Source organism: Flavobacterium xinjiangense, from assembly GCF_900142885.1.
GTDB classification, from domain to species: domain Bacteria; phylum Bacteroidota; class Bacteroidia; order Flavobacteriales; family Flavobacteriaceae; genus Flavobacterium; species Flavobacterium xinjiangense.
In genome coordinates this window covers 1-57,671 of record NZ_FRCL01000002.1, presented here as the reverse complement: position 1 = coordinate 57,671, position 57,671 = coordinate 1, and the positions used below count along the sequence as shown (strand labels likewise).

Below are 57,671 nucleotides of genomic sequence, written 5' to 3'. Positions count from 1 at the left end.
CGTAGGTCCCATGATAATATAACCTTTCCCAGGAACATCCATATTGGTGGCTCCCATCCAATCATCATGATTGTCATCAAAACCATCATCATTGACATCCAAAAAATTTGCCGGATTAAAATAATAGGCATGATCGGATCGCCAGTTTGCAAATGTTGTACCTGCAGTATAAGAGATTGGCGTCGTTGTCATAGGACTTGACCAATACGTATAATCCCACTTTTCAAAAGGAGTTGTGGTCTTGTTTACTTTCATGGTTCCGTTATTGGTAACTGTACCGGCATCGTTTATCATTACAAGAGACCCTTGATTTGTTATATTTAAAGTCGCTCCTGTACCAACGGTCAAGTTATTTTGAATAGTTACAAATTTACCATCTGCAACAGTAAGGGAGAACCCATTATTAATAGTTAAGCTACAAGCTGTTACGTTAGGACTTGCAGCAGTATCATAATTTCCCGCAAGAATAACATTAGTGGTAATCGTGGGGATTCCATTGGACCAAATACTGCCATTCCAAGTCGAAGAGGATTTATCAGTAATCACGATACTTCCTAACAATGTAGCAGGCGACACACATCCAAATTGATTGGTAACAGTAAAGGAATAAGAGCCAACCGCTAAACCTGTAATTGTAGTACTTGCCCCCGAACCCGCTATGTTACCGGGATTAATTACCCAGTTCCCTGTAGGCAATCCGCTGAGCACAACACTTCCTGCTGAGTTACAATCAATTGGTTTGATGGCTCCAATTATAGGACTTAGAGGTGTAGGGTTTACTGTGATATTAATAGTTTCGGAATTAGTATAGGAATTACTGCTGTACGTGGATATACATTTAAGTGTCGCCTTATAAACCCCAACTATAGGTGAATTGATAATTGGATTTTGTGCTGTACCTCCAGCAGTTACAGTTGCATTATTGGGATCAACAATTGTCCATAAATACGTGACGGCATTATTACGCCCAAGTCCAGCATAATCTCCAAATAAATTGATAGGATTCCCTTGACAAACTGGTGTGTTTGAGGTTGGTTTTGCGTTAGGGGTGCCCCCATCAGCTTCTACGTAGGTAAATTTTAAATTTCCTGAACAATCAATGGTTATAGGAGTAGTGTACCCCAAGATTATAGTCTGGTTATTACTGCAATTACCACCATTCATTCCTGCGGTAGATGTTTCAATAACAGAATTATCGACCGGCACGTACAAAGTAACTTTATATAACATTGATATTAAACCGGCACCCGGAGTAACGACAATAAGAGATGTTTTAATTGTACTGTCTACCCCACTAGTATCGCCTAAAAAATATAATGTACCAGTAATTGTTATAGTACCCAGTAATTGAGTTGAAATACCCGTCAAGCCAACTGAAATAGTATGACCTGATTGAATTAAAACAGCTCCGGCAGTGACAGCATATTGGCCAGGATATCCTTGCGGTGATGTAGTTAAAGGAGTAACCCAAGAAGTTCCATTGTAGTACTCCCAGCTTGCCACACTATTCCATGGGCCAGAAATTTTAGATCGGTAGTCTCCAGTAGTTTGCGCTAAAACAAATGTTTGCGCTAACACTAACGCTAGTGTAGATAGTAGTTTTATTTTCATAATAGTATAGATTTGGGGAAATCATTTATATATGTTACTCTAAGTAAATAAAAAAGAAATTCAACACCCAATAAAATCGATAACCTGCATCGATATCTGCTATACTACTGGTTTTAAGTTATTTGACAAACTTATTTTCAAATAAAAACAAGTCATTATAGATCTAACACTAAAAGACCATTTTAGATGATTCTAATCGTTTTCAAAAGCAATATCCTTGTTAATAAATTATAAATTCTTAAATTTCAAACTTTAAAAAACAATAATGAAAGAAGTTTATTCTATTAAGGATGCTATCAATAAGATTGAGCATTTTTGTGCGTACCAAGAACGCTGTCATGAAGAAGTAGCGACAAAATTGCGAAGCATGAAGATGGAATCGGAAGAAATTGATTCCATAATGGTACATCTTATAAGTGGTAATTTTCTCAATGAAGAACGTTTTGCATGTAGTTTTGCCAGAGGTAAACACAGAATCAAAAATTGGGGAAAAATCAGAATTGTAAACGAATTAAAGGCAAAAAAAATAACACAAACCCTAATCAATATTGCACTAAAGGAAATCTCCCCTGAAGAATATGCAACAACTTTTCACACTTTGGCAGAACGCCACTGGCCATCCATACGAGAAACCAATCTGATGAAGAAAAGAAAGAAATTTTGTGATTATATGCTACGCAAAGGATTTGAAAGCAATTTAGTTTTTGAAAAAGTCAAAGAGTTGGAGAATTCAAAGGAAGACTAAAAAAGGCCTAGCCTTAACTACAAACTCAAAAGTACGCTTACCGCGTTTCCACCAAAACCTACCGCATTAATCAATACTTTTCTAATAGGTTTTGTCTGTAATTGTGCTTCCGCAAAAGGAACTCCGATGAACCTATTGTGTTGCATCATCATAATAGCCAGTTCCATACTGAGTATTCCTGAAGCACCAAAAGTGTGACCGATTTTCCATTTATTCGTAGTCAATAAAGGAAGTGTTTCACCAAAGATTTTCTCAATAGCTCTATATTCAGTCAAATCGCCTTTTATCGTTCCTGGTGCGTGCATGACGATCACATCAACTTGCGATAAATCCGTATTCTGTAAAGCCATTTTCATTGATTTTTGAAAACAGGTCGCTTCCGCAGAGATGGAAATATTATGTTCCAAAATCTCCGTAGCATAACCAATTCCTTCAATGTAAGCTAGTGCATTTTCTTTTTTCCCAATTACGAGACAACAAACTCCGGCACCTTCACCAAGAATCATGGTGCTTTGTTTTTTTTCTAAATCAAGCGCACGGTTTGGATAATCTTCTTTACTATTGGAATAAATTTTCAACGCCCGCATTTGCGCAATTGTAAAATCTGTTAATGGTGCTTCACTCCCACCAACCAGAAATTTATCAGCCATTCCGGATCGCAGCCAAGCCACACCGTTTAGCAAAGCATGCAAAGCCGTCGAACAAGTAATGGAGTGCGAGATTTCAGGACCTGAACTTTGCAAATCATGGCTGACCCAAGAGGAAATATTACCCAAAGTTGTTGTAGGAGAAGCAAGAGTATGCGCTTTCCCTGTTTCTAAATAGTCGCGATAATGCTTTTCGAATAAATCAGTGGCACCGCGAGAAGAACCAATGTTGATTCCGAACACATCATTCTGAGTCCAACCTGCATTTTCTATCGCTTTTCTTGAAGCTGCCATAGCATACAAAACAGATTTATCTAACGATTTGTATTTATTATCTGATTCTCGCAATTCAGCAATAACTTGTTCAGAATTAGTATCTAAAGTTGCTACAAAAGTCTTTTTACTATCTAAATCAAGTTCCGTAAAACAATGATTTTGATTAAGATAATTTTGCCAAATCACTTCTGGAGTATTCCCTAACGGTGAAATAGAAGCAATGGCGGTTATGGAGATTGTTTGAGACAAAATGCTGTTGTTATTTAAAGGCAAAGGTCGCAAAGTTTTTTTTGAAATTTACGGAATTTGAAAATTTATACTTTCAAAACATACCTTTATTGTTATATATTTATACTATTTCTAAAGCGTTTTCGACCACTTGATACACTTTTTGTAATTGCTCATCCGTAATAATATATGGAGGCAAAATGTAAACTATGTTACCAACAGGACGTAGGATTATTCCGTTTTCAATAAAAAAATCATAAAGTTTATTGCGCAATGTTCCGTAATAACTGGTGGCGCTTTCGGTTTTTATTTCTAAAGCAAAAATGACTCCCAGCACTCTTGTGGTGGTTACTTTTGGATGGCTTTTTATACGTGCCTGAAAGTCCAAATGATTTTGATTTACTCGAGCAATATTGACTTGCATCTCATCAGTTTGCAACAACGCTATACTAGCCAAGGCCGCTGCACAACCTGTAGGATTTGCTGTGAATGTGTGTCCGTGAAACAATGCTTTATTAATATCATCATCATAAAAAGCCTCAAAGATTTCTTGGGTAAAAGTGGTTATCGCCATAGGAATTGTTCCTCCGGTCAACGCTTTTGACAAACACATCATGTCTGGTTTTTCTAATTGATAATCCGTCGCAAAAGTTTTTCCCGTTTTTCCAAAACCGGTCATCACTTCATCAGCAATGGTGAGTACTTTGTTTTGCTGACAAATTCGCATCAATTCATCCAATGGCTCTGGCTCATACATTACCATTCCTGCGGCTCCTTGAACTAGCGGCTCATATATAAAACCTGCACAATTATTCTCTTTTATTACCTTTTTTAAAGCATCATAACTCTCCTGTTCTTGCCCAATTACAGGAACTGGGATCCGAACCACGTCAATGAACATTCCTTGAAAAGCCTGAGTATAAAAAGAAATTCCGCTTGCCGCCATTGCTGCAAATGTATCGCCATGAAAAGCATTTTCGAAAGCAATTATGGTAGTTCTCTTTTCCCCTTTATTGAAAAAATATTGCAATGCAACTTTGATAGCCACTTCCACCGCGGTAGAACCATTATCTGAAAAGAAAACTTTTTGCTGATTTTTCGGCAAAATTTCCATCAACTTCTCCGCAACCAAAATAGCGGGTTCGTGTGTAAATCCGCCAAAAAGAACGTGTTCTAGTGTTGTCAGTTGTTTGTAAATCGCATCGGCAATAAATTTATTAGAATGTCCGTAAGGATTCACCCACCAGGAAGCGATTGCATCTATATATTCTTTGTTATTCTCGTCCCAGAGTAAAGCGCCTTTTCCTTTTTTAATGGTAATAGGCAACGCTGCAGTTTTATGCTGGGTATACGGATGCCAAAGATATTGGCCGTCTCTTTCTGTTAAATTCATTTGAATTTTTGATTTTTGATTAACGATTGCTGATTTCAGATTTCAAAATTAGAAGTTACAACTCCAATAAATTTTCCCGTAACAAATCAGCATATTCTTTTATTACATTTTGGTCAAAATACGGTTCCTGCTCAATACTTCCAACGCATTTTACTCCAGTTTTACTTAATATTATTGTCTCTGTAGCTTTATTTTCTTCGCCTGAGAAGATTATTCCGGCAATAGTAATTTTTCGGTTTTGCAACGCTTCAATTGTGAGCAAAGTATGATTGATACTTCCCAGATAATGACGAGAAACAACAATTACTTTATAATCCGATTGGATTAAATCAATAACACAATCATTTGAATTTAATGGAACAAAAATACCTCCCGCACCTTCAATAACCAAATGATTTGCTGTTTTCGGTTCGATAATTTTCATTAAATCAATAACAACTCCGTCTAGTTCTGCAGCAAGATGCGGACTTGCTGGCGTGTTTAAAGCATAGCTATTGGGATGAATTACCGTCTTTTTATTTGACAAAAAAGATTTGACTTTATGACTGTCAGAGTTTTCTAAATCACCTGCTTGTATGGGTTTCCAATAATCAGCTTCTAAAGCTTCTGTTACAATTGCCGAAGCAATGGTCTTACCGACATCGGTAGATATTCCTGTGATGAATAGTTTCATATAAATAGCACACGGATGACACAGATTTAACTGATTGTCACGGATTTTTAAAAATTTATTTTATTTTTTTCTGTCGTTGGTGTAAATAGACCTTTTGAATTCTGGAGTTGTTCCAAAGTTCAATAATAATCCAATTTCTCCCTCAGTTGCCTTTAGATAATTTAATAGTTGAGCTTTATGCTCGTCCATCAAACATGCACAGGCTTTAAGTTCAAGAATAATAGAATCTTCAATCAATAAGTCCGCAAAATAGTCGCCAACCAATTGACTTTTATAATATACTTTAATTTGTTTCTGCGCTTCTACTTTATAACCTTGGGATTTCAACTCAAAATAAATGGCATTTTGATATACTTTTTCAAGAAACCCATATCCAAGTTCATTATAAACTTCAAAATAGATTTTCAAAATAGTGTCACTCAAATTTATATGCAGCAAATTACCCATCGTATATATTTTAATTAAAATCAGTGCGAATCCGTTAAATCCGTATTATCCGTGTCCCATAAATACAAAAGTACTCAACAACCGCAATACTTCGGAGATTTCTTCTTTTGAATTAAAGCTGTGCAAACAAAATCGAAGTCGCTCCTGTCCTTCTGGAACGGTGGGCGAAAGTATGGCTTTAATATCAAAACCCCTTTCTTGGAGTTTTTGTGCTATAGATTTAACATTTTCATTTCCCGGAATAATCGCTGATTGTATGGCTGATTTACTTCGAACAAATAATTGTTTTAATCCTAATACGTTCTTCTCTTGATTAAAATGAATGATATTCCCTCGAAGCAGTTCTATATTCTGTTTTTCTTTTTCTAAATAGTGGTAACACATTAAAATCGTGGCAACCGAATGTGGCGAAAGTCCCGTCGTATAAATAAAACTTCGGGAAAAATTAACTAAATAATCCCTCAATTCCGTAGATCCTAAAATCGCAGCTCCATGACACCCCAATCCTTTTCCAAAAGTCATAATTCTGGCAAAAATCTGGTCTTGCAAACCTAACATTTGCACTAACCCTTCCCCTGTTGAACCAAAAACGCCCAAAGCATGCGCTTCATCAATAACTAAATAACAGTTGTATTTATCGGATACTTGTACTAATTCTTCAAGATTGGGCGTATCGCCGTCCATTGAAAAAACGGATTCGGTAACGATATAAATAACTGCATTTTGATTTCGAAGAATTAATCGTTCTAAATCGTCAAAATCATTATGATTGAATTTATAAGCTTTAGCATTCGACAATTGAATTCCGTCCCGGATAGAAGCATGACACAATTCGTCGTATAAAATCAAGTCTCCTTTTTGTGGAAGCGAACTAAAAAAACCAACATTGGCATCATAACCCGAATTGAAAATTAATGCCGATTCTGATTTATGAAAGTGTGCTATGAAGTTTTCGGTTTCTGGATACAGTTTATGATTTCCGGATAATAACCTGGAACCTGTCGCTCCGTTTTGAATGCTATCATTATCCACTAAATACTGATGCGTTTCATGAAAAACAATTTCAGATTTTGACAATCCGAGGTAATCATTAGAAGCAAAATCAATTGTTGTACCACTGGAAGGTAATTGTCTTAATGATTTATTCTGCTTTCTGATTGCAAGTTTGACGGATAGATTTTCTGGAAACTTTCTCATATTAGTGCAAAAATAAGCATCTTTTTTGGTTTAAAAATTTGAATCATCCCTGTTTGTCACTTTATGAAAATACACTCTTATATCGTACCCCTATAATGATGAAAAATCACACAATATTGTAATTAAAAAGTGATTATTTAATAATTAACATTTGAATATATAGGAATCAAAATAAAATTATTAAATTTTTACGAAAACGGTTTCGATTTTATATTATGTTAAATTTATGTTAAAAAACATTAATTTTTTTAATTTTGGCTGTTTCGTTATTAAATAGTTTTCTACTTTCGGCAAATATGAAACGAATTGCATCACTTTTCTTACTAGCAACATTGTTTTACAATGTCCTAGGATACTATACGATGTTTGCTTATCAAAAAGAGCAAACATGGGTGTCTAGTATGGAGAAAATTCCGAGTTCTGAGTTTCAAGTAATACGATTAAATGCTTCTGTATATTCATTTATTGAAGACACTGATTTTGAATATGTAAATGAGAATGTTATAATTAAAAATAAAAGTTACCATATTTTCAAAAAAAGAATTCAAAACAACATAATCAGTCTCTATTACTTACGTAATTCTTATGGAGATGTAATCGGTAAAGATTTAAGCGAAATTGTTGATAATCAATTATTCAACAGTACAACATCAAAAGAATCACCGGCAAAAAAACTTCTAAAAACTTCTCTTCCGGATTATATTCCAAACACTACGGTATGTATTGATTTTTCGGCAAAAATCGATTTAAATTCTGCTGAGCCAATTATTACCCCAAATAAAGAGTTAGATTCCGGATACCTTTCCTTATCGTATTCACCGCCTGACGTAGCTTAACATCTCTTATTGTTTAAGCGAAATCATTCGCATCCATGAGGTATATGCAAATTCATGATCATTTGTGATTATTTATCAGTCAAGATGAACTGTTATTCTAAAAAACTTATTTGAAATTAACTTTTTAAAACACATTTTTTGTGCCTCTGATCCACATTTTAGTGGAGGTGAAGGAAGTCAATTTTTATATTTTTAAAAGGACAGTGCAGTTTCCTTTTCTAAAATTACGACTTCAATCAATTTGCATAAAAATTTAGATTTCAAAAAATATCTTTGAATCAGCTATTTACCTTGTACACCCAAGATTAAATTTTGGCGAAAGCCATTAAATCATCTTCTTTTCTTAACAATAAGAACAAAAAAAACCTTTTTATTTTTTTTGAATACCCATCTTTCCAATAATGGACAATGTTGCTATTCCTATCTATTAAAATGCTATTTAATTACTAAACAAACCAAATTTTGAAAACTTTATCCTTTTTATCTTCGTCCTTTACTTTTATTGCAATTCTTTTCATCTCCATTCATTCAGAAAATATCTCTGCTCAAGGCTGTGTAGCGGTTCGCCAAATGGGAGGTCAAAACATGAACTCTTCAAACTCTTACAATTTAGACCAAGGGGAATTTCAAGTAGGCGCAAATTATCGTTATTTTCATTCATGGAGACACTTTGTAGGAAAAGAAGAGCAACCACAACGTCAAACTACGGGTGGTGGTTTTGATGAAAACGGAAAAGAACGTGGTAATGCCGTTAATATATATTCTCATGCAGTAGACTTAAATATTTCTTACGGATTAACTGACCGTATTCAGTTGAATGCAACATTACCTTATGTAAACAACGAGCGTTCCCAAGTATTAAAGCAAACAACTCCAGTAAAAAACACTTTCCGATATAGCGTTTACGCGCAAGGAATTGCTGACGCTCGCTTGAGTCTTAACTACTGGGTCTTTGATCCTAAAACAGCGAAAAAAGGCAACCTTATGGTAGGTTTAGGAGTAAAACTAAACACAGGAAGCCATGACGAAAGAGACGATGCTCCTCAAGTGGATGGAACAACTAAAAACGTTGTAATGGATCAAGCTATTCAACCTGGAGACGGCGGTGTTGGATATTCAATAGAAATTCAAGCATTCAGGCAATTGACAGGCCGACTTTATGGTTTTGCTAATGGATATTATTTGTTTAACCCAAGAGAGTCAAACGGCACCTTTAAATCAGCACCAAAAGCAGGACTGGAAGGATATGAAATTTACGCTAGTCCTGATCAATATTTTGGTCGCGCAGGATTTATGGCTGCCGTGGACAAAAAAGAAAATTTCACCGTATCCTTAGCTGGGAGATTTGAAGGAATTCCTGCTTACGATGCCTTTGGTGGTCAAATAGCTTATCGTCGCCCTGGCTATGTAATTGCAGTTGAATATGGTTTTTCGTATAGAATAGGAAATCATGGCTTGAGTTTATACGTTCCTTACAACGTTGTTAAAAACCGCATTCAAAGTGCAGCAGATATCGCTAGCCAAGATTTACAAAATTCTGTAATTACAGATCCGACAAAATACGTACATGTCCAAGGTGATGCAGCATTTGCAGATTATTCCATTAATGTTGGTTATACTTATCGTTTCAATTTAAATAAAAAAATGAACGTGACTATGAAGCACTAATTTAAAAGAAATCGTTAAAGATCACTTATTACATTCTATAATTAAACCATTTTATTAAATGAAAAAATTTTATCTGATTTACCTGCTTTTGGCACCTTTATTTATGACTTCTCAAACAGAGATTGACGGTATTATGATGAGCAAAAACAATTTTTGTTTTGGAGCAGTTTACCAATATAGCAGTTGGGACCAGTACTGGGAAGGAACCTTTAAAAGAGAAAATCTCAATCTTGGTACTCTTTCCACAAAATCAATCGCTATAATGGGAAACTATGGTGTTTCTGACAAATTGAATATTATCTTCAGCCTTCCCTACGCAGAAACAAAAGCTTCTGCTGGTACTATGGGAGGACAAAAAGGATTGCAGGATTTATCATTAACGATAAAATATATGCCCATAGAAAAAACAATTGGAAAGGCTACATATTCTTTATATGCTTTGGGGAGTTTTTCGACCCCTATATCCAATTACTCCGCTGATTATTTACCGTTAAGCATTGGTTTACAAAGCAAAACAGCAGCTTTACGATTGATGGGGGATTTTCAGCTAGGAAACTTCTTCTCGACCTTATCTAGTGCTTATGTAAAAAGAGCCAACATAACTATCGATAGAAACGCCTATCTCACTGACGAAATTCATTATACAAATAAAGTGGATATGCCTGATGCTATTTCAGTAAATTTTAGAGCGGGATATCGATCTAGTAGATTGATCGCAGAATTCGTTATAGACAATTGGGTAACGCAATCAGGAGGATTTGACATTACAAAAAACAACATGCCTTTTCCGAGCAATACGATGAACGCCTTAAAATATGGCGTTAATTCAAAATATACATTAAAAAAAATACCTCAATTATCTCTTGTAGGCGGCTTTAACTATGTAGTTCAAGGAAGAAACGTTGGGAAATCTGACACCTTTTATGGTGGTTTATTTTATGTGATTAATATTAAAAAAAACAAGCGAACAAGATGAAAACTAAAATACAAAAAATAGCCTCTTCCACTCTTCTGACTTTATTTCTTGCATGTACGTATTCTTGTAGTGATGATATTGTAGAACGAAACGAGCAATTTCATGCCTTGAACCCAACAAATACAGACGATTTGGCTGGTACTTGGAAAACATTTTTATTGACGACTCCAAACGAATTCGCACTAGATATTCCCATTGCAACAAATACGCCGGCATTCACGAGAGAAGTTAATGAAATAAAAAGTTACCAGGTAAACATATCGGAAGATCAAAAAAGAATAATAAAATATTGGAGCGCTGGTGGCGTTTTACGCTGGAATGAAATCATGCGAACTTTAGTGGCTAGACACAACCGCCCTCCTTATCAAAATGAAGACGGAACCTACCCAGCACCTTCGGCAGCGAATCCGTTTGCAAATCCACAATTTCCATTTTCAAATCCGCCTTATGCAGCTAGAGCGTACGCCTATGTCAGTGCAGCGCAATATGATGCTATGGTTGCCACTTGGTATTATAAAAAACTATACAACAGAGCAGCACCTTTTACCGTGGATGCAACTTTACAAGTTTTAATTCCAAAAAGTCCAATGCCTTCTTATCCATCTGAAGATGGTGTATTATCTGGCGTTACAGTTGAATTATTAAAATTATTATTCCCAACCGAAATCGCATACATTGACGGAAAAGCGGAAGAACAAAAACTCTATCGCATTATTAGCGGTGCCAATGTTCGAAGTGATGTAGAAGCTGGGATCATTTTAGGAAGAAAAATTGCAACCAAATTTATTGCACGAGCTAGTACTGATGGTGCTGGAGCTGCTATAGGAAACCAAGCGCTTTGGACTCAATTGGAAACACAAACGGCGGCTGCCGGCGAAACACCTTGGAAATCTTTGGATTTACCGGCAAGACCACCAATGTTGCCGTTATTTGGTAAAGTTAAGTCGTTCTTGATGACTCCTGAAATGGTTGTTGCCAGCAGACCAGTTCCACCACCTTCTACAAAATCCGAACAATTTGCAAAGGAATTGGCAGAAATAAAGAGTTACAGCAAAAATGCTACTAGAAAAAACATGCAAATAGTTACTTTTTGGGCTGATGGCGTAGGAACTTATACTCCTCCTGGCCACTGGAACGCAATTGCATCAGAGTCATTTGTAGCACTAAATTATAGCGAAGTCCGATGGGCAAGAAACTTGGCTTTATTGAACATTACTATGATGGATGCTGCCATTAGCTGTTGGGATGCAAAATACACTTACTTTAATCCAAGACCATCTCAAGTAGATCCATCAATAAAAACTATGACAGGGACTCCAAATTTCCCTTCCTATGTATCAGGACATTCTACATTTAGTGGCGCTGCCTGCGTAGTTCTTTCACATATAATTCCTGCAAAAACTCAAGCTTTTGAAGCAATGGCATTAGAGGCATCAAATTCTCGAATGTACGGCTGTATTCATTATAGAAGTGATTGTGAAAAAGGATTGGAATTAGGCAAAAAAGTAGGTGGGTTTGCTGTTGCAAGAGCAACAACCGACGGTGCTGAATAATCCAAATAATTAAGGTTGATAATTTGTTTTAAAGGTTTGTTTTAATATCTCATTTTATCAACTACAGCCTAACAGACGTTGGAAATCTGTTAGGCTTTTTTTTAAAAAGCATTAAATTTTAAAATAGAATAATAAGCTTCCCCATTAAAATGGTAAGCGAGCACATTTTAAATCTATAATTAATTCATTATGAAACCAACATTCGACCTATTTTACTTTAAGTTTAGTAAAAAAATGGAAAAACACAGCATCAATATGATGCGAATTTCCCTTGCAATAGTTTATATCTGGTTTGGTGCTTTGAAAATTTTCGGGATGAGTCCAGCAGGTGAATTGGTAGAGCAGACAGTTTATTGGTTTCGACCAGAAATATTTATCCCAATTCTTGGAATCTGCGAAGCAATTATTGGGCTTGGGCTACTGATAAAAAAATTCATCCCTTATACGATTCTATTACTCTTACTGCACATGACAGTTACACTTTTTCCGATTTTTATTTTAAAAACAATTTGTTTCGACTCCTTTCCGTTTTGTCCAACTTTGGTCGGACAGTACATTATAAAAAATCTAGTTTTAATTTCGGGAGCACTTGTAGTTGCCGGAAAATACAATGAAAAATTTTATGCAGAAATGAATTTGAAATTAAGCGAAAAATAAATTCTAAATCCATTTTGTATAATCAAAGATTTTCTAATTTTATAATACAGATAAACAAACGCTAATTAATCCGTGATTCATAAAATCAAATGAAAACTGTACTTTACAAAAGAGCATCAACTCTAGATGAACTGGAACAAATCAGAACACTACAATTACAAAATAGTTCTCAAAACATCACTTCTGAAGAAAAACTTCAGGAAGGATTTGTAACAGTACAGCACACCGTTGCGTTATTAGAACAGATGAATACCGCTTGTGCCCATATTATTGCCAAGGATGGCGAAAAAGTTGTGAGTTTTGCATTAGTTATGCTTTCCAGCTTTAGAAACGAAATTGAAGTGCTGATTCCGATGTTTGAAAGGATAGATTCTCTTATACCAACTGGCAAATCCTATGTTATAATGGGTCAGGTTTGTGTAGATAAAAACTACAGAAAACAAGGAATATTCCGGGGATTATATGATTTTTATAGAACGCAATTGCAACAGGAATTTGATTTTTTAATTACAGAAGTGGCTAATGTAAACCTTCGTTCCATGTCAGCACATGAAGCAATTGGTTTTAAAGCAATAGACAGTTATGAAGAAGACGGTATTATTTGGAATATTATGCTTTGGGATTGGGCATAAAAAAAGCCCAACAATTAAGTTAGGCTTTTATTTTTTTGATCGAAATTATTTTAGTCTGCTAAAACAATAACTTTGTTGTCTTTCATTTCAATTGTTCCTGAAACAATAGCAAGTGTGTAATTTTGATCATCTATTTTAGTAAACTTACTCACTACATCTTTTCCAAAGTGGAAGCTTGAAGCTGCAATTTTAACTACTCCTTTTCCTAATATAGAAACAATTGGAGCATGATGATTCAATATTTGAAAACTTCCGTCAATTCCTGGTAAGGTAACCGAAGTTACTTCTCCTGAAAATAATTTTGCTTCTGGTGATACTATCTCTAATAACATATTTTTTAGTTTACAGTCTCAGTTAACAGTCACAGTACTGAATACTGAGACTGAACACTGAACACTAATTTATGCTTCCGCTAACATTTTTTCTCCTGCTTCGATAGCTTCTTCAATAGTACCTTTAAGGTTAAAAGCTGATTCTGGCAAGTGATCTAATTCACCGTCAATAATCATATTAAATCCTTTGATAGTATCTTTGATATCAACTAACACCCCTTTTAATCCTGTAAATTGCTCAGCAACGTGGAAAGGTTGAGATAAGAAACGTTGAACACGACGCGCTCTTGAAACGGCTAATTTATCCTCTTCAGATAATTCTTCCATACCAAGAATCGCAATGATATCTTGTAATTGTTTGTATTTTTGCAAAATTTCTTTCACTCTTTGTGCACAGTCATAATGCTCATCACCTAAAATTTGAGGAGTCAAAATTCTTGAAGTTGAATCCAATGGATCAACCGCAGGATAAATACCTAACTCAGCAATTTTACGAGACAATACAGTAGTAGCATCAAGGTGAGCAAAAGTTGTAGCCGGAGCCGGGTCAGTTAAATCATCCGCAGGAACGTAAACCGCTTGTACAGATGTAATAGAACCTTTGTTTGTAGACGTAATACGCTCTTGCATAGCTCCCATCTCAGTAGCCAATGTTGGTTGGTAACCTACCGCAGATGGCATACGACCTAAAAGTGCCGAAACCTCAGAACCTGCTTGTGTAAAACGGAAGATATTGTCAACGAAAAACAAAACGTCTTTCCCTTGATCAGTACCTGCTCCATCACGGAAATATTCAGCGATAGATAATCCAGAAAGTGCTACACGAGCACGAGCTCCCGGTGGCTCATTCATTTGACCGAAAACGAAAGTAGCTTTAGACTCTCTCATTCCTGGCATATCAACTTTAGATAGATCCCATCCTCCATTTTCCATAGAGTGCATGAATTCATCACCGTATTTTATAATTCCTGACTCTAACATCTCACGAAGTAAGTCATTTCCTTCACGTGTTCTTTCTCCTACTCCTGCGAATACTGAAAGTCCACCGTGACCTTTTGCGATATTGTTGATCAACTCTTGGATCAATACTGTCTTACCAACACCAGCACCACCGAACAATCCAATTTTACCCCCTTTTGAGTAAGGCTCAATTAAATCAATTACTTTAATACCTGTGAATAAAACTTCAGAAGAAGTAGATAAATCTTCAAATTTAGGTGCTTGTCTGTGAATAGACATACCGTTTTCACCTGTTTTTGGCAAGTTTCCTAAACCATCAATGGCATCTCCAATTACGTTAAACAAACGGCCGTAAACATCGGCACCGATTGGCATTTGGATAGGATTTCCTGTTCCAACTACTTCATAACCTCTACTCAAACCATCTGTTGAGTCCATCGAAATGGTACGAACTGTGTTTTCACCAATGTGAGATTGCACTTCAAGTACTAATAAAGTACCATCTTTTTTTGTGATTTCTAATGAATCATAAATTTTTGGAAGTTCAACATCCTTACCGTTGAAAACAACGTCAACTACTGGGCCAATGATCTGGGCAACTTTTCCTATTACTTTAGACATTACTTATGTATTTATTAAATAGCTATTTAGGTTTATGAAACAGAACCAACCGAAACTTATCGATTAGACACTTTTTTCAGTGCGCAAAGATAATTTTTTAAAATAAAAAATCAATACCTTTTTCTATAAAAAACATGAAAAAATTAAAGTATTATTTAAAAATGGATCTAAAACAAACAAAAACCTTTTATCCCACTTAAAACAAGAAACCACCTCATTACAAAATGGGTGGTTTCTTTATCAAAAATTAAAAACAATTTTATTGAATAACTGCAGGATACAATATTGGATAAAGACTCAAATCAACCGGTTTTAAAGTTGAAGAGTATTTAGCATTAATTGCAGTCATAAATGCATTTGTTATTAATGCGTAACCTCTCGGCCCTGGATGAACACCATCAAGCGAAAACGCTCCACCGGTCACATAAGCCGAAGTGAGTGTGAAACTATTACTAACAACACCTCCAGTTGACAATTGAGTCATAATAGCTTTAGTATCAACAAAAGCCAGACCTTTAGCATCTGCAATTGCTTTTATAGTAACATTATAAGCATCTGTAGCAACTTTAACTTCCGCAATCTCGTCTTTAGTTAATATCCATTGATCCGCTAAAGGTACAGAAACCCCGTTAACAGCAGCAGCATTACCACCCACCAGAGTTCCTATAAAAGTTCTTGAAGTTAAAACAGGCAAGTCCTCAGAAGTGGCTTGTCTATAAGAAGGGATACCATACGCTGATAAGTTTGTTAAATAACTATCAACAATAACAACCGCATTACTTCCCGCAGCAAATTTAACTGTTCTCTTCGTCGCTTCATCAGCAGTAATCAACCCCTTTGAAACAGCAAACTGCAATCCGCCATTATAAGCAGCATAACCACTATTTAATTGAGTAGCTACTCCTGCTGTTAATGGAACCGGATTATAAGGTACCGTTGTAAAATAAGGAAGTGTACTTACATAAGGAAGGTTTGCAACCACTCCTTTTGCGCCATTCGCTGTTAATTTTGCAACTAATCCTGAATAAACACTTGCAAAAACATTAGGATCAGTTATATCATTACCACCGTAAGTAGCAGGATTTAAATTACCTGTTTGGTTTACACCAATACCTCCAGAAGTAGCATAACCCAAAACATCATTCCCTCCTATCCACAAAGAAAAGAAAGTAGGAGCCTGAACTAAAGCATCTGCCAAAACTGTTGTTCCCGATGCAGTTGCAAATCTTGCAAAATAAGGATTTGCAGCACCTGTAGCTACTCCAGCAACATTTCCATAACCAGGAGCAATAAGATGATAACTTTTTGCTCCGGGAATTCCTAAATTATTAAAAGGTCCTGTAATTTTTGAAGTCACCTCAGTAGTTGGAACACCTGCAACCGGAGTCGGAGAAGATGTACTTAATTTAAAGTACAAACGAGTACCAGCAATCACATTTCCTCCTAATAACAATCCTCCTAAATTATCCGATGTGAAAGGCGTTTTAAAATCGCCTCCACCAGCAGTGACAAATTGTTGAGCTAAAATATTCACATAAGAACCTTCTTGTCCTTTTTTGAAAAGAGCCCCATCACTATATCCTGCAGCGAATGAATCTCCCAAGGCAACATATTTTGTAAAACTTGCAGTACCTGATGTTACCGGAACTTCAACAGGTGTCGAATTTTCATCGTCGTTATTACATGCTATAAAGGTTAACGAAACCAATAGTAGCCATTTGAAATTTTTTATCATGGTTGTATTTTTTAAAAATTATTGATTTAATTAAGGATTAATCGTCCAAGAAGCAAAATATTGATGCCCAATTAATCCAGCGCCTAATACTTGACTGTATTCTTTCCCTCCAATATTAGAAGCTCCTAATTTAAGTGTTGATTTTAATTTTGGTATGTTATAATTGATTTGAGCATCAACCACCGTAGCCGCGCTAATCATACCATCTACCATTGTAGATTGCCATAAATATTCGCTATTCCATCTTCCACTTACGTTAAATCCAAAATTTTCAAATAACTTTTCGTTTCCAAATGAAGCTTTCAACTTATGTTTTGGCGTGTTAAAACCTGCTTCAAAACTTGGATCTTTAGCTTGGTCAAATTTAAATTCAGCAAAATTATAATTAACTCCAAATTCAAAGTCTTTATAAACTTTTTTAGAAAGTCCAAGACCAAATCCAAGAGATTTAATTTCTACATTAGTATTAGTATACAATTGATACACTCTAAAATTACCATTTTGAAGTGCATGCAACGTTTGAGCACCCGGATTCGTTGGACCCGCAAGAGGATTTGGAGAGTCTTGCGTAGTTCCGTATAAAGGCGCTACAACATTTAAATTTCCGATAAAGTCATTATAAATATTATAGTACCCATTGATATCAACTGACACATCTTTTATAAATGATCTATATCCCAACTCAAATGCCTTAACTTGTTCAGGTTTTACATAATTTACGTTTGTTTTTCTTAATAATGCTGAAGCCGCAATAGGATTACTAGCCGCTAGAGCACTAAAAGCACCTACTGAGGAAGCGGTATACGAATTATTGTAAGCATTTAAACCAGTTAAAACAACCGTTGTTCCTCCAGCTAAAGCTTGACCAACTGCAGTTGAAACAGGCCAAACTTCGCTATATCTGGTTAGGTTGTCAGGAGCTGAACCAAGAAGCAAAGCACTTCCTACATTAAACCCAATGTATTGATCTTGGGTTGATGGGTTTCTAAAACCTGTTTGAAAAGAAGCTCTAAAGTTGTGATTCTTTCTTTCTCCTCCTGAATACACTAAAGATACTCTTGGAGAAAAATTTCCATCGAAATTTTTTGATTTGTCATAACGAACAGATCCTGTAAATTTCAATCTATCCTCCATTAATTTTTTTGTTAACTGACTATAAAAACCATATTCAGTGTAATTAATTGGTCCGTTTGCATCTGTATAAATTCGGCCATGAGAATTTAACTCATACAATCTAAAAGATCCTCCAACCTGAATTTCTGCAAATTTTACAATGTCTTTAAAATTATAATTAGCATCTGAATGATAGATTCTTGAATTATCAACCAATTTTGAACCCGAAAGCACACTTGGATCAGCAATTACACTATTAAAAGCAGCTTTAAATTCTGGTGTACCGGGAAGTAATCTTCCAGTATCAGCCGTGTTTCTTGCAATGATATGTGCATTTTCAGGTGTCTGACCAGATAGCGTAGCTCCAATGTAGGCCCCAGCATATTGACCAAACCATGTCTTGTCATCTTTCCATTTTCTATTTACATTAATACCTGTAAAAAGCATATCATATGATTTTCCACCATCCTCATTAGTTGTATACCCTCTTACGAAAAAGTTTTTCCCTTTGAACTCTAATTTATGCTGTTGCATAAAAAAGTCATTCAAGTAATATCTATTGGCTCCTTGATATACAGCATTTCCAAAACCAAATTTACTTTGCCAAATAACTTCTAACTTTTCATTTCCAAAAGGTCTGTAATGAAGTGAAAAGTCTATTTTAGTGTTACTAGCCTTGTTATTTGTTAAATCGATTTCATTGTAACCAGTTCTGCTTACATTATAATTTGGAAGTAAGTTTACGGCCGCTTGAGAAATCAAACCTAAAGAAGCTAATGACTGCCCAACTCCTTTTATATTTGTGGAAACCTCGTCACCATAAACATTTATTCCATCATAATTTACATTACTTCTATCAATACCTGCACGAGTCTTGTCATCATAGTTTGTAGCATACCAATCAGTTCCGCGCATGTAAGTAAAGTTAACTTTCCCAGCTAATTTTGAGCTAAAAGCATGTGCCATTCTTACGCCATAATCAATATAGTCATTTGATCCTGCGGCTTCTTGACTCGTCTGTCCAAATTTTGCATAAGCAGTAATTCCCTGACTTGTAAATGGACTTTTACTATTCATAAATAAAATACCGTTAAAAGCATTTGCACCATATAAAGCAGAAGAAGCTCCTGGCAATAACTCTACACTTTGAACATCAATTTCAGAAACACCAATCATATTTCCTAATACAAAATTCAACAATGGTGATGAATTGTCCATTCCGTCTACCAATTGCATGAAACGAGTATTTGCTACTGTGGCGAAACCACGCGTATTTATTGATTTGAAAGACAAACTACTTGTGTTCATTTGAACTTCTTTCATGTTTTCCAACCCATCATAGAAAGTCGCAGATGCCGTTTTTTTTATGTCAGCAATACCCATTCTTTCAATTGTAACGGGAGATTCCAACACTCTTTCTGGAGTTCTTGAAGCAGAAACGACTATCTCATTCAATTTTGTTTCTTCATCAGCAAGTTTAACTGCTACTTTTTGATTATTCGATGAAATCGATACTTTTTGCGCTCCAAACCCCACACTACTAACATTGATCACGTAAGGTGGTTTTTTTGATGATTGCAAAGTAAATGAACCATCCATCCCTGTAACAGTAGCAGAGGTTTCACCAACAATTTTAATATTGGCTCCAGGAATAGGCTGATTGTTACTATCAGTAACAACACCCGAAATTGTATTTTGAGCAAACGTTAAGCCGCAAAAAAACAATGACAAAAAAAGTAAATACACTCTCATTTGGTTAAAATTTTTTGATTTATGCTGCCAAAGTACAATTATTTTTAATATTAATAAAAAAACGTTAAAAATAATTCATTATTGTTAACGTTACACCGACATTTTAACACATTTACGACAATATGATTTTTATACTTATCTCTGTTTATGTGTTAAAATGTTGCAATATACTATGCATACATACTAATTTTAAGAAATATTTGAGTTTATCATAAAAATGAATAGTTTCATTTATTTTTATCCAAAAAAAAAAGCGAGATCAAAAATCTCGCTTTTTTTATAAAATAGTTTCAAATAGTGTTTTATTCCACCGTAACAGACTTAGCAAGGTTACGCGGTTGATCTACATTACATTCTCTCATAACAGCAATATGATAAGACAAAAGCTGCAATGGTATTGTAGTTATTAACGGAGACAACGCATCCGAGGTTTCCGGTATTTCAATAACATAATCCGCTAATTCACGAACTTGAGTATCTCCTTTAGTAACAATTGCTATTATTCTTCCGCTACGCGATTTGATTTCCTGAATATTACTTACAATTTTATCATAATGGCCTTGTTTCGGAGCAATAACCACAACTGGCATATGTTCATCTATCAAAGCAATTGGTCCGTGCTTCATTTCTGCTGCTGGATAACCCTCTGCATGAATATAAGATATTTCCTTAAGCTTTAAAGCTCCTTCTAAAGCCACGGGAAAATTATACCCTCTTCCTAAATACAAGCAATTTGGCGCATCTTTAAATGTAGCCGCAATTTCTTTAGCTCTATCATTTGTTTCTAATGCTTCTTTAACTTTCTCGGGAATGATTTCCAATTCTTGTAAATACCTGTGAAAGTCAGTATTTGACAAAGTACCTTTAGCTTTAGCCAAACGCAGCGCTATCATTGTTAACACCGTAATTTGAGTCGTAAATGCCTTTGTTGATGCAACACCAATTTCTGGTCCAGCATGAGTATAAGCTCCTGCATGACTTTCTCTTGAAATAGAAGAACCAACTACATTACATACTCCAAAAACAAATGCACCGTGCTCTTTTGCTAATTTTATAGCCGCCATAGTATCAGCGGTTTCACCAGATTGAGATATCGCTATAACAACATCTTTACTGTTGATAATCGGATTTCTATATCTGAATTCAGAAGCATATTCTACTTCTACCGGAATTCGAGCAAATTCTTCAAATATATATTCTGCAACTAAACCAGCATGCCATGAAGTACCACAAGCAATGATTATAATTCGGTCAGCATTTAAGAATTTTTCTAAATTGTCTTCTACACCTGACATTTTAATAATTCCTTCATTCGCATGAAGTCTTCCGCGATAGGTATCTTTAATTACACTTGGCTGTTCAAAAATCTCCTTAAGCATAAAATGATCGTAACCCCCTTTTTCAATTTGCTCCAAATTCATTTGAAGTTCTTGAATATAAGGATCAACCAAAGAATCATCTTTAATTTTTCTCACCTTCATTGCTTTGTGCAATCTAATAATCGCCATTTCACCATCTTCTAAGTAGATAGCGTTAGACGTATATTCTATAAATGGTGAAGCGTCAGATGCAATAAAATATTCTCCTTCTCCAACACCAATTGCCAATGGACTTCCTAAACGGGCAGCCACAATTTCGTCTGGATTATTTTTATCAAAGACTGCAATAGCATATGCCCCAACAACCTGGTTTAACGCAATCTGTACAGCTTTCCCTAATTTTAGTTTCTCTTTTTTTTGTACTTCTTCAATAAGATTTACCAATACTTCGGTATCTGTATCAGAATGAAAAATGTAACCTCTTTTTATCAATTCCACCTTCAATGGTGCATAATTTTCGATAATTCCATTATGAATTATTGCCAAATTCCCTGAATTCGAAAGATGAGGATGAGAGTTAACATCGTTTGGTACACCATGTGTAGCCCAACGCGTATGTCCCATTCCTATAGTCCCATTAATAGAAATTTCTTTCGATGCTCTCTCCTCTAAGTCTACAACTTTACCTTTAGTTTTAGAAATTTTTAAGTTCTCACCATCATAAAGCATGACACCAGCACTATCATAACCTCTATATTCTAGTCTTTTCAGACCTTTTATAACAATAGGGTAAGCTTCTCTATAACCTATATATCCAACAATTCCACACATAATTTCTACTTAATTAGGTTTCGTATAAAAAATTTCAAGTTTCAATCTTTTGTCCACAGGAACTGTAGATTTTCCTCCGTAAAGAATGGTCCCTAACGGATTCATAACACTAGCTCTTGGCACTCGTGAAGAAAAAGTATTGGGTGTTTTCAAATAACTTGAAGTCACCGTGCTTATATCTTCAGTCACTACAAGCCCTAATTTTACGTTTGTTGAATCAGAATTTTTTATTAAATTTCTTATCTGATTTGTAATTCTAATTTTATAAGTCAACCCTTTATTTGTGGCAGTTTCTTTATTAATCATACCTCCATAAATCAATTTCCCGTTTTTAGGGTTTGTACCTGTGGTAGCATCATTAAAATAATCAACAACCGGACGGTTATTGGTCAGGTCATATAAATAGATTCTATTAGGTTCAAAAACTTTTACTCCACTAACATCTTTCATCTTGTCTGCATCAATATGAAAAACAAGATTTGCTTCATTAATTAACCAACCATTAGATCTCAAAGTTGTAAGCTCTCCTGGAGTAGTAAAAAGATCGAGAATAGCCATTGAACCTTCGCCGCCTTTTAAGAATAGATTTTCATCTCCGTCAACGGTATTGGGACTAGTTGTAGCATTGGCATATAAAGCATTTGTATTAGTTTGTTCTAAAAGACTTACCGAATTTCCAGCCATGTTAAGTACAATAGACTTATCAACTCTGGTAACAGTAACCACTGTACCAACTGTTGTAGACAAATCTTCTTTATATTTTATAGTAATTTTTCCTAACTTAAAATTCAATAACGCTAAGTTTCCTGGGCTAGTTCCTGATTTTTCCACCTTGAAATACAAACCTCTAAAATAGTCTTTAAACACATCTGCTGTAGCTAATTTACCGGCCGGTGCATGTATTATTTTAGAGTCAAAAAAACTTTTATTCAAGTTCAATCGCATTCCTGGAGCAGTACGCGTTGTCGTTTCGACTTTTGTAGTTGCATCAGTGGTTTTTTCAACATATTCAGCAACACTAAAAAAGAAACCGTCGTTTTGAGCAACATTTACATCATCATTCAAGCGATTTCCAACCTTAGCATTATCAAAATTAACATTCTGATTTGTGTAGTATCTCTGCGCCTCCTGAAACCCCCCTGCAGGATCTAAATCTCGCATAAAATATCCTGACTCATAAACGCTTAATTTAATTTCAGCAGGACTTCCGCCGTAAATAGAATCTAATTCATAAACATGACTTCCATCAGTATTTGTAACTGTTTTAGTTGCATCAGTAAAATACGGAACAGTCAAAACAACACTTTCAATTTCGGCATTATTTCCAATTTCAGGACTTACAGAACCTAAACTCAATTGTGTTGCAAAATTAGCGGTTGTTGTCCCAAAAGCAGGATTTGTATAAATTCCCAACCCATTTACAGCAAAATCATTGGATTGTACAGGCCCTATTTTTTGATTGTAGGCTATCACATTTGACGTATATGTGCTAAAATCAAAATGATTATCACCAATTAAATCACCACCAATCGCATTATAATCTTTATCACACGAATACAAAAGGATAATGCTTGCTAAAACTAGCATTTTCTTAAAAAAAGAAGTATTGTACATATTTATTAATAAAAGTTGAATTTAAAGAACCTCGTTTTTATAGAAATTAGTATACGCTTCCGCGAATTTATCTTTCGGGGCGAAAGGTAAAAAAGGTTTCCCTGAAGATTCTATAAATTTTGTTAAACTTGAAGACAGGTTTTCAGATGCAATAATTACGGCGTCAGAGTGCATAATAGTTGCTTTCATAATATGCTCGTAGTCAGGTGTTTCTAATTCAACAATTGCTTCATTAGGAATTCCGTCAAATTTCACTTTATTAATCATTTCAGCATCCAAAATCCCTTCAAAAGACTGACTGTAAACAGAAGTAACAATTTTGGTTTCAGAAAAAAGAGCCTCATTTTTATAAAAATGTTTCAAATAAATAGGCAACATAGCAGCCATCCATCCATGAACATGAATAATATCAGGAACCCAATTCAATTTCTTAACGGTTTCTACAACCCCTTTTGCAAAGAAAATAGCTCTTTCATCATTATCCGGATACATCACCCCATCCTCATCGGTGAAGGTTGCTTTTCGCTTGAAATATTCGTCGTTATCGATAAAATAAACCTGAATTCTCTCTTTTGGAATGGAAGCGACTTTAATAATCAAAGGCATATCCAAGTCATTAACTACCAAATTCATCCCTGAAAGTCTAATTACTTCGTGTAATTGGTGTCTTCTTTCATTAATATTCCCATATCTAGGCATGAAAATTCTTATCTGTCCACCTTGATCATTGACCATTTTAGGAACGTCATAAGACATTAAAGAAACCTCATTTTCAGCAAGGTAAGGCACCACTTCAGATGATACATATAATATCCTCTTATCTTTCATATTGTAATTTACTTAGTTTATTGGTAATAAAAACCACGCAAAATTACAAAAATTTATGCAGTTATTAACTAAAATAGTAAGTTTGCATTTAATTTTAACAATACCATCATGCATATATTCTACGGAAAAGCGGCTTTGATAGACTTCTTGAAATCTATTCAAACTACTCATTCCACTATTGGGTTTGTTCCTACTATGGGCGCTCTGCATCAAGGTCATCTGGCATTAATGCAAAAATCACTGTCGGAAAATGAAAATACCGTTGTCAGTATTTTTGTGAATCCAACCCAATTTAACAATCCGGAAGATTTAGCAAAATATCCAAGGACATTAGAAGAAGATGTAAAAAAACTTACAGCTTTGAGTCCAAAAATTATCCTATACGCTCCAACTGTTGAAGATATTTATGACGGACAACCTGTTTCACAACCTTTTGATTTTGATGGTTTGGAAAACCAAATGGAAGGAAAATTCAGACCCGGTCATTTTAATGGCGTTGGCACCATCGTAAAACGTCTTTTTGAGATTGTAAAACCTAAAAACGCTTATTTTGGCGAAAAAGATTTTCAACAGTTGCAAATTGTAAAAAAAATGGTGGCTAAAAACAACTTAAATGTCAATGTCGTTGGTTGTCCCATTTATAGAGAATCCAATAATTTGGCCATGAGTTCCAGAAACGAACGCTTATCACACCAAGAAAGAGACGAAGCTGCTATCATCTTTCAAACATTAAATGTTGCAAAAGAAAAATTCATGATCAAAAGCGCCACTTCAGTAAGTGATTGGGTACAAAAATCATTCGCAAAGAATCCAATTTTCACTTTAGAATATTTTGTAATTGCTGATGAGGCTACACTACTACCCTGTCTAAGAAAAAATAAAAATAAAAAATACCGTGCTTTTATAGCCATTGTTGTCAATAATATTCGTTTGATTGACACTATTTCATTAAATTAATTACTTTTGTAGCATGCAAATTCAAGTCGTAAAATCAAAAATTCATCGAGTAAAAGTAACTGGAGCCGATTTAAATTATATCGGAAGCATTACCATTGATGAAGCCTTATTAGATGCTTCTAATATAATTGAAGGTGAAAAAGTTTCTATCGTAAACATTAACAATGGAGAACGTTTTGACACCTATGCCATTAAAGGCGAAAAAAATTCTGGAATAATAACCCTTAATGGTCCTGCAGCGAGAAAAGTACAAAAGGATGATATTATAATCATTATTTCGTATGCCACATTAGAATTTGAAGAAGCAAAAACTTTCAAACCGTGGATTATTTTCCCTAATGAAAATGATAATTCTTTGACGTAATTTTTTAGAAAAAAATTCCAGATTAAGAATCCCATTATAAATTTTCAGAAGAATTTCAACAAATTCCTTTATAAGATTGAGCATTTCTTGCTTAGATATTATAATAGGTGTTTTTGTTGCTCTGTTTTTAATAAAAGTAAATAAAGTATTATATTGGTACTCCATTTAGAATTAATTTAATTTCTAAAACCACTAAAATTATGAAACAGATTTTACTCTTATTATTCTTTTCTATTTCAGTATTTTCCCAAAAAACCACACAACCATTTGAATCACAGAAACTGAGTGCAAGCCGAGAAATTACAATTGGGTTGCCGGCATCCTACGAGAAGAACCCAAACAAAAAATATCCAATTCTTATTTTACTCGACGGAGATTACCTTTTTGATCCTTTTTATGGAGCTTTAAACTATGGAGCTTATTGGGATGATTTACCAGAAACTATCATAGTAGGCATAAATCAAAACAAAAACGACGAGAGAATAGAGGATAGTAATTATGATGAAGTTGACGGCACTCCTTCTGGAAAAGGCGCTCAATTTTTTGAATTTATTGGAGCAGAGTTACTGCCTTATTTAGAGAAAAAGTACCGCGTGGCACCTTTCCGAATTATTGCCGGACACGATACAACAGCAGGTTATTTGAACTTTTTCCTTTACAAAGACGCGCCACTATTTAACGCCTACATTTCATTAAGTACTGAACTTGCTCCGGAAATGGAAAATCGGATTCCCGAAAAACTTACCAATCTCAAACAACCCGTTTTTTATTACCAATCGACATCGGATGGGGACGTAAAAAAATTGCAAGAGCCAATAAAACAACTGGATTCAAACATAAAACTGGTAACGAATCCACTACTCAATTATAAATTTGATTATTTCAAAGGCGCTTCCCATTACTCTTTAGTATTGTACTCAATCCCTAATGCCTTATACCAAATTTTTGAATCGTACAAACCAATTTCATCAACGGAATATACTGATAAAATTGCCTTACTTCCATCAGGATATGTTGATTACCTGACCGCAAAATATGATCTTTTATCAAAACAATTGAAATTAAATATCCCTGTTCGAATAAATGATTTCAAAGCAATCGAAGCAGCTATATTGAAAAACAAAGCGTATCCCGAACTTGAAAAACTAGCTGTTATTGCACGAAAAAATTATCCGAAATCGATGTTGAGTGACTATGAATTGGGATTGATGTATGAGAAAACAGGCGATCAAAAAAAAGCAGCAAAACAATACCAAAAAGCCTCCCAATTAGAGGAAATTGGAGATTTAACCAAAGACATGATGTTTCAAAAATTTGACGACATGCAAAGTCTAACACCAAAAAAATAATGTCAAAAGTAAAAACTACTTTTTTTTGTCAGAATTGTGGAGCCCAATATTCTAAATGGCAAGGACAATGCAATTCCTGCAAAGAATGGAATACTATAGCCGAGGAAATTATACAAAAACAGGAAAAAGTAGCTTGGAAAAGCGAATCCATTTCTAGCAACAAGGCGCCAAAACCATTACGAATAAACGAAATTGATTCTGCTCAGGAAATCCGAATGGACACAACTGATGGCGAATTAAATCGTGTTTTAGGTGGCGGAATAGTTCCCGGTTCTCTAATCCTTTTGGGCGGTGAACCCGGCATTGGAAAAAGTACACTTTTACTTCAAATTTCTTTAAAATTACCTTATAAAACCCTTTACGTTTCGGGCGAAGAAAGTCAGAAACAAATAAAAATGCGTGCCGAAAGAATTACGCCAAGCGGAGACAATTGCTATATTCTTACCGAAACCAAAACTCAGAATATCTTCAAGCAAATTGAATCTATACAGCCTGAAATCGTAATCATCGATTCCATTCAAACCTTGCATACGGATTATATTGAATCCACTCCCGGAAGTATTTCTCAAATTAGAGAAACTACTGCCGAATTGATCAAATTTGCCAAAGAAACCAATATTCCGGTCATACTAATTGGCCATATCACCAAAGACGGAAACATTGCCGGGCCAAAAATTCTGGAACACATGGTCGATACCGTTTTGCAATTTGAAGGTGACCGAAATCATGTGTATCGCATTTTACGTTCGCTAAAAAACCGTTTTGGTTCCACTGCTGAAATTGGTATTTATGAAATGTTAGGAAGCGGATTACGAGAAGTTTCGAATCCTTCGGAAATATTGATTTCACATAAAGACGAGGAATTATCCGGAACCGCAATTGCATCAACATTAGAAGGCATGCGCCCTTTGATGATTGAAATCCAAGCCTTGGTCAGCACCGCAGTTTATGGAACACCGCAACGCAGCACCACGGGTTATAATGCAAAAAGACTCAATATGATTTTGGCCGTATTAGAAAAAAGAGCTGGTTTTAGGCTTGGGGCCAAAGATGTTTTCCTAAATGTAACCGGAGGTATTTCAGTAGATGATCCAGCTATAGATTTAGCTGTTGTAGCAGCCATCTTATCCTCCAATGAAGATATTCCCGTAAATAAAGATTTTTGTTTTGCCGGTGAAGTTGGGCTTGCAGGTGAAATTCGTCCAGTAAACCGCGTGGACCAACGCATTCAGGAAGCAGAAAAATTAGGTTTTTCGACCATTTTTGTTTCTAAATACAACAAAATTGCGTTGAAAAATACAGGAATAAAGATTCGCCTGGTCGCAAAAATTGAAGATGTGGCGAGCGAATTATTTGGATGATTTTAATAACACATTAAAAGATGAAATCGTTTCAGGATCACTTAAAAATAGTCAACAATTTCCATGAACTTGGTGAAACTATCAAGGTAGCCCAATTTTTAATACAAGAATATGGTTTAGAAAACCCCAATTTCAAAGGCTTCGAATTAAGAGAAAAAGCAAAGCCGGAATTTATCCTGATGACAACTGAAGGCGCTCTTGGAGAACCTCAAATCATCCGAATCCCCGAAAACACTTTCGAATATCCGCTGGAATTAATGCTCAATCTTCTTGCACATGAAATGATTCATGTGAGTCAAAAAACGAAAGAAAACCGGATTGAAGATAAAAACGAAAGAGAATGGCAAGCCTATTATGAAATGCTTTTTCATAAAATATTTCCTCAAATTCCAGAGGTTGCTGACTTTCACAAACGTTTCTTTGCAAAAAAAGCGTTAGAATACTTCAATAGAATGGGCGAAGGTTCTCAACTTCAATTAAAATACGCAGCACAAAAACTTGAAGTAGATTATTTACTCTTAATACTTGAATAAGATAGAACGGCTAACCGTAAAAATTCCACTACCTCAATGCATTCTACTAAAGTTCAAAATAATTTGCAAATAAAGCATTTTCTTTTACTCTTTTCAATTTAATCTAATGACCGCTCCTCAGTGGATTACCTTAATTAAAATGCATTTTGCTTATCATTAAAAAAACAAATATTTCAACAATAAGATTCACTATTTTGTTGTAAATTTATGTACTGTTTTTTTATCTAAAGATTTAAAAATGAAACCATCACACCAAACGATAACGCATCTTTATGAACACTTGGGAAAAGTGTTTTACACAATTGCGGCCATAGATAAAAGTATCCGTAAAGAAGAGATTGCTAAACTTAAGGAAATTGTTAAAAAAGAATGGCTTCCACTTGAAAATACGTTTAATGAATTTGGAGACGACACTGCCTATGAAATTGAAATTGTTTTTGATTGGCTAGTGGCTAATAAATGGGATTTTGAACAAGCGATTCCAAACTTCAAATTTTTCAGACAAGAGCACCCTCGTTTATTTACAACGGATGTTATTGCATTAATTCTAAAAACTGCAAATGCAATTGCAACTTCCTTTTCAGGGAAAAGCAAATCAGAACATGTTTTAATCAGCCAATTGAATTCTATTCTAATGTCGTCATAGCGAATCAACAATAAACAACTGCATTATTAATAGGGAATATCGCTTTTCTAAAACTAAGCCACATTAACATAATACTAAAAAATAAAGACATGAAAAGACAAACTGGAATCTGGATAGACACCTCAAAGGCAATAATTGTCACTCTCGAAGGTGGTAAAGACGAAAAAATTTCCGAAATAGACTCTGATGTTGAAAACAGCGTTTACCACGATAAGGAAGGGAACAAAGGCACCTTTTCTGGAGGTCATCATGGCAATAGCGAGTCAAAATTTGAAAACCGAAAAAAAGAACAACTAGATTTCTTTATAAAAGAAGTGTTATCTTATGTAAAGGGAGCAGATGAACTTTTTGTTTTTGGCCCGGCTGAAACAAAGATCAGACTGGAACAAAAAATTCAGGATGAAAAATTATTTACCAATAAACTAAAAGCAGTTGAAACAGCAGACAAAATGACTTTAAATGAAATCGTTGCAAAGGTTAAAAAATTCTATGTTTCATAGTATCCTATCCTAAAATTATTTGGTTTAACTACCATTTCTGTTTTAAAACAATTGTACTAAAAAAAAGAGGCTGCCTAAAACAGACAGCCTCTTAATTACTACAACTTCCTTAAATATTATTTGACATCAACTGTTTCGACAAAAGTTTTACCATTAAAGGTGATAACAAATGTACATTTGTCTCCTTCCACATTACTTATGTCAAATATCTTACCTACATTTAATTCTCCAGATATGGTTTCGTTATAAAGCTCTGTGTCATTCGAGCTATAAATTTTAACGGCAACAGGTGCTTTACTTGTGTTTAACATATTAAATGCTACAGTTCCGTTTTTGTTTACCAAAACCGGCTTATACACTTCTGAAATAGCATCAACAGATAGTTTAGCTACTTTACCAACTACCTCAATTTTGTATCTTGAAATTTTAAGATCGCTTTCCGCTTCTAAGAAATAAACCCCTTCTGGAAAAGCAGTTAAATCGTATGTTCTGTTAATATCGTCGTTAGAAGTAACCTTTTCTTGATAAATTAAATTATCACTCGTGTCATAAATCGACAAATCGATTTTCTTGATCTCTCTTAAAGTAAAACTTACAGTCTTTCCCTCTTCTTTTTTTAAATCTAACGAGAAATCAGCGTTTCCTGCATGTGCTTCTACGGCAGTTAATGCTACTGCGGCTAGCACTAAACTAAATTTTAAAATCTTTTTCATAATAGTAAATTTTTAGATTTATAATTGATTATTTATCTGATGCTAAATTACCTTAAGAGATTCATTATGAAGTACTACAGGATTTTCTGATTTATGTGCTATTTTACCTTTTACGAAATCGATTAAGGTTAAAAAAGGTAATTTTATACTTATTTTAGGTAATTTTGTGCTAGTCTAAATACGTAGTCTATGAAAATAGTACCACCTGCATTCGAAATTATAACTCCATCCTTTGGAAGTTCCTTTTACTATTCCCAATATATTGAAAACGGTAACAGCAAAGCGCACCTATGGCATTACCATCCTGAAATAGAACTAGTTTTTGTAAACGGCGGTTCTGGCAAACGACAAATAGGAAGCCATATATCCTATTATACGGATGGTGACCTGATACTTATAGGAAGTAATCTGCCTCATTGCGGGTTTACCAATGAAGAAACAGGAAATAAAAATGAAACGGTTATCCAAATGAAGCCGGATTTTCTAGGGAATGAATTTTTTAATATTCCAGAAATGAAAAATATTCAAAATCTTTTCAGTCAAGCCAAAGCCGGAATTGCTTTTGAAGGAGAAACTAAAAAGAACATCGGCAAGAAAATAGAATCCATGGAAAAACAGTCGCATTTTGAGAAGATGTTGACGATGTTAACTATTCTAAGTGAATTAGAATTATCCAATGAATTTACCATTTTGAATGCTGATGGATTTTCAATGGAGATGCAGATGCAGGACAATGACCGCATCAATGCAGTATTTAATTATGTAAAAGACAATTTTCAAGAGCACATTACACTTGAAGAAGTAGCGGTAATCGTTAGTATGACGGTACCGTCTTTTTGTAGGTATTTTAAAAAAATCACGAATAAAACATTCACCCATTTTGTAAATGACTATCGTCTTGTACACGCCTCCAAGTTGCTGGCAGAAAAACCAATCAGCATAACTGAAATATGTTATGAAAGCGGTTTCAATAATTTTAGTTACTTCAATAAATCTTTCAAGGCGTTTGCAGGCAAAAGTGCTTCACAATACCGCCTGGAATTTCGATCTATCCTTAAATAACACAAAAGCTAGTTATCACTAACAGCTTTGCATTCGTAAATCGCAATACACAAAAAAGTCCTAAATAATACGATAAAATCATACCCACACTAGTTTTTTCCTTTACTTTACAGTTAAAATCACTTTGTGGTTTCTATTCAATAACAAACTGTTTATGAGAACCGGAAAACAAAAAATAATTCTAGCGTCTACAATATTAATCGTATTGTTTACAGTTCTAATTAGTGTTTTTTATATATTTCGAAATGCAGTTTTACAGCAAACCATTGCCAAAGTTTCTAATACAATGGAAATCGATTACAACAGTACTTTTTCAGTAAAAAAAGCTTCTTTTGATGGATTTTCAACTTTAAACCTTTCTGATGTTGTTTTAGCTCCAAAAAATGCAGACACACTCTTTAAAATACAAAAATTAAAAACAAGTATCAACATCTGGAAGCTACTGATAGGCGATATACAACTTGGAACTTTAAACATCAACAATGGTTTTGTACAGCTTACTAAAAAAGGAAAAATAAGAAATTTTGATGCTTTTATAAAAAAAGACAAGCAAACAGAAATTGGGAAAGAAAAAAGAGATTATGCTGAATTTGCCTATCGTATTATCTCTAAAGCACTGAATTTAGTTCCAACCGACATGGTTTTAGACAATCTTTCCTTTCGGTTAGATGACAACGGAAAAAAAGCGACGATTAATTTCCAAAAAATGCGATTGGTTGATAAGCAACTGGAAACTTCAATAAGAGTTCAAACTAATACTTTTACACAACGTTGGAAAATAAAAGGGTTTGCCGATCCAAGAAATAAAAAAGCTGACATTCGTTTCTTTAATATTGATACCGGCGCAATCAAGGTTCCTTACTTTGACGAACGTTACAACCTAAAATCGAGTTTTGACTCCATTCGATTAAATATTCAGAATATAGATCGTGATGGAGATGAATTGCATATCGACGGTTTTACCTCTATCAAAAATTTAAAAGTAAATCATCCTAAAATTGCCAGTAAAGATGTCGTCATTAAAAATGCGCGTTTTGACTTTCGATTCTTGTTGGGTTCTGATTTCGTTTCAGTAGACAGTACCTCAATTGTCCAATTCAATAAGGTAAAATTTCACCCTTATGTAGCTTACGAAACTAAAAAAGATACCGTTTACAAACTCAAAGTAGCTATTCCAAAGATGAAAGCGCAGGACTTTATTTCCTCGCTTCCTGATGGTTTGTTCACCCATTTTCAAGGAATGGAAGCACAAGGAAATTTCGATTATAATTTAAATTTCTCTTTCAATAAAAACAAGCCGGACCAACTGGTTTTTGAAAGCAATATAAAGAAGGAAAATCTAAAAATTACCAAATACGGGGAAGCAAACCTCAACAAACTCAATGGAGAATTCATTTACCGGGCACTTATAAAAAACGTGTTGCAACGCCCAATTTTGGTTGGTTCTGGCAATCCAAATTACACGCCTTTAAACCAAATTTCTCCTTATTTAAGAAAATGCGTTCTGACTACGGAAGACCCTTCTTTCTTTTCGCACCACGGTTTTATCAATGAGGCATTCAAGCAATCCATCATAAAAAACATTAAAACCAAAAAATTCTCCCGTGGCGCCAGCACCATCAGTATGCAATTAGTGAAAAATGTTTTTCTTACCCGCGAAAAAACAGTGTCACGCAAACTCGAAGAAATCTTGCTGGTTTACATCCTTGAAAACAACAGAATTGTCAGCAAGGAACGCATGCTGGAAGTCTATTTTAATATTATTGAATGGGGACCAAATGTATATGGAATTGGCGAAGCAAGTCGGTTTTACTTCCAGAAGAGTCCATCAGAATTAAATTTAAATGAATGTCTTTATCTCGCCAGAATTATTCCAAGTCCAAAGAAATTCATGTATCAGTTTAATGATCAAGGAATGCTAAAAGATTTTGCCATAAAACAAGAATCTTTCTTAACAAATATTATGTTCAGGAGAGGATTGTTGAGTCCTGACGACACTATTTATCAATCCCAACGCATCATTATTTCTGGGTCGGCACGATCTTTTCTACGAATTAAAACGCAAGATACTACACAAGTAAAAATTGATTCATTATCCGTTGATGAGGAATTTGATCTTTAATTTAAAAAACAACCCTGTCAGAGTTCAGAACTCTGACAGGGTTTCTTGGAGATTTAAATTTACATTGTTTATTTTAACAAATTACGGCGCCGGATCAGGAATTATAGCCTGAACTTCATCAATAGCTTTAAGAACCTCTTCCGAAAGCGAAACTTTAATGGTATCGATATTTTCTTTTAATTGTTCTAATGTGGTTGCTCCAATAATCGTACTGGTTACAAACGGCTGTTGCTCCACGAATGCCAAAGACAGTTCCGTCAAGGTCAATCCATTTTTCTTGGCAATTTCCTGATACAATCTTGTGGCTTCGGTGCATTGCTCGCTGTTGTATCTGGAATACTGTGGAAACAATTTGATTCTGGCATTTGGATGATCTTCACCTGTTAGGAATTTACCAGACAAAACACCAAAAGCCATCGGTGAATACGCCACTAAACCTACATTTTCTCTCAGGCAAACTTCAGCAGAACCGTTTTCAAATAGTCTATTCAATAACGAATATGGATTTTGAATCGTTTTTACTCTTGGCAGATTATTGTATTTACTTTCTTCCAGAAAACGCATGATTCCCCAAGGATTTTCATTTGAAAGTCCGATATGTTTGATTTTCCCTTGTTTGACAAAACCGTCCAATGTTTCCAACACATTGTGAATGTTATCTTCCCAAGCATCATCCTGTACTTTGAAACCGCGTTGTCCAAAATAATTGGTTTTACGTTCCGGCCAATGCAATTGGTACACATCAATATAATCCGTTTGTAAGCGTTGTAAACTATTATCCAATGCAAACTTGATACTGGTAGGTGAGAAATCTAACTTTTCTCTCATGTATTCAAAATTAGGATTAGGTCCGGCAATTTTGGATGCCAAAACTATCTCTTCTCTTTTACCCGATTTTTTAAACCAAGTTCCAAGAATTTTCTCTGTACTTCCATACGTTTCCTGACGTGCGGGAACTGAATACATTTCGGCGGTATCAAAGAAATTAACTCCGTTTTCTAATGCATAATCCATTTGGGCATGACCATCAGCTTCAGTATTTTGTTGCCCAAAAGTCATGGTACCAAGGCAAATTTTGCTGACTTTTATATCAGTATTGGGTAACGTTGTGTATTTCATAATTAAGGAAATTGTATTTTATTTTCGAAAACAAAGATAAAATTAGTTTGTTGTTTACATTTGCAGTTAACACAAAATTGAGAAACGTTTACAGCATGTTAAAAACAATAACCGAGAATTTGCGAATTTAAAACCCCTCAATCGAAAGATGAAATTAGCGAATTTGCGGTTAAGAAAAGTTTTTTTTTAAACCGTTAAGATATTACGTTTCATTAAGAATCAACGCTTAATTTCTTAATGGTGAAACTTATTAATATTAGATGTTTTGTGAAAAAATTATTTTTTAAACCATTAAGAGATTAAGGTTCATTAAGAATTAACCCTTAATTTTCTTAATTTCTTACTGGTGAAATTTATTAATACTGGACGTTTTACAAAATATACCGCAACTAGAAAGCAGAAAGGTTCAAAGCATAAACTTTGAACCTTTCTAATTATGATCCTTTTGAAACTTAATTTATCTCATTCAACATCTTAGAAATTTCGTCTAATCTTGGTGTAAGAATAATTTCGATTCTACGGTTTTTAGCTTTTCCGTCAGCGGTTGAATTGCTTGCTAAAGGAGAAAACTCTCCTCTTCCGGCAGCCGTAAGATTTTGCTTGTTGATTTTCTTGTTTTCGCCTAAAATCGCTACTATTGCTGTCGCTCTTTTGGTAGATAAATCCCAGTTATCGGCAATTGGACCTGAAGCCGTGAAAGCATCATCATCCGTATGACCTTCAATAAGTACGGATATGTCCGGGTTGTCGCCCAAAACTTTACCTACTTCGATAACTGCTCTTTTCCCTTCGGAACCTACTGCCCAACTTCCCGAATTGAAAAGTAGTTTGTTCTCCATAGAAACGTACACTTTTCCGTTTTTTTGTTCTACTGTCAACCCTTTTCCTTCAAAACTGTTCAAGGCTTTAGACAAGGTTTCTTTTAGTTTTTTCATACTGGCTTCTTTGGCAGCAATCAAATCTTCTAATTCTTGCAAACGTTGCGCACTTTTACTCAATCGGTCTTGTTCTAATGCCAATGCTTTTCCTTTTTCGTCTAATTGCTCCAGCAAATCACGATTTTTCTTCATGTTGCTCTGCAAAGCGTCACTGCTGTTTTTTTCTAAAGCTGCGTAGGAATCCTGCAATACTTTAAATTTATTTTGAGCTGCTGCATAATCCATTTTTAATTTATCCAACTCCGATTTTGATTTGCTTAAATCCATTTTTAAGGCATCGCGGTCCAGCTCTAATTGGTTTTTAGCTTTAAGCAAATCAATATTTTCATCTGCTAAACTTCTATTTTCTTTTTTTAAATCGGTGAACTTACTTTCTAAGTCATTGTATATTTTTTTGGATACACAAGAACTTGAAAGCGCCAATATTAGTAATCCGATGGAAACTCTTTTAATCATTTTTATTTTTGTTTATTATTATTAAATAGCGTATATCCTAAAATTGCAGAGTATTTAGCAAAACCAATAGAACTTCTTCTAAACTCTATATTAAATTTTTTTTGATAGCTATAACCAACACCATATGAAGAGAATAAACTAGCACCAATAAAAACACTGGAATTATTATTCAAGTACATATAATGCCTTAGACCAATATTAGGAAGAAACTGATTAACAGAGCTGTCGTATTTATATGTATTTTCAAACAACACCCCCGAAGAACTATGTTCTGTTACAGTAGACTTATATTTATAGGTATGATGAGTTAATTCTAAATAAATTGCCCACTTGTTTCTATTAAAAGGAGATACATATTCAATCTCTGCACCATATTTTGGAAAAAATTTATTTCCAAAATATTCAACTTTTTGCTTCTGATTATCATAATTTTCGTTCGGTGAGGCATTAATTCCTCCTTTTAATTTAAAATTAATGCTTCCGGTCGTCGTTTTACCTACATAATTAGTGTAGCCTAAATTCTTACAATTATTATATTTTACAAAATAATCTGATAAATCTTTCTTATTATATTGTAATTTCATGATCTTTTCCATACTCTCATTCTCACAACGCATATTTACCCATAACTGTTTTTGAAAATCATTATTTATTGCTAATTTGGTGTAACTGAAGTTCAGAACAAAATATTTTTTATAGATAAGTTGTTCAACGGGTTTATCACTCAATTTATAAAAATATCTTTTATTATTCTCTTCCTTAAATTCATACAAAGTAGCTTCGCCTTCTATTAATACTCTTAAAAAAAGTGTTCTTTCTTTCCATTCTGGCTCACTTTTCTCACTTAGTTTATTAAGATTAGTGCTTGACATATCCATTTTTACAACGTGCCTCTCGAATTTTATAGCGTTAATAATGCCAACCTCTTTGATGTCTTTAACGTCTCCAACCATTACAATAGATTTCTCTTGGTTAAGCTTATATTCGAATGAATTTGGGCTATTATAAAAATCTTTGTTTTTTATCAGACATTCGGTTCTGATATTGTTATTGTCTATAAAATAGCCCTTTTCAAAATTAACTTGGGCATAGGATTGTATGCAACATTGTACAGTAAATAAAATAAGTAATAGTTTTTTCATATGTGCTTAAAAGATATTAGTGATTATTGGTTAAGTTAAATCAATTTGTAATGACTTAGCCGTGATTGAAAAGGAAATCCTTGTTGTTTTGTCTTTAAAAAACAACAAGATTGCAGAGTAAAGCGGGAAATAGCTCCTGAAAAGGCTATTCCAGCTCCACTAAAACAGGGCAATGATCTGAATGGACTGCATCAGGAAGAATAACGGCCCTTTTCAGTTTATGTTTTAGGGTGTCGCTCACTAAATTGTAATCGATGCGCCAGCCCTTGTTATTTCCTCTTGCTCCAGCGCGATAACTCCACCATGAATATTGGTGAGGCTCACTGTTGAAATGGCGGAAGCTATCCACAAATCCGGACTTCATGAACCCATCAAGCCAGGCCCTCTCTTGCGGTAAAAATCCCGATACGTTCTTATTCCTGATAGGATCATGAATGTCAATTGCCTCATGGCAAATGTTGTAATCTCCGCAGATAATCAGATTTGGCGTTCCTTTTTTGAGTTCGTCAATGTAATTCTGAAAATCATCCATGAACATGAATTTATGGTCCAATCGCTCGATATTTGTCCCCGAAGGTAAGTACAAACTCATCACCGAAAAGTCATCAAAATCAGCGCGAAGATTTCTTCCTTCGAAATCCATATGGTGAATTCCGGTTCCGTGGACTACATTATTAGGCTTTATTTTAGAAAGAATGGCCACGCCACTATACCCTTTTTTGGTTGCGGAATAATAATACTGATACGGATATCCCGCTTTTGCAATATCTTCGACCGGAATTTGGTCTTCGGTTGCCTTAATTTCCTGAAGACAAATAATATCTGGATTTGCTTGCTGCAACCAATCAATAAAGCCCTTTGAAATGGCTGCTCTGATTCCGTTTACGTTGTATGAAATAATTCTCATTAAAGTATTTTTTGAATTCCAAATGTAACAAAAAAGGATAAGTTTGACTCAGAAAAAGAGAGAAAATGGAGTTTTTTGCTATCTTTGTTTCTTGCTCTAAAAAAACAAAAAATACATGGGTTTAGTAACCGCGAAAGAAGTTGCAAAAGCAATAAATGCAGACAAGTACGGAGTTCTGGGGACTTTTTCAGGCTGGATGCTTATGAAGGTGCTAAAAATTTCTACCTTAAACAAAGTATACGACAGAAATAAACATTTGACTGATGTTGATTTTCTGAATGGAATATTAGATGATCTACAAATAAAATTTGAAATCCCAGAAGAGGATTTAAAACGGTTACCAAAAGATGGCGCTTATATAACGATTTCAAATCACCCTTTGGGAGGTATTGACGGTGTTTTACTATTGAAATTAATGCTTGAAAGAGAACCTAATTTCAAAATTATCGCCAATTTTCTTTTGCATCGAATTGAACCGCTTAAGAAATACATAATGCCAGTTAATCCTTTTGAAAATCATAAGGATGCTAAATCAAGTGTAGTAGGGATCAAAGAAACATTACGTCATTTAAGCGATGGAAAGCCGCTGGGAATGTTCCCCGCGGGAGAAGTTTCTACCTACAAAGATGGTAAATTAATGGTCGATAAACCTTGGGAAGAAGGAGCTATTAAAGTAATTAGAAAAGCACAAGTTCCGGTTGTTCCTATTTATTTTCATGCGAAAAATAGTCGATTATTTTATCTTTTGTCTAAAATAAGCAGCACTTTTAGGACGGCAAAACTGCCTTCGGAAGTATTTAGCCAAAAACACCGCGTGATTAAAGTTCGAGTTGGTAAGCCTATTTCCGTAAGCGAACAAAATGAACACGCATCGTTAGAGGAATATTCAGAGTTTTTGCGAAAGAAAACGTACATGCTTGCAAATCCTTTTGAAAAAGAAAGTACTTTTTTGCCGACACCAACTTTAAAAATTCCAAAAAGTCCTAAAAAAATTGTTACTGCGGCAAGCCAGGAAAAAATGACTAAAGAAGTAAACGCACTGCGAAGTACGGATTGCCGACTATTATTAAGCAAAAACTACGAAGTGTTTCTAGCAGAAGCAAAAAAAATACCCAACATTCTTCACGAAATAGGACGTCTACGAGAAATAACTTTCAGAGAAGTGGGCGAAGGAACAAACGAATCCATTGATTTAGACAAACATGATCAATATTACCATCATCTTTTTCTATGGGATAGTGACGCCAATAAAATTGCGGGAGCTTATAGAATGGGATTGGGTTCTGAAATTTATCCTAAATACGGAATAAATGGTTTCTATTTGAATGACCTTTTCCGATTTGAACCTGAATTACATGACATGATGCATAAGTCTATCGAAATGGGCCGTGCTTTTATCATCAAAGAATACCAACAAAAACCCATGCCTCTTTTCTTGCTTTGGAAAGGAATAATGCACACTACATTACGTTATCCAGAACATAAATATTTGCTCGGCGGAGTGAGTATCAGTAATCAGTTTTCTGATTTTTCAAAATCACTGATGATTGAATTCATGAAATCGAATTATTACGATCCGTACATTGCACAATACATTCACCCAAAGAAAGCGTATAAGGTAAAGCTAAAAGATGCCGATAAGGACTTCATATTTGACGAAGCTGAATCCGATTTAAATAAATTTGATAAAATTATTGACGAACTGGAACCAGGAAATTTGCGTTTACCGGTTTTGATTAAAAAATACATCAAACAAAATGCAAAAGTAGTTGCTTTTAATGTTGATCCGCTGTTTAATAATGCCGTTGACGGATTGATGTACATCAGGATCGCTGATATTCCGGAAAGCACTATGAAGCCCGTAATGGAAGAATTTCAAACTGAACTAGAAAGAAAACTAAGCGAGAAAGAAGACTGAATGCAGAATGCCTATTTATAAAAAAATCCCGTCTCGTCTTTTTTGGACGAGACGGGATTTTTCAAGTTTTATAATTACCTCCAGATTGACTCCTTCAAAATAGAATCTAACGAATGGTTTTTTATAAAGAAAGCCAATCTTATGACGTGGTAAACTATAAGAAAAACCCCCAAACTACAGGCTAGTTTTTGATTATACATTACCGCATTAAAATATTCCTTTTTAGTAATCAATTCTGTAGTTAATATAACAATTGCTATTAAGCAAAATACAATTACAAGAGGCCCTAATATATGGTAGCTAATAGACTTATAAAAATGTCCTTCATAAAAATAAACCAATGATTTTGTAATCCCGCAGCCCGGACAAGGAAATCCTGTAATCATTTTGAAAGGACACAAAGATTGATCCGTTTCAAGATGATTGTTCACATTAAAAAACATTAAAAAAAACGGAACCATAAGCGTTATTGTAGCGCCAATGATTCCGTAAATCTTACGTTTATCCTTAGTATTAATTGTATAATTTATTAATATCATTTTGAACTATCATTGCAGCAATCATTGGAAAGAAAAGACCTAAAATAAGCAACAAAACCGTATCATCCTTTTCAGGAGAACCCGCTCTTCTATAAACATCAGGAAGTCCGTCTCTGCCAGCCAAATAAAAGAAATAAATATTAACTGGGTAACAACAACCTGCAAAAATGGCAATTGGTTGCGAGATAACTTCTCGCTCAGAAACTGCATTAAAAACTTCAGCAACTTTAATGTTCCAATAGATTAAATACAATCCACAAGTTAAAAATCCGAAAATTAATACTAATACCGGATCTAGTTTAAATACCGGAATAGGTTTTCTTGGAGTGTTCCAAGTTTCTTGTACAGTTACTTCCATTTGCGTTCGTTTGGTTAAATTTAAGTTAGTAAATATTTAAAATTTTATTGGAATGCTTTATCAATTGGCTCCCAGAGTTCTATTTTGTTTCCTTCGCTATCCAGAACCCAGCCAAACTTCCCATACTCATAAGTCTCCATATCACCTACAATTGTTACACCCTCATCTGATAATTTTTTTAACAACCCCTCTAAATCATTTACTCTGAAGTTTTGCATAAACTGTTTTTCGCTTGGCGCAAAATAAACAGTATCATCTGCAAACGGCGACCATTGTGTGGAACAGTCATTTCCATCATTGTCTTTCCACCAAAAAGTAGATCCATAATCATCCGTTTTTAAGCCCAAATGTTTTCCGTACCAAGCCACCAATTCTTTTGGGTTTTTGGATTTAAAGAACAAACCTCCAATTCCTGTAGCTCTTTTCTCCGGCTCTGCAACTTTGGCTTGACCAGAATATTTTGCTTTAATCTTATCTACAATTACTTGCGCCAAACGTTCGTGACTTTCGAATGTCCATCCGGCAATGTGAGGACTAAGAATCACATTCTTCGCCTTCAATAAATACTGAAAAGCTTCTGGCGTATTTTTATCGTGAAAAAGGGTTTCAAAAGACAATTTCTCATATTCCAAAACATCTAAACCTGCTCCGAATATTTTCCCGGATTCCATGGCAGCAACCAAATCAGCAGTGACAATATTCTTGCCTCGAGAAGTATTTACAATCCAAAAAGATTTAGCAAATCCATTGATAAAATCAGCATCAACCATTTTATCCGTTTCTGAAGTCCACGGAATATGAAGACTTACTACATCTACTTTTTCCTGAAATTCTTGCAATGAAACTTGCTTGGCATTACTGTCTCCTACATTTGCCTGAATGTCATAACACAATACTTCCGCATCAAAACCTCGCAGTTTCTTGGCAAATGATTTTCCCATATTTCCGTAACCAATAATCCCAACGGTCTTTCCATCAAGTTCATGACCACGGTTACTTTCCCTGTTCCAATGTCCGGATCGTATTTCTCTGTCGGCTTCATTTAGCTTATTAAAAAGAGATAATATCATTCCCAAAGTATGTTCGGCGACTGCGTTTCGGTTTCCTTCCGGTGCTGCAATAAGCGTTATGTTTTTAGATTCTGCATATTCGCAATCGATACTTTCTAAACCTGCTCCAACTCGTGCGATAAATTGCAAATTAGTGGCTTTGTCCAAAAATGCCTTATCAATTTTAAATCGGCTTCGAATGACAATTCCTTGATAATCCTGAATTTTGGATTCTATTTCTTCTTTTGAGGAAGTGAAATCGCTATGATTTATAAAACCGGCATTTTGCAATTGATTCCAAAGTAAAGGATGATTGCTATCAATATGAAGGATTTTGATGTCCATAATAAAAATTTCTAAGTTTTAATACCCCAAATTAACAAAAAAATAGCTCCCAAATGTGTAAATTAGCATTCTTTCTATTCTGGAGATACGTCTGCTGAATTCAATAGTAATAAAATTCAAAAATGAGATTAACAAAAACATTCAAGGCCTTTTTTGAAAGCGAAAAAGCCGGAGGACTATTGTTACTTTTTGTAACCATACTCTCGCTTTGTATCGCTAACTCCCCGATTCAAACACAATATATTGCATTTTGGGAAACTCAATTAGGACCTCATTCAATTACACATTGGATTAATGACGGACTGATGACTATCTTTTTCCTGTTAATAGGTTTAGAACTGGAACGCGAAATTTACAAAGGTGAATTGTCCAGCATCAAGAATGCTGCATTACCTATTTTTGGAGCCTTGGGCGGAATGGTTGTTCCGGCAGGAATCTTTCTAGCCTTAAATTTTGGAACCTTGACGCAAAACGGAGCAGGAATTCCTATGGCTACGGACATTGCTTTTGCTATTGGTATCTTATCATTATTAGGAAATCGCGTTCCTACATCACTTAAGGTATTCTTGACTGCCCTAGCGGTAATTGACGATTTAGGCGCCATAATTGTAATTGCGATATTCTATACCTCAACAATTGCTTTTGTAAATTTATTTATAGCCATAGGGATTCTTGGAGGTTTGTTTATTCTGAATCGAATGAAGGTTCACAGTTTATTCCCCTATTTAATTGGCGGTGTTTTCATGTGGTATTTCATGCTTAATTCTGGAGTACATGCTACTATCACTGGAGTTTTATTGGCTTTTGTGATTCCGTTTGGTGATGGAGGAAAGAAAACTTCCTCTTATAAAATTCAACATTTTTTACATAAACCGGTTGCGTTTTTCATTCTCCCTTTGTTTGCGATAGCCAATACGTGTATTGCGATAAATTCTAACTGGCATGAAGGATTGAATCACCCTAACACGATAGGAATTATAGCAGGACTTGTTATTGGAAAACCACTTGGGATTTGGCTTTTCTCGTTTTTAGGCGTTACGCTGGGGATTTGTGTTTTGCCCAAAGATTTAAAATGGAAAACTCTTATTGGCGCAGGAATGCTAGGCGGAATTGGTTTTACAATGTCCATATTTATAACATTGCTTGCTTTTAAAAATGATGGTGAAGAGGTAATTACATATTCTAAAATTGCGATTCTGATTGCTTCTTTTATTGCAGGAACGGCTGGTTTCTTTTGGTTGAAACAAACCTTAAAGAAACCCATTAAAAAAACAAAAAAGATTGAAATAATTTAAAAAAAGCGTTTGATTTTAAAAAATCAAACGCTTTTTAAATAGCAGTATATCGAAGAAATTATCCCTTGATTTGTTTCAAAGAAGTTTTGATTCCTCTTATCAATGACGAACTGAATCCGTGCATTTCCATTTCGTTCAATCCCGCTATGGTGCAGCCTTGTGGTGTGGTTACACGGTCAATTAACTGTTCTGGGTGAATTTGTTCTTCCATAATCATTTCGGCAGCTCCTTTTACGGTTTGTGCTGAAATAGCTAATGCAGTTTGCCAGTCAAATCCTATTTCGATTCCCGCTTGCATCGAAGCACGAATGTAGCGCAAGGCAAAAGCTGTTCCGCTGGCCGCAAGAACCGTTGCTGCATCCATTAATTTCTCGTCTATAATAGGAGCTGTTCCTAAATCTTGGAAAAGAGCTACCACGTTTTGCGCTTTCTCTTTGTCTTTTTCATGGAAAGCAATACAAGTTGCCGATGCACCAAATTGCGAAGCGATATTCGGCATGATTCGGATAGCGCTATTGGAAGCACCTATCTTATTCTGTAAATTTTCAATAGACAATCCACTCACCGCCGAAGCGATTACTTTATTAGAAATGACAGGAAGTATTTCTGCCAAAACAGTATCTACTTGGTACGGCTTTATGGTCAGGATAATAATATCTGCATCTTGAATTTGATACTTGTTATCTGCAGAAACGATTACTCCTAGTTGTTCTAAATATAGAATACTGCTTGTATTTCTTCTGGTTATCGTGATTTGATTTCCTTGCGAAAATTTCGACAACCCTTTTGCAATAGCGACGCCTAAGTTTCCTCCGCCAATTATGTGAATTTTCATTTTATTTTTAGTTGTTGTGGTTATTTAATAGCTCGAATGGTGGTTAATCATTCGGTTTTTTATTCTAAAATTAAAATCCTAAAATCAGATTTGCAATTCCGAAGTAAATCATAATCCCAAAAACATCGTTTGTTGTTGTGATAAATGGCCCTGTAGCAATTGCTGGATCAATGTTGTTTTTATGCAGAAAAAGGGGCACCAAAGTTCCCAAAATTGCTGCAAATAAAATGACTACCACAATCGATATTGATATAGCCATTCCTACTTGAAATTGTCCGTACATGAACGTATGATAGCCCAAAACCATCATTGCAATTATAGTTCCCGAAATCATGGCAACGGCTATTTCCTTACTAAAATAACTACGACTAAACTGTTTCAAAGTCCCGTTTGCCAAACCTTGAACAATAATTGCCGATGCCTGAACCCCAATATTTCCAGCTGTTGCTGAGAGCAAAGGCATAAAAATAATAAGTGTGTAAAATTTTTGAGAAGTCCCTTCATTCCCTTTTATAACATAAGATGCTATTAATTCAATAAGCATTCCCATAAGTAACCAAGGCAAACGTGCTTTGGTATGCTCATAAATACTGTCATTCGTTTCAACGTCTTGGGTAATACCTGCGGCCAATTGGTAATCTTTATCGGCTTCGTCCTTGATTACATCGATAATGTCATCAATCGTGATTCTACCCACTAACCGACCCAATTCATCAATAACAGGTATGGCTTCTAAATCGTATTTCTGCATGATTCGGGCAACCTCTATATCTTCGGTATCTACTGTTACCGAGTTTAGCTTTCTAATATAAATATCATTAATAGGTGTTTTTGTTGAAGTGGTCAATAAATCTTTGAGCGACAAACGCCCTTTCAATCTATTTTCGTCATCAACCACATAAATAGAATGTACTCTGGAGATATTTTCGGCCTGAATACGCATTTCTTTTACACAAGTAAGGACATTCCAATTTTCATTGACCTTAACCATTTCCTTGTGCATGATTCCACCGGCAGTATCTTCTTTATAACGAAGTAAATCAACAATATCCTTGGCATGCTCAACATCTTGAAGCTCAGATATTACCTCAGCTTTTAAATCTTTGGAAAGTTCCGCAATAATGTCAGCGGCATCATTTGTCTCTAATTCATCCAGCTCTTCAGCGATTTCTTTTGCCGAAAGTCTACCTAAAATATTCTCCCGCAAATCGTCTTCTAATTCAAGAAGAATTTCTGCTGTTTTATCACTGTCTAATACTTTAAAAATATAAGTGGCCTCGTCAAAATCAAGCTCGTCAAGAATTTCGGCAATATCAGCATGGTGCATATCATTCAATAAAACTTCCAGTTGCTGGTCGTTTTTGTTTTGAATAAGTTGCTCTAATTCCTGAATAAGTTCTTTGCTGATTTTAAACTCCATCGGCTTCTATTTTTTGGGTAAGTTCTATGAACTGTTCTACACTTAGTTGTTCTGGTCGAAGATCAAAAACAGGATCCTCTCTCAGTTTATCTGACAAATTTAAGGTTTTTAAACTGTTACGCAAAGTCTTTCTGCGTTGTTGAAAACCTGTTTTTACCACTGTGAAAAATAATTTTTCGCCGCAAGGCAAGCTATAATCTTCTTTTCTGCGCAAACGCAAAACTCCTGATTTTACTTTTGGTGGCGGAATAAAAACATTTTCATCGACTGTAAATAAATATTCGGCATCATAAAATGCCTGTACCAGAACCGAAAGAATTCCATATGCTTTAGTTCCCTTTTTTTCACAAATGCGCTGCGCCACTTCTTTCTGGAACATCCCAGCAAATTCTGGAATTTGATGGCGATATTCTAATGTTCTAAAAACAATTTGCGTCGAAATATTATACGGGAAATTCCCTATGATAGCGAATTGTTTTCCTTCAAAAGTTTCATTAATATCATACCTCAGAAAATCTTTAGAAATAATTTTATCCTTTAATTTCGGGTAATTTTCATCTAAATACGTAACCGACTCTGTATCGATTTCTATAACGTAAGTATTGATTGGTTTGTCCAATAAATATTTAGTCAAAACACCCATTCCTGGTCCTATTTCTAATACATCATCATATCCTTCTAGGTTCAACGTATCGGCAATATCTTTTGCTATACTTTCGTCTTTCAAGAAATGTTGTCCGAGGTGTTTTTTTGCTTTTACTTTTTCCATATTGTCATTGCGAGGCACGAAGCAATCGCTTCTTTTAGGTTTATTTTGCACAAAGGCGCAAGTTTATTTTATTAAATATTCAGAAAACTATCGCAAAATCAATACTGCGACTACTTCTTATATCCTATTTTTTCTCGTTCTGGAATGATTTCTTTCTTTTCCATAAGTTCATCTACATATTGAAAAACGAGTTCTATATTTTTTCCCTGATTTTCAATTTTCTTTTTCATTATTTCAAAATCAATTCGTAAATCCGAATTATCGGAAAGCAGTTGCCTTGTTTTTGTAAATATCCGCATTATCTGAATATTGGTTTGAATTGCTTGTTCACTATTCAAAACACTCGATAACATCAACACTCCATGTTCCGTAAAAGCCATCGGCGCATATCGCAAACCCATCTTTTCAGAATTGGAGATCACAATTTGTGACCTCCAATTCTCAAATTCTGCTTTAGATAATTCAAACATAAAATCTTCTGGAAATCTATTCAAATTTCTTCGTACAGCTTGCTTTAAAACCCTTGTTTCAACCCCATAAAGTGTTGCCAAATCACGATCTAGCATTACTTTTTGATTTCTAATGAAATAAATCTTATTGATAACGGTGTCATCCGGAATTATTAAAATTTTATCGTTCATAAAATGAAATTTTTATATTTTTTATAATTGGAGGTCGCAAATTGCGACCTTCAATTATTTCAATTTTTACAATCCGACTTGATACCGCAAATTGCGACTTCAAGGTTTTGATTCAAAACCATACCCTGAATGTGATTGCTTCGTTCCTCGCAATGACTCTAATAATCCGCAAGCAATTCTAGTTCCGTTCTAAAAGCAAGCATTTTGTCTCCAAATAACTTCACTCCTTCTTCACGAAAACCAGGTGCATCTTCCTGATAATATTTTTCTAGGGTTTCTTTGCTATCCGTTGTATATTGAACAGAATAAGTCACTCCACCCATTTCTTCTTCGATTAAAACCCGTACCATTCTTGCCGATGAGAATTTCCCTGTAGCAAGAATTTCAGGAATGTGTTTGTGTTGCATCCAAATCATCCACTGATCGTGAACGCTTTCATGTATGTTTGTGGTAACGTTGTATATTATCATTTTTTTTTTGATTGTTAGATTATTAGATTGTTAGATTGTTAGACTTTTTCAAAAAATTCAACAATCTAGCAATCTGTTTTATAAATTAGTATCACCTCGCAGTTGCCTAAATGCCTTTCTGGCATCAACAAAATAAATACTGTCCTGATGATTGAAAATTATCTTTTCGTACAATGGCTTTGCCTTTTCTGGCAACTTTAATTGTTTGTTATAAATTTCTGCCGAAAAAAACAAAGCTTCATCAACATAAATCCCGTCACTATGATGGTCAATAATATTTTGATATTGGCTTAAAGCAAAAGTAAAATCACCTAGTTTCTCGTAAATTCTTCCTAAACGCAATAACGTCACCGCCTCTATTTCCTGCCCTTTGTAATTTTTTAATATCATCTGAAATTGAGCTTCCGCTTCCTGATTTCTGTTTTGATATAAAAGATAATCTCCTTTTGCAAATTGTTTCAATGCTGTTTGTGTCGAATCAGCAACGGTATTATCATTAATCAAAAGAAAATATTCCAAGGCATCGTTGGCAATCAGTTGTGTATTGGCTGATTTCAGTTCCTTGAATTGTTTCAATGCCCAGACAAAATCAGTCTTGAAATAACTCGTTTTTGCTGATTTTAAACTGGCTTCATGCGCAATCACATCATTTTTTAAATCCAATTCAATTTGGGAATAATAAATTAATGCCTGATTGAACTTTTCCTCATAAAGCAAAATATCCGCCAATTCCATTTTGACCTGAGCCACATCATAATCATTCAATTGCAACTCCAGTGCTTTTTTAATTATTGCTTTCCCATCTTCTGGTTTTTTTAAATTAAAAGCAACGAAATGCGCTTGAATCAGCTGCAAAGATAAGGTAAAAGGACTTATTTCATATTGTTTCAATAAAGCCTGTAATTCTGTGTTGATGGCAGCAAAATCTTTTTCTTTAGCCTTCGCTATTTTCATTTTCATCAAATAGGAATTAGCTTGAATCAAAAGCTCTAGGTCTTTGGTGTTTTCCAAAACAAAACCAAGAATTTCCTTTGCCGCGTCCTGATTGTCTTCCTCAATTGCCAATTGTCCTAAATTCACAATATTAGAAAGTGATTCCGGGTCACGTTTATAAATCGCTTTTTCTTGGATAAATGCTTTTTCAAATTCTTTTTGTTGCACATAATACCAACTCAAATAACGATTCCAGAAAATATCCTGATTTTTTTGAGTCCTAACAATTAATGCCTTGCGCAAGGTTTCATTAAAACTGGCATCTCCCTCATCAACCATAAAACGAGCCAATTGATTTTGAATCATTATCGAATTTTGAGGATTCGCGTAGGCTTCATTCAGGAAGGTCGAAATCATCATTTCGGCATTACCCAATTGCCCGTAGAGCAACGCTATTTGATAGTTGAAATTGAAATTAGGTTCTAATTCTGTAGCGGTTTGATAGGATTTCAGCGCATAATCCAGCAATACTTTTTTCTCAAAAGAATTAGAAATACCATAAACTTCATTAGGATTTTTCTTGATGCGTTCTAATGCCTGATCATAGAAATTCTTGGCTTTGGCATCGTTTTTTTGCAACTGAAAGTTATAGCCTAATTCAACAAGAAGATTTCCCTGTTTGTATTTATCTAATCGAGTTTGTATTGCTTTCTCTGCAACATCAAACTGCTTTAATTGCTGATAACAGTCGATTGTTCTCAGAAAATATTGCGTGTTTTGTGGAATGTTTTCCAATAACTCTTCATAACTGATTTTGGCTTTTTCAAAATCGCCTTTGTCATAATAATACTGAGCCAATTGTTCGTTTTGAGAAAACGCAAATAGCGAGAATGACAAAGTAATATAAAGAAAGAGCTTTTTCATTTTCAATATTCGGTTTTAGTCGCAGTCACAGTTTTCAGTCACAGGGCTGTAAACTGTGACTGATAACCGCAAGCTAATTAATCTATAATATCAAACCCGCAATACGGACGCAACACTTCTGGGATTACGATTCCTTCCGGAGTTTGGTAATTTTCTAAAATTCCAGCCAAAACTCTTGGCAAAGCCAATGAACTTCCGTTTAACGTATGTGCCAATTGATTTTTTCCGTCTTTATCTTTGAAACGCAATTTCAAACGATTCGTTTGAAAAGTCTCAAAATTAGAAACTGAACTAATTTCTAACCAACGATCTTGTGCCGTAGAAAAAACTTCGAAATCATACGTCAAAGCCGATGCAAAACTCATGTCACCTCCACAAAGACGCAATATTCTATAAGGTAATTTTAATTCACGCATAATACTTTTCACGTGTTCTACCATTCCGTCCAAAGCTTCGTATGACTTATCCGGATGTTCTACACGAACAATTTCTACCTTGTCAAATTGATGCAAACGGTTCAATCCACGTACGTGCGCGCCATAAGAACCTGCTTCACGACGGAAACATGGCGTGTAAGCCGTAGTTAAGACCGGCAATTCACTTTCGTTAAGGATTACATCACGAAACAAATTCGTTACCGGAACCTCAGCCGTTGGAATTAAGTATAAATCATCGGTTTTATCATGGTACATTTGACCTTCTTTGTCCGGCAATTGTCCCGTTCCGTACGCTGATGCTTCGTTGACCATATGCGGAACCTGAACTTCATTGTAACCGGCAGCGGTATTTTTATCCAAGAAATAATTAATCAAAGCACGTTGTAATCGTGCTCCTTTTCCTTTATAAACTGGAAATCCTGCGCCAGTGATTTTTACACCCAATTCAAAATCGATGATGTCGTATTTTTTTACTAATTCCCAATGCGGTTGTGCGCCTTCGTGCAAAACTGGAATTTCCCCTTCTTCAAAAACGTTTAGGTTTTCCTCCGGCGTTTTTCCAACAGGAACAATATCCGCAGGAAGATTGGGTAACGTATATAATTTCTCTAAAAGTTCAGCGGCAAGTGCATCAGCAGTTTCGGCTAAAGCTTTACTTTTTTCTTTGTTTAAAACGGTTTTTTCTTTTAGAATGGCGGCTTTCGCTTTCTCTCCGCTTTTCATCAATTCGCCAATGTCTTTGGATAATTTATTAGATTCGGATAAAATGTTGTCTAGCTCCACTTGCGTAGCGCGACGTTTTTCATCCAGTTGTACCACTTCTTCAACAACACTTGTAGCATCGATGTTTCTCTTTGCTAAAGCCTTGATTACTTTTTCTTGATTCTCTCTAATAAATGCAATTTGTAACATAGTTGATTTTTTTAAACGCTAACTTATATAATAATGGTAGCAAATTTAAGGAAATGTTTGATAGAAATGGGACAAAAAATTAGTCCAAAGTCCAAAGTCATAAAGTCACAAAGTCAAGCTCTAGGAAATAACCTTATTTAGTAACCCTTTATTTAAATATAATATTATGTTGAAAAGACAATGGAGTACTACAGAAAAACACCTTTAAGACTTTTGACTTTTGACTTTCTTCTACTCTCTTTTAATCTCATGACCTACAAATTCTTCTATGGTTGCAAACATGTCGTCTACAGAAAGGACTTCAAAATCGGGGTGAGTTTTTAAAAAAGTAGCATTCAAAGTAACGAGGTTCTCTTCTATTTCGAAAAAAGTGTCGTTGTTGAGCAAATCTCGGATAGGATTTACACCTTCCAGTTTCCCTTTCAAGAATTTATTCAACTTTACGCTGCTCATTAATTTTACTTTTTTGGATTGTTGTTGGAACAATTCCAAATGCTTTTCGGCGCCAATTAATGCCAACCCTTCTTCTATTAATTCGTTTAATTCTTTATCCCACCCCGAATTGTATACAAACTGAGCAAAATTTCCTTCGGCATATTGTGACGTGTAATAATCTAAATAATAACTCATTATGGCATCTTCGTGAATCAAATCATCGTTTACGCCTTCCTCGCGCATTAAATTGATTACCGAAATATTAGAGTGGATCACATCTTGAAGGTTCTCACTATTAAAGGCTGTTTCTGAAATAATTATTCTACCGAATTCCATAGGTTTTGTGTTTGAATACTAAAGTGCAAATTTCAGTTAAATAAAAACAGAAACGAAATACAATTTGATTTATATGCTATCAGATTCGTTACTGTTCTTTTTATGATTCATTTTTGCAACCAAAGCTTTCAAACGTAAGGCTTTTTCTTTTTTTTCTTCTTGAAGTTTAGCCTTTTTCCGATTTAGCAATTTGGTGTGTAAAGCCTTATTTTTGGTGTTCTTTTCGGGTCCTTTTGCCATGGTTTACAGTGTTCTTTAATTACGGTTACAAATATAAATAATCATTTTACATTATCTCAAAAAACGTCTTACACTAACAAATCCCCTAGCCCCGATAAAAGTGGAAATCCTTATTGTTTTTTCTTTAAAAACAATAAGATTGCAATCTCGTCTTTAAAACGAGACGGGAAATAGCTTCAAATAAAAATTCTATTGCTTATTTTTGCACTCAATAAAATTGAATCATGATACAGAATCCAAAAAGATATACGATTACAGCGGCATTACCTTATACAAACGGACCGATTCACATTGGCCATTTGGCGGGTGTCTACGTGCCTTCGGACATATATTCCAGATATTTAAGATTGCAAGGAAGAGACGTTTTGTTTGTTTGCGGAAGCGACGAACACGGCGTGGCGATTTCGATGAAAGCCAAAAAAGAAGGCATTACGCCACAGGAAGTAATCGATAAATATGATGGAATAATCCGTAAATCGTTCTCTGATTTTGGAATTTCTTTTGATAATTATTCCAGAACTTCGGCTAAAATTCATCATGATACGGCTTCGGAATTTTTTAGAAAACTGTATGAACAAGGCGATTTTATTGAAGAAGTGACCGAGCAATTGTATGATGCAAAAGCAGATCAATTCTTGGCAGACCGTTTTGTGGTGGGAACTTGCCCAAAATGTGGCAACGAAGAAGCTTACGGTGACCAATGCGAAAAATGTGGTTCGACACTGAATGCTACAGATTTAATTAATCCAAAATCGACAATAACTGGAGAAACTCCGATTTTGAAATCGACGAAACACTGGTTTTTGCCTTTGGACCGTTACGAAGATTTCTTGAGAGAATGGATTCTGGTTGGACATAAAAATGACTGGAAACCGAATGTTTACGGACAAGTAAAATCTTGGATTGACGGTGGATTAGAACCTCGTGCGGTAACTCGTGATTTGGATTGGGGAATTGACGTTCCTGTTGAAGGTGCTGAAGGAAAAAAATTATACGTGTGGTTTGATGCGCCAATTGGCTATATTTCTTCCACCAAAGAATGGGCTTTGCGCGAAGGAAAAGATTGGGAACCATACTGGAAAGATAAAGATACAAAACTGGTTCACTTTATTGGGAAAGACAATATTGTTTTCCATTGCATCATTTTTCCTGCTATGCTGAAAGCCGAAGGAAGCTATATTTTGCCGGACAACGTTCCTGCAAATGAATTCTTGAACTTGGAAGGAAACAAATTGTCTACGTCTAAAAACTGGGCAGTTTGGTTGCACGAATATTTAGAAGAATTCCCGAATCAGCAAGATGTTTTGCGTTATGCGTTGACATCAAATGCACCGGAAACTAAGGATAATGATTTTACTTGGAAAGATTTTCAGGCGAGAAATAACAATGAATTAGTAGCAATTTATGGTAATTTCATTAATCGTGTCGTGGTTTTAACCAATAAATATTACGAAGGAATCGTTCCAAGTCCGAACACATTTTCGGGAGTGGACGAAGCTACTTTGACCGAATTGAAAGCATATCCGGCCGTGATTTCGAGTTCGATTGAACGTTATAGATTTAGAGAAGCTTTGAGCGAATTGATGAATGTTGCCCGATTGGGAAATAAATATCTTGCCGACGAAGAGCCTTGGAAAATGGTAAAAACCGATCTAGGTCGTGTACAAACCCAAATGTATGTGGCGTTGCAAATTGCTGCTGCACTGAGTTCACTATGCGAACCGTTCTTGCCATTTACAGCCAAAAAATTATCAAGAATTCTAAAAATAGAAAGTCCATTGAACTGGAATACAATCTCAGAAACTTCTGATTTGATTCCAGCGGGTCACCAGATTGGCGAAGCTGAATTATTGTTTGCCAAAATTGAAGACGAGGAAATCCAAAAACAAATAGACAAACTGGAAGCGACTAAAACCGCTAACAAAGCGGAGAATAAAGTTGCAGAGCCGCAGAAAGAAGCGATTCAATTTGAGGATTTTGCCAAAATGGATATCCGTACAGGAACAATTCTGGAAGCCGAAAAAATGCCGAAAGCAAACAAGCTTTTGATCTTAAAAGTAGACACTGGAATTGATGTTCGCACTATCGTTTCCGGAATTGCCGAAAGTTTTAAACCAGAAGATATTGCAGGGAAAAGAGTAACTGTTTTAGTGAATTTGGCTCCAAGAAATCTTCGTGGCGTAGAAAGTCAGGGAATGATTTTGATGACCACAAATACCGAAGGAAAACTGGTTTTTGTAAATCCGGATACTGATGGAGTTGCTAATGGAGAGACAATAAATTAAGAAAAATCAACCACGAATTCGCAAATTATTTTTTTACTTTTAAATTAAAATTTGCGAATTCGCGGTAAAACATAAAACCATGAGTTTAAAAGTAATTGCTTTCGACGCCGATGATACCTTATGGATCAACGAAACGTATTTTGATGAAACCGAGAAGAAATTTTGTGGTTTAATGGAAGATTATTTGTCGCATCAAGGAATTTCAAAAGAACTCTTTAAAGTAGAAATCGACAATCTGAAATTATACGGTTACGGAATAAAAGGCTATATTCTTTCTATGATTGAAGCAGCCATGTCTATATCAAATAATACAATTCCGATTGAAATCATCGAAAAAATTATCCGATACGGAAAAGAATTACTTGAAAAACCAATCGTCTTATTGGATGGCGTAGAAGAAACTTTGGAAACTTTACACGGAAAATATAAATTGGTCGTCGCCACCAAAGGCGATTTATTAGACCAACGCCGAAAACTGCACAATTCTGGTTTGGGACATTATTTTCACCATATCGAAGTGATGTCAGACAAGCAAGAAATTGATTATTCTGATTTGATCAAACGATTGGAAATACAACCATCCGAATTTTTTATGATTGGAAATTCCTTAAAATCGGATATTCTTCCGGTTTTAGCTATTGGCGGACATGCAGTCCACATTCCTTTTCACACGACTTGGGCACACGAAAAAATCGACCATAAAGTAGAGCATGAAAATTTTAGTGCTTTCGAAAAAATAACTGATGTATTGAAGAGATTACAATAATACTTCCTCTAGGTGACGCTATTACTCATTAAGAATTTGCCGATTACAGACAGTTTTCAACCTGAATACTCGCATAATTGTACTAATTAATAAGGTAAATAGTATAAAAAAGATAATATTTGTATGATTTTTAAAAAAAATATATTTTACTTAGCAAATCTTAAATACTGATTAACAAATACTTAAGTCTAGCCTATTCTTTAGTACTTATAGAATTTTTGATAAACTTTATATAATTAACGGTTTAGTTTTTTTATATAATATTGTGATGTATTTTTGCATAAATTAAAAATTGAAAACAATTATGAAAAAAATCATACTTTCGTTAGTATTTGCTTCTGTTATGACCACTATGAGTGCTCAAACAGAAACTGTAAAAAGCACAGAAGCATCAGTTGAAACTCCTTTCAACAAATGGTCTGTAGAATTAGCTGGTGGTTTTAACAAATACCAAAGACCATCAACAGCAGGTTATAACACAACACTTGTTAGTCCTTACGTTGTTGACTTCGGTGTTCGTTACATGTTTAACAACAAATTCGGTTTGAAAACTGATTTTGGTTACAACAGCTTCACAAATAAAGATAATTCAAAAAGTTTTGACACTAAGTACTACAGAGTAGACTTACAAGGTGTTGCTAACTTAGGAAGAATCATGAGTTTTGAAACTTGGACTAAATCTATTGGTTTATTAGGTCATGCTGGTGTAGGTTTGTCATTCTTAGAAAGAAAAGATCCTTCTTACTTAAAAGACAGAATGGGTAACTTCATGGCAGGTTTAACTGGTCAAATCAAATTATCAGACAGAATTGCATTAACTGGAGATTTTACTACTATCATTAACGCAAAACAAAATCTTGCTTTTGACGCAGCTAGTTCATCTAACACTAAAGGTTTTGGTGGAATTCTTTTCAACGGTACTGCAGGTATTACAGTTTACTTAGGTAAAAACGTAAAACATGCTGACTGGGTTATCGATAACGAAGGTAAATTTGATGCAATTGATGCAAGATTTGCGGCTATCGAAAACAAAATGTTAGATTCTGACAATGATGGTGTAGCTGATTATTTAGATCAAGAACAAAATACTCCTGCTGGTCAAATGGTTGATACTAAAGGAAGATCTATTGACAAAAACAATAACAATGTTCCTGATGAAACTGAAGCTTACATCATGAAAAACTATGCAGCTAATACTGGAGACGGTTCTGTTGTATACAATAATGAATTGATTAAAAGTTTAATCAATGGTGGTTATGTAGCTGTTTATTTTGATTTCAACAAATCAACACCAACAAATGTTTCTACTGAAGGTACTGATTTTATCTTAACTTACTTAAGAAACAATCCTTCTGCTTCAGTTGATATTATTGGTCATGCTGACGAATTAGGAAGATCTGCTTACAATGATAAATTATCTAATGCAAGAGCTACTAATGTAAAAAACACTTTAGTAAAAGCTAATGTAGATGCTTCAAGATTGAATGTAGTTGCTGCTGGTGAAGACACTTCAGTTGATAAAGATTCAGATGCTGCAAGAAAATTAGTAAGAAGAGTTACTTTTAGAGTAAAATAATTTACTTCTCTATATCAAAAAGCCCTAAAGGAAATTTTAGACTGAACCCAAAAGTTTGGACAAATTTATAATTAATTTTGATAATAATGAGCTCGATATTGTATCGGGCTCATTTTGTTTAAATTTGATTTAATTCTTATGCTATTGTAATAGTTTATATATTTTTTAATTTCCCGCTTTAGTTCTTCTAAACTTGCAAATTTTTGTATGTAAAACAGTTCTGATTTTAGTATTCCAAAGAAGTTTTCAATAATGGCATTATCTAAACAGTTCCCTTTTCTAGACATACTTTGTTTAATTCCTTTTTCTTTTAACAAGTATTGGTATTGTTTCATTTGATATTGCCAGCCTTGATCTGAGTGTAAGGTCAGATTA

51 protein-coding genes and 1 pseudogene (1 of these 52 running past the window's edge) are annotated in these 57,671 nt (G+C 34.9%); 21 read left to right on the top strand and 31 right to left on the bottom strand.

Features of this window, described 5'->3' with window-relative positions; genetic code table 11:
- Positions 1–1,611: the 5' portion of a T9SS sorting signal type C domain-containing protein gene (locus tag BUC23_RS02560; RefSeq protein ID WP_073204971.1), read on the bottom strand. 1,212 nt of this gene lie to the left of the window's left edge; 1,611 of the gene's 2,823 nt are visible here — the first part of the coding sequence; it begins with the start codon at positions 1,609–1,611; its stop codon lies beyond the left edge, outside the window.
- A gap of 265 nt (positions 1,612–1,876) precedes the next feature.
- Between BUC23_RS02560 and BUC23_RS02555 the strand changes: the two genes are divergently transcribed.
- Positions 1,877–2,356, top strand: coding sequence for a regulatory protein RecX (locus BUC23_RS02555; RefSeq protein ID WP_073204968.1), 480 nt, complete (start codon positions 1,877–1,879; stop codon positions 2,354–2,356).
- 17 nt (positions 2,357–2,373) lie between these two features.
- Here the strand turns inward: BUC23_RS02555 and BUC23_RS02550 are convergent, their stop codons facing one another.
- The 5 genes from BUC23_RS02550 to BUC23_RS02530 all read right to left on the bottom strand — a co-directional run bounded on the left by BUC23_RS02550 (position 2,374) and on the right by BUC23_RS02530 (position 7,217).
- Positions 2,374–3,528: a beta-ketoacyl synthase N-terminal-like domain-containing protein gene (locus tag BUC23_RS02550; protein WP_073205786.1), complete on the bottom strand. Its 1,155-nt coding sequence runs from the start codon at positions 3,526–3,528 to the stop codon at positions 2,374–2,376.
- Between the two features lie 100 nt (positions 3,529–3,628).
- Positions 3,629–4,900: an adenosylmethionine--8-amino-7-oxononanoate transaminase gene (bioA, locus tag BUC23_RS02545; protein ID WP_073204966.1), complete on the bottom strand. Its 1,272-nt coding sequence runs from the start codon at positions 4,898–4,900 to the stop codon at positions 3,629–3,631.
- A 55-nt stretch (positions 4,901–4,955) separates the two neighbouring features.
- The gene (bioD, locus tag BUC23_RS02540; protein WP_073204963.1) at positions 4,956–5,573 is read right to left on the bottom strand and encodes a dethiobiotin synthase; all 618 of its coding nucleotides are present in this window, start codon (positions 5,571–5,573) and stop codon (positions 4,956–4,958) included.
- A 60-nt stretch (positions 5,574–5,633) separates the two neighbouring features.
- Positions 5,634–6,020, bottom strand: a complete 387-nt coding sequence (locus tag BUC23_RS02535; RefSeq protein WP_073204960.1) for a GxxExxY protein — start codon at positions 6,018–6,020, stop codon at positions 5,634–5,636.
- Between the two features lie 45 nt (positions 6,021–6,065).
- A complete protein-coding gene (locus BUC23_RS02530; protein ID WP_073204957.1) occupies positions 6,066–7,217 on the bottom strand; it encodes an aminotransferase class I/II-fold pyridoxal phosphate-dependent enzyme in 1,152 nt (383 codons plus the stop codon).
- Positions 7,218–7,513: 296 nt separating this feature from the next.
- Between BUC23_RS02530 and BUC23_RS02525 the strand changes: the two genes are divergently transcribed.
- The 6 genes from BUC23_RS02525 (at position 7,514) to BUC23_RS02500 (ending at position 13,539) form a co-directional block, all read left to right on the top strand.
- Positions 7,514–8,053, top strand: a complete 540-nt coding sequence (locus BUC23_RS02525; RefSeq protein ID WP_139259758.1) for a hypothetical protein — start codon at positions 7,514–7,516, stop codon at positions 8,051–8,053.
- Positions 8,054–8,515: 462 nt separating this feature from the next.
- Positions 8,516–9,721, top strand: a complete 1,206-nt coding sequence (locus BUC23_RS02520) for a hypothetical protein (RefSeq protein WP_073204953.1) — start codon at positions 8,516–8,518, stop codon at positions 9,719–9,721.
- A 58-nt stretch (positions 9,722–9,779) separates the two neighbouring features.
- Positions 9,780–10,697 carry a hypothetical protein gene (locus BUC23_RS02515; protein WP_073204951.1) on the top strand — a complete coding sequence of 306 codons (918 nt, stop codon included), beginning with the start codon at positions 9,780–9,782 and terminating at the stop codon, positions 10,695–10,697.
- Positions 10,694–12,250, top strand: a complete 1,557-nt coding sequence (locus BUC23_RS02510) for a vanadium-dependent haloperoxidase (protein ID WP_073204949.1) — start codon at positions 10,694–10,696, stop codon at positions 12,248–12,250. The genes BUC23_RS02515 and BUC23_RS02510 overlap by 4 nt, the downstream gene beginning before the upstream one ends.
- Positions 12,251–12,484: 234 nt before the next feature.
- A complete protein-coding gene (locus BUC23_RS02505; RefSeq protein WP_244153761.1) occupies positions 12,485–12,907 on the top strand; it encodes a DoxX family membrane protein in 423 nt (140 codons plus the stop codon).
- A gap of 89 nt (positions 12,908–12,996) precedes the next feature.
- Positions 12,997–13,539, top strand: coding sequence for a GNAT family N-acetyltransferase (locus tag BUC23_RS02500; RefSeq protein WP_073204944.1), 543 nt, complete (start codon positions 12,997–12,999; stop codon positions 13,537–13,539).
- 50 nt (positions 13,540–13,589) lie between these two features.
- On the opposite strand, the gene BUC23_RS02495 is transcribed toward BUC23_RS02500, so the two are convergent.
- The 7 genes from BUC23_RS02495 to BUC23_RS02465 all read right to left on the bottom strand — a co-directional run bounded on the left by BUC23_RS02495 (position 13,590) and on the right by BUC23_RS02465 (position 24,644).
- Complete coding sequence (locus BUC23_RS02495) at positions 13,590–13,871, bottom strand: FoF1 ATP synthase subunit delta/epsilon (RefSeq protein WP_073204943.1); 282 nt, start codon at positions 13,869–13,871, stop codon at positions 13,590–13,592.
- 69 nt (positions 13,872–13,940) lie between these two features.
- The gene (gene atpD, locus BUC23_RS02490) at positions 13,941–15,452 is read right to left on the bottom strand and encodes a F0F1 ATP synthase subunit beta (RefSeq protein ID WP_073204939.1); all 1,512 of its coding nucleotides are present in this window, start codon (positions 15,450–15,452) and stop codon (positions 13,941–13,943) included.
- Positions 15,453–15,711: 259 nt separating this feature from the next.
- Positions 15,712–17,187: an SGNH/GDSL hydrolase family protein gene (locus BUC23_RS02485; protein WP_073204934.1), complete on the bottom strand. Its 1,476-nt coding sequence runs from the start codon at positions 17,185–17,187 to the stop codon at positions 15,712–15,714.
- Between the two features lie 30 nt (positions 17,188–17,217).
- Entirely contained in the window at positions 17,218–20,052 is a 2,835-nt protein-coding gene (locus BUC23_RS02480; protein ID WP_073204931.1) for a TonB-dependent receptor, read from the bottom strand.
- A gap of 302 nt (positions 20,053–20,354) precedes the next feature.
- Complete coding sequence (glmS, locus tag BUC23_RS02475; protein ID WP_073204929.1) at positions 20,355–22,202, bottom strand: glutamine--fructose-6-phosphate transaminase (isomerizing); 1,848 nt, start codon at positions 22,200–22,202, stop codon at positions 20,355–20,357.
- A gap of 9 nt (positions 22,203–22,211) precedes the next feature.
- Positions 22,212–23,816, bottom strand: coding sequence for a BamH family beta-barrel-assembly machinery protein (locus BUC23_RS02470; RefSeq protein ID WP_073204926.1), 1,605 nt, complete (start codon positions 23,814–23,816; stop codon positions 22,212–22,214).
- Between the two features lie 21 nt (positions 23,817–23,837).
- Entirely contained in the window at positions 23,838–24,644 is an 807-nt protein-coding gene (locus tag BUC23_RS02465; protein WP_073204923.1) for a glycogen/starch synthase, read from the bottom strand.
- A 108-nt stretch (positions 24,645–24,752) separates the two neighbouring features.
- Here BUC23_RS02465 and panC point away from each other — a divergent pair, with 108 nt between their 5' ends.
- The 7 genes from panC (at position 24,753) to BUC23_RS02430 (ending at position 30,354) form a co-directional block, all read left to right on the top strand.
- Positions 24,753–25,601: a pantoate--beta-alanine ligase gene (panC, locus tag BUC23_RS02460; RefSeq protein WP_073204919.1), complete on the top strand. Its 849-nt coding sequence runs from the start codon at positions 24,753–24,755 to the stop codon at positions 25,599–25,601.
- Positions 25,602–25,614: 13 nt separating this feature from the next.
- Positions 25,615–25,965 (top strand): aspartate 1-decarboxylase, encoded by a 351-nt coding sequence (panD, locus tag BUC23_RS02455; protein ID WP_035668843.1) that lies wholly within the window; start codon positions 25,615–25,617, stop codon positions 25,963–25,965.
- A gap of 200 nt (positions 25,966–26,165) precedes the next feature.
- Positions 26,166–27,314 (top strand): alpha/beta hydrolase, encoded by a 1,149-nt coding sequence (locus tag BUC23_RS02450; protein WP_073204915.1) that lies wholly within the window; start codon positions 26,166–26,168, stop codon positions 27,312–27,314.
- A complete protein-coding gene (gene radA, locus BUC23_RS02445) occupies positions 27,314–28,675 on the top strand; it encodes a DNA repair protein RadA (RefSeq protein WP_073204912.1) in 1,362 nt (453 codons plus the stop codon). The genes BUC23_RS02450 and radA overlap by 1 nt, the downstream gene beginning before the upstream one ends.
- A gap of 20 nt (positions 28,676–28,695) precedes the next feature.
- Entirely contained in the window at positions 28,696–29,208 is a 513-nt protein-coding gene (locus tag BUC23_RS02440; RefSeq protein ID WP_073204909.1) for a hypothetical protein, read from the top strand.
- A 238-nt stretch (positions 29,209–29,446) separates the two neighbouring features.
- Complete coding sequence (locus BUC23_RS02435) at positions 29,447–29,854, top strand: hypothetical protein (protein ID WP_073204906.1); 408 nt, start codon at positions 29,447–29,449, stop codon at positions 29,852–29,854.
- Positions 29,855–29,943: 89 nt separating this feature from the next.
- Positions 29,944–30,354, top strand: a complete 411-nt coding sequence (locus BUC23_RS02430) for a hypothetical protein (RefSeq protein ID WP_073204902.1) — start codon at positions 29,944–29,946, stop codon at positions 30,352–30,354.
- 116 nt (positions 30,355–30,470) lie between these two features.
- Here BUC23_RS02430 and BUC23_RS02425 read toward each other — a convergent pair whose 3' ends face one another.
- The gene (locus tag BUC23_RS02425) at positions 30,471–31,067 is read right to left on the bottom strand and encodes a hypothetical protein (protein ID WP_073204900.1); all 597 of its coding nucleotides are present in this window, start codon (positions 31,065–31,067) and stop codon (positions 30,471–30,473) included.
- A 189-nt stretch (positions 31,068–31,256) separates the two neighbouring features.
- Here BUC23_RS02425 and BUC23_RS02420 point away from each other — a divergent pair, with 189 nt between their 5' ends.
- Together BUC23_RS02420 and BUC23_RS02415 are read left to right on the top strand one after the other, a co-directional pair.
- Complete coding sequence (locus tag BUC23_RS02420; RefSeq protein WP_073204896.1) at positions 31,257–32,129, top strand: AraC family transcriptional regulator; 873 nt, start codon at positions 31,257–31,259, stop codon at positions 32,127–32,129.
- A gap of 154 nt (positions 32,130–32,283) precedes the next feature.
- A complete protein-coding gene (locus BUC23_RS02415; protein WP_073204893.1) occupies positions 32,284–34,251 on the top strand; it encodes a transglycosylase domain-containing protein in 1,968 nt (655 codons plus the stop codon).
- An 81-nt stretch (positions 34,252–34,332) separates the two neighbouring features.
- Here the strand turns inward: BUC23_RS02415 and BUC23_RS02410 are convergent, their stop codons facing one another.
- The 4 genes from BUC23_RS02410 to BUC23_RS02395 all read right to left on the bottom strand — a co-directional run bounded on the left by BUC23_RS02410 (position 34,333) and on the right by BUC23_RS02395 (position 38,813).
- Entirely contained in the window at positions 34,333–35,370 is a 1,038-nt protein-coding gene (locus BUC23_RS02410) for an aldo/keto reductase (protein ID WP_073204890.1), read from the bottom strand.
- 452 nt (positions 35,371–35,822) lie between these two features.
- The gene (locus tag BUC23_RS02405) at positions 35,823–36,764 is read right to left on the bottom strand and encodes an OmpA family protein (RefSeq protein ID WP_073204887.1); all 942 of its coding nucleotides are present in this window, start codon (positions 36,762–36,764) and stop codon (positions 35,823–35,825) included.
- Between the two features lie 2 nt (positions 36,765–36,766).
- Positions 36,767–37,906, bottom strand: a complete 1,140-nt coding sequence (locus BUC23_RS02400) for a hypothetical protein (RefSeq protein WP_073204884.1) — start codon at positions 37,904–37,906, stop codon at positions 36,767–36,769.
- Positions 37,907–38,051: 145 nt separating this feature from the next.
- On the bottom strand, positions 38,052–38,813 hold the full coding sequence (locus tag BUC23_RS02395) for an exodeoxyribonuclease III (protein ID WP_073204882.1): 762 nt from the start codon (positions 38,811–38,813) through the stop codon (positions 38,052–38,054).
- Between the two features lie 115 nt (positions 38,814–38,928).
- Here BUC23_RS02395 and BUC23_RS02390 point away from each other — a divergent pair, with 115 nt between their 5' ends.
- Positions 38,929–40,731, top strand: coding sequence for a GNAT family N-acyltransferase (locus BUC23_RS02390; protein ID WP_073204879.1), 1,803 nt, complete (start codon positions 38,929–38,931; stop codon positions 40,729–40,731).
- A 74-nt stretch (positions 40,732–40,805) separates the two neighbouring features.
- Here BUC23_RS02390 and BUC23_RS02385 read toward each other — a convergent pair whose 3' ends face one another.
- The 3 genes and pseudogenes from BUC23_RS02385 to BUC23_RS02375 all read right to left on the bottom strand — a co-directional run.
- The gene (locus BUC23_RS02385) at positions 40,806–41,270 is read right to left on the bottom strand and encodes a DUF2752 domain-containing protein (RefSeq protein ID WP_073204877.1); all 465 of its coding nucleotides are present in this window, start codon (positions 41,268–41,270) and stop codon (positions 40,806–40,808) included.
- Positions 41,245–41,628, bottom strand: coding sequence for a DUF4234 domain-containing protein (locus BUC23_RS02380; RefSeq protein WP_073204873.1), 384 nt, complete (start codon positions 41,626–41,628; stop codon positions 41,245–41,247). Before BUC23_RS02380 ends, BUC23_RS02385 begins: the two co-directional genes overlap by 26 nt.
- 455 nt (positions 41,629–42,083) lie before the next feature.
- A pseudogene (locus BUC23_RS02375) lies at positions 42,084–43,022 on the bottom strand (2-hydroxyacid dehydrogenase); the annotation flags it as partial.
- Between the two features lie 122 nt (positions 43,023–43,144).
- Between BUC23_RS02375 and nhaA the strand changes: the two are divergent.
- Entirely contained in the window at positions 43,145–44,317 is a 1,173-nt protein-coding gene (gene nhaA, locus BUC23_RS02370) for a Na+/H+ antiporter NhaA (protein ID WP_073204870.1), read from the top strand.
- Positions 44,318–44,375: 58 nt separating this feature from the next.
- Here the strand turns inward: nhaA and proC are convergent, their stop codons facing one another.
- The 9 genes from proC to BUC23_RS17430 form a co-directional block, all read right to left on the bottom strand.
- Positions 44,376–45,152 carry a pyrroline-5-carboxylate reductase gene (proC, locus tag BUC23_RS02365; protein ID WP_073204867.1) on the bottom strand — a complete coding sequence of 259 codons (777 nt, stop codon included), beginning with the start codon at positions 45,150–45,152 and terminating at the stop codon, positions 44,376–44,378.
- Positions 45,153–45,222: 70 nt separating this feature from the next.
- Positions 45,223–46,572, bottom strand: coding sequence for a magnesium transporter (mgtE, locus tag BUC23_RS02360; protein ID WP_073204864.1), 1,350 nt, complete (start codon positions 46,570–46,572; stop codon positions 45,223–45,225).
- Complete coding sequence (gene rsmA, locus BUC23_RS02355; RefSeq protein WP_073204861.1) at positions 46,562–47,341, bottom strand: 16S rRNA (adenine(1518)-N(6)/adenine(1519)-N(6))-dimethyltransferase RsmA; 780 nt, start codon at positions 47,339–47,341, stop codon at positions 46,562–46,564. Before rsmA ends, mgtE begins: the two co-directional genes overlap by 11 nt.
- A 110-nt stretch (positions 47,342–47,451) precedes the next feature.
- Complete coding sequence (locus tag BUC23_RS02350) at positions 47,452–47,982, bottom strand: ORF6N domain-containing protein (RefSeq protein ID WP_073204858.1); 531 nt, start codon at positions 47,980–47,982, stop codon at positions 47,452–47,454.
- 158 nt (positions 47,983–48,140) lie between these two features.
- The gene (locus BUC23_RS02345; RefSeq protein ID WP_073204855.1) at positions 48,141–48,452 is read right to left on the bottom strand and encodes a DUF4286 family protein; all 312 of its coding nucleotides are present in this window, start codon (positions 48,450–48,452) and stop codon (positions 48,141–48,143) included.
- Positions 48,453–48,530: 78 nt separating this feature from the next.
- Positions 48,531–50,309: a tetratricopeptide repeat protein gene (locus tag BUC23_RS02340; protein ID WP_073204852.1), complete on the bottom strand. Its 1,779-nt coding sequence runs from the start codon at positions 50,307–50,309 to the stop codon at positions 48,531–48,533.
- A 77-nt stretch (positions 50,310–50,386) separates the two neighbouring features.
- Positions 50,387–51,658 (bottom strand): serine--tRNA ligase, encoded by a 1,272-nt coding sequence (serS, locus tag BUC23_RS02335; RefSeq protein ID WP_073204849.1) that lies wholly within the window; start codon positions 51,656–51,658, stop codon positions 50,387–50,389.
- 231 nt (positions 51,659–51,889) lie between these two features.
- Complete coding sequence (locus BUC23_RS02330; protein WP_073204846.1) at positions 51,890–52,429, bottom strand: DMP19 family protein; 540 nt, start codon at positions 52,427–52,429, stop codon at positions 51,890–51,892.
- A 69-nt stretch (positions 52,430–52,498) separates the two neighbouring features.
- Positions 52,499–52,669, bottom strand: coding sequence for a hypothetical protein (locus tag BUC23_RS17430; RefSeq protein ID WP_167365547.1), 171 nt, complete (start codon positions 52,667–52,669; stop codon positions 52,499–52,501).
- Positions 52,670–52,893: 224 nt separating this feature from the next.
- Here BUC23_RS17430 and metG point away from each other — a divergent pair, with 224 nt between their 5' ends.
- From metG to BUC23_RS02315, 3 genes are all read left to right on the top strand, one after another.
- Positions 52,894–54,954, top strand: a complete 2,061-nt coding sequence (gene metG / locus BUC23_RS02325; protein WP_073204843.1) for a methionine--tRNA ligase — start codon at positions 52,894–52,896, stop codon at positions 54,952–54,954.
- A gap of 79 nt (positions 54,955–55,033) precedes the next feature.
- Entirely contained in the window at positions 55,034–55,720 is a 687-nt protein-coding gene (locus BUC23_RS02320; protein ID WP_073204840.1) for an HAD family hydrolase, read from the top strand.
- Between the two features lie 304 nt (positions 55,721–56,024).
- Entirely contained in the window at positions 56,025–57,296 is a 1,272-nt protein-coding gene (locus BUC23_RS02315) for an OmpA family protein (RefSeq protein WP_073204836.1), read from the top strand.
- Positions 57,297–57,367: 71 nt separating this feature from the next.
- Here BUC23_RS02315 and BUC23_RS02310 read toward each other — a convergent pair.
- The coding region (locus tag BUC23_RS02310; protein ID WP_139259757.1) for an IS3 family transposase at positions 57,368–57,671 on the bottom strand (304 nt) is incomplete at its 5' end.

Bases quoted from the DNA above. Each gene is read 5' to 3' on its own strand.
- BUC23_RS02510 (WP_073204949.1), top strand. From the start codon at position 10,694: ATGAAAACTAAAATACAAAAAATAGCCTCTTCCACTCTTCTGACTTTA.
- nhaA (WP_073204870.1), top strand. From the start codon at position 43,145: ATGAGATTAACAAAAACATTCAAGGCCTTTTTTGAAAGCGAAAAAGCC.
- atpD (WP_073204939.1), bottom strand. From the start codon at position 15,452: ATGTCTAAAGTAATAGGAAAAGTTGCCCAGATCATTGGCCCAGTAGTT.
- BUC23_RS02495 (WP_073204943.1), bottom strand. From the start codon at position 13,871: ATGTTATTAGAGATAGTATCACCAGAAGCAAAATTATTTTCAGGAGAA.
- BUC23_RS02420 (WP_073204896.1), top strand. From the start codon at position 31,257: ATGAAAATAGTACCACCTGCATTCGAAATTATAACTCCATCCTTTGGA.
- BUC23_RS02430 (WP_073204902.1), top strand. From the start codon at position 29,944: ATGAAAAGACAAACTGGAATCTGGATAGACACCTCAAAGGCAATAATT.
- serS (WP_073204849.1), bottom strand. From the start codon at position 51,658: ATGTTACAAATTGCATTTATTAGAGAGAATCAAGAAAAAGTAATCAAG.
- BUC23_RS02390 (WP_073204879.1), top strand. From the start codon at position 38,929: ATGGGTTTAGTAACCGCGAAAGAAGTTGCAAAAGCAATAAATGCAGAC.
- BUC23_RS02525 (WP_139259758.1), top strand. From the start codon at position 7,514: ATGAAACGAATTGCATCACTTTTCTTACTAGCAACATTGTTTTACAAT.
- BUC23_RS02530 (WP_073204957.1), bottom strand. From the start codon at position 7,217: ATGAGAAAGTTTCCAGAAAATCTATCCGTCAAACTTGCAATCAGAAAG.
- BUC23_RS02395 (WP_073204882.1), bottom strand. From the start codon at position 38,813: ATGAGAATTATTTCATACAACGTAAACGGAATCAGAGCAGCCATTTCA.
- BUC23_RS02380 (WP_073204873.1), bottom strand. From the start codon at position 41,628: ATGGAAGTAACTGTACAAGAAACTTGGAACACTCCAAGAAAACCTATT.
- metG (WP_073204843.1), top strand. From the start codon at position 52,894: ATGATACAGAATCCAAAAAGATATACGATTACAGCGGCATTACCTTAT.
- BUC23_RS02405 (WP_073204887.1), bottom strand. From the start codon at position 36,764: ATGATTAAAAGAGTTTCCATCGGATTACTAATATTGGCGCTTTCAAGT.
- BUC23_RS02440 (WP_073204909.1), top strand. From the start codon at position 28,696: ATGAAATCGTTTCAGGATCACTTAAAAATAGTCAACAATTTCCATGAA.
- BUC23_RS02485 (WP_073204934.1), bottom strand. From the start codon at position 17,187: ATGATAAAAAATTTCAAATGGCTACTATTGGTTTCGTTAACCTTTATA.
- radA (WP_073204912.1), top strand. From the start codon at position 27,314: ATGTCAAAAGTAAAAACTACTTTTTTTTGTCAGAATTGTGGAGCCCAA.
- BUC23_RS02320 (WP_073204840.1), top strand. From the start codon at position 55,034: ATGAGTTTAAAAGTAATTGCTTTCGACGCCGATGATACCTTATGGATC.
- panD (WP_035668843.1), top strand. From the start codon at position 25,615: ATGCAAATTCAAGTCGTAAAATCAAAAATTCATCGAGTAAAAGTAACT.
- BUC23_RS02425 (WP_073204900.1), bottom strand. From the start codon at position 31,067: ATGAAAAAGATTTTAAAATTTAGTTTAGTGCTAGCCGCAGTAGCATTA.
- BUC23_RS02350 (WP_073204858.1), bottom strand. From the start codon at position 47,982: ATGAACGATAAAATTTTAATAATTCCGGATGACACCGTTATCAATAAG.
- BUC23_RS02465 (WP_073204923.1), bottom strand. From the start codon at position 24,644: ATGAAAGATAAGAGGATATTATATGTATCATCTGAAGTGGTGCCTTAC.
- BUC23_RS02535 (WP_073204960.1), bottom strand. From the start codon at position 6,020: ATGGGTAATTTGCTGCATATAAATTTGAGTGACACTATTTTGAAAATC.
- rsmA (WP_073204861.1), bottom strand. From the start codon at position 47,341: ATGGAAAAAGTAAAAGCAAAAAAACACCTCGGACAACATTTCTTGAAA.
- panC (WP_073204919.1), top strand. From the start codon at position 24,753: ATGCATATATTCTACGGAAAAGCGGCTTTGATAGACTTCTTGAAATCT.
- BUC23_RS02435 (WP_073204906.1), top strand. From the start codon at position 29,447: ATGAAACCATCACACCAAACGATAACGCATCTTTATGAACACTTGGGA.
- BUC23_RS02500 (WP_073204944.1), top strand. From the start codon at position 12,997: ATGAAAACTGTACTTTACAAAAGAGCATCAACTCTAGATGAACTGGAA.
- BUC23_RS02450 (WP_073204915.1), top strand. From the start codon at position 26,166: ATGAAACAGATTTTACTCTTATTATTCTTTTCTATTTCAGTATTTTCC.
- BUC23_RS02555 (WP_073204968.1), top strand. From the start codon at position 1,877: ATGAAAGAAGTTTATTCTATTAAGGATGCTATCAATAAGATTGAGCAT.
- proC (WP_073204867.1), bottom strand. From the start codon at position 45,152: ATGAAAATTCACATAATTGGCGGAGGAAACTTAGGCGTCGCTATTGCA.
- bioA (WP_073204966.1), bottom strand. From the start codon at position 4,900: ATGAATTTAACAGAAAGAGACGGCCAATATCTTTGGCATCCGTATACC.
- BUC23_RS02470 (WP_073204926.1), bottom strand. From the start codon at position 23,816: ATGTACAATACTTCTTTTTTTAAGAAAATGCTAGTTTTAGCAAGCATT.
- BUC23_RS02415 (WP_073204893.1), top strand. From the start codon at position 32,284: ATGAGAACCGGAAAACAAAAAATAATTCTAGCGTCTACAATATTAATC.
- BUC23_RS02480 (WP_073204931.1), bottom strand. From the start codon at position 20,052: ATGAGAGTGTATTTACTTTTTTTGTCATTGTTTTTTTGCGGCTTAACG.
- BUC23_RS02410 (WP_073204890.1), bottom strand. From the start codon at position 35,370: ATGAAATACACAACGTTACCCAATACTGATATAAAAGTCAGCAAAATT.
- BUC23_RS02330 (WP_073204846.1), bottom strand. From the start codon at position 52,429: ATGGAATTCGGTAGAATAATTATTTCAGAAACAGCCTTTAATAGTGAG.
- BUC23_RS02315 (WP_073204836.1), top strand. From the start codon at position 56,025: ATGAAAAAAATCATACTTTCGTTAGTATTTGCTTCTGTTATGACCACT.
- BUC23_RS02340 (WP_073204852.1), bottom strand. From the start codon at position 50,309: ATGAAAAAGCTCTTTCTTTATATTACTTTGTCATTCTCGCTATTTGCG.
- BUC23_RS17430 (WP_167365547.1), bottom strand. From the start codon at position 52,669: ATGGCAAAAGGACCCGAAAAGAACACCAAAAATAAGGCTTTACACACC.
- bioD (WP_073204963.1), bottom strand. From the start codon at position 5,573: ATGAAACTATTCATCACAGGAATATCTACCGATGTCGGTAAGACCATT.
- glmS (WP_073204929.1), bottom strand. From the start codon at position 22,202: ATGTGTGGAATTGTTGGATATATAGGTTATAGAGAAGCTTACCCTATT.
- BUC23_RS02400 (WP_073204884.1), bottom strand. From the start codon at position 37,906: ATGAAAAAACTATTACTTATTTTATTTACTGTACAATGTTGCATACAA.
- BUC23_RS02385 (WP_073204877.1), bottom strand. From the start codon at position 41,270: ATGATATTAATAAATTATACAATTAATACTAAGGATAAACGTAAGATT.
- BUC23_RS02505 (WP_244153761.1), top strand. From the start codon at position 12,485: ATGGAAAAACACAGCATCAATATGATGCGAATTTCCCTTGCAATAGTT.
- mgtE (WP_073204864.1), bottom strand. From the start codon at position 46,572: ATGGAGTTTAAAATCAGCAAAGAACTTATTCAGGAATTAGAGCAACTT.
- BUC23_RS02515 (WP_073204951.1), top strand. From the start codon at position 9,780: ATGAAAAAATTTTATCTGATTTACCTGCTTTTGGCACCTTTATTTATG.
- BUC23_RS02345 (WP_073204855.1), bottom strand. From the start codon at position 48,452: ATGATAATATACAACGTTACCACAAACATACATGAAAGCGTTCACGAT.